The organism is Candidatus Zixiibacteriota bacterium, assembly GCA_029860345.1.
Taxonomy (GTDB): domain Bacteria; phylum Zixibacteria; class MSB-5A5; order GN15; family FEB-12; genus JAJRTA01.
The window spans coordinates 1-57,671 of the sequence record JAOUBJ010000012.1 but is presented as its reverse complement, the minus strand read 5'-3'; the positions used below and the strand labels follow the sequence as shown (position 1 = coordinate 57,671).

The following is a 57,671-nucleotide window of genomic DNA, read 5'->3' as shown; positions in this document are numbered from 1 at the left end:
CTTTGACCCGGAATCCACTCTTTGATCCGAGGACTGGATTCTGGCCTTCGCCAGAATGACCTACAAGAGAAGACTCAGTGTGAAGTAAGGAAAGAGCGAAGCACATGGAGCCATTTATTGGTGATTTATCACAGCGTGGTTTATCACGACGTGGTTTATCACGACGTGATTTATCACGACGTGATTTATCACGACGTGATTTATCACCTACGACTCACTCTCAAGTCGCGCCAGGCGCTCACGGGCGTCGTTGATCTCTTCGATGTCCTCGTCGCCGCTACCCCACAACTCAAGAAAAGTACGGTACTGCGCAATGGCTCGTTCGTACCAGTGCGACTGCTCGTAAGCACGGCCAAGGTAGTAGTAGGTGCGCACGTTGAAAGCACCCCAGTACAAACGTGAACACTCAAGGTCCCTCACCTGATTCTCAAACTCGGTGATGGCATCCTCCAAACGACCGGCGTCGAAATACAGCCGGGCCAGGGTGTACCGTCGTCCGTAGCCGAACTTGTTTTCATAGGTGGGTGCATACTTGTCGGCGAATATCAGGGCTTCATCTTCATCGCCGCGATACCAGGCTGTAATAGCCGCCGCGTAGTCATACCTGCCCAACCGGGCGCCCCTGTCGATCAATGTCCGGCGCAATTGTTCGGTGACTTGCAAGGCTTTGTCATGCTCCCCCAATTGAGCCAGTAGGCGGGCTCGGATATCCTGGAAAGACAAGTGATCGTTGGGGTACTTCAGCGCGTAAAAGGCAAAGCAACTGTCAAGCTCAATTAGCGCCCGGTCGAACTGTCCCATGTCTTCATATATGAGCGCCTTCATGCGATACAGGTGGCATTGTTCATGCAGAAGGTTTTCATCCCGACAGCGCACGATTCCCTGGTCGAGTATTCCCAGCGCCTCCCGCCGTCGCCCCCGGCGCAAGGTGCCATAGGCAAGGAAGTATCGCGACCAGGAACGCAAAGCATCATCATCGAGTTGTTCCAACCGACGGTATACCGAGTCGGCTCGTTCGTGTTCACCTTGGAAGACATACATGTGTCCGAGTTTTTCCAGCGATGCATAGAAGTCCGGCTTGACCTCAAGAGCCATCTTGAACGATTCAATAGCCTCATCCAGTTTGCCGCGCACGGCGTAGAGATCACCGCGCGAATCGTATGGGTTGGCTTCGTCGGGGGCCAGCTCGATATACTTGTTAGCCGCCCAGATAGCCGAGTCCAGGTTTTCCATGGCGCTAAAGGTGTAAGCCAACTGGTTAAACGCGCCCTTGTCGTCGGGATCGATTCTGACTACGTCCATAAAGTGTTCGGCGGCTTCGTCAAACCGAGCCATGGCGTACTCGTTCATGGCCAACCGCATCAGCGCATTCTTTTCATCAGGAAAACGTTCGATGATCTCCTTCAGATAGGCGATGGCCCCATTGTTGTCATAGGCTGTTGCCGCCTGCTTGGCCAGGATGTAGCGCTGTTCTTTCCAACTGGCCCCTTCTGAATAAAGCACCGCCTGTTCGATCAGATTTCGGTTCTCGATTTCAGCCAGGTAATAATAGACCATGGCAAAAGTGGAGTCGTATTCGAGCGCCCGGTGAAAGGCGGCGATCGCTTCTTTTGCGTAAAAGCTGGCCTGGTATCGCATGCCGTCTATGTAGTACTTGTAAGCATCAACAGAATTGGTGGTAACGTCGGCAATCGATCTATCCTCTTCCCGCTTTGCGTCCGAAGGCAAGCTCAAATCGCTCTTAATCTCAACGGTGAGACGATCGATAACGGCAAAGACGTCTTCGCCCGGTTGGCCATCGACACGATGCGAAGCGACAATGGCGCCGTCAGCCACTTCAATGAGTTGCGTCGTAACTATCACTGAAGGTTCAGTCTGGACGATTGCACCCTGCAACATCCACTGGGCCTGCGCCTTGCGCGCCGCTTCAAGAGGAACAGCTTCGGTGTCAGCTTCTGAGTCGGCACCAGCTTTTTGTAGAATGTCATCCAGGCTTTGGCTGGATAGCACCTGTACGAATCGCGATTGCGACAGATCGGTGATCAGTAAATTGGTGGCGATTTCCCCCATACGATCTGCGTCTTCTGAGTCGCTCATGTTTTCAAACGGCATGACGGCCAGACGATTCTCCACCGCGAAAGCTTCCTGCGATGGACGTATGTCCACTTGCCAATCTTTCAACACCAGAAAGACAAGAACCACGACTGCGATGGCCGAAGTCGGCACCAGTCGCGACCAGCTAAACCAGCTCTTTTGTGAGGCAAGTTCAGGCTCAACGGTCACACCGTCATCCAGCTTCCGGACAGTATCGCGAACATCGACATCGTGAGTCATCAGTCTGGCCACCCGTTGAAACCGCTTCACTTCCTCCAAACAGTGATCGCACTCCAGCAGGTGGGCTTCAAACTGCAACTGTTCATCATCGCTCAACAGCTTGAGTTCATAATGATGTAACATCGACTGAAAACGTTTCTGGGAACAACTGCTCATAGCTCGACACCCCCTTTCTCAAGACAGGCGGTCAACATCGAGCGGGCTCGCGACAAGGCCACGTAAGAGTGGTTGGGCGTCATGTTCAGCCGACCGCAAACTTCCTCGGTGGTGTAGCCCTGGTAATGCAGGTTGATGATACGAGCATAGCGCGGATTGGACTGAGCGATCTTCTTCAGACAATCCAATAAAGTCACTTTGAGTTCGGCATCAGAATCTCCAATAGCCGAATACTGTTCGGTGTCGGGCAATGCTTCGACTCTCTCTTTCTGAGTACGCTTGGCTTTAATGTAACTCAAAACCCGATTGTCCAGAACCTTGGCCGCCCAGGCTGCAAAACTGGTGCGGATTTCGATCTTTGAGTACTCTCGTGCGATATAGGCCAGCGCTTCCTGGGCTACATCTTCGGCGTCGTTTTCGTCCCAGATCTTTTGGTTCGCAATAACCCGCAATCTTACAGAAAGATCTCGAAAAAGATCCTCCTGGGCTGTTGGCTGACCGGAGCGGGCCGAATTATAGAGGTCGTTGAGGTTCATCTGTCATTGTGTCCGGCGTAACGCGGTTGTCTCGCGGCGTCAATATACTCCCCACCAATTGTGATGGCAACATACATTAGCCGTCAACATCCGGCCGGTGCACCCAAGGCTTGCTGATAACCCCGGTTTACGTTGTGTCGGGTCCTGAACGGGCCGAAGGCATGGTTGTGACCCGACACCTAACTCCATGTTGGACAGCGGCAGCGGGTCACACGGATTCGCTGGCGTCCGCCGCGGCGGACAGGACCCACCGCAACACACAAAAGGAGCTTTTTCAACACTCCCCTTGTTGATAGACCCACCGAACCGTCATTGCGAGGCACGGCCACAAGTGGCTATCATATTCGTGCCGTGGCAATCTCAATCGGCTACACGTCCGTCATGCCGAGCGGAGTCGAGCCATGAGATTGGCCCGCCAGCGGCGGGCTCGCTCGCAATGACGCCAAACGGAACTTTAAGTGTTGTGTCGGGTCTTGGACACGCCAAAGGCGTGGTTGTGACCCGACACATAACTGCATGCTGGACAAGATCGTCAGGTCACACAAATCTGCTCGCGCAGATTCGCAAGACCTGACGCAACTGAGTTTGGGGACTTTTTCAACACTCCCCAAGCGGATGGGCCACCTGTCCCAACCGTGCCGGTATCAAAATCATAACAATCACAATCCACCTGTGTAAGATTTGAGCAGCTTCGGAACCATCGAACATGTTAAGAGGATCGATCCAAGTTTGACGCGAGCAGCCACGTTGGACGCCGAAACGGAGAGCGGTTCAACCCAGCCCCCGGTGGTGGTTCGCACAAAACCTGAAAAGACGGAGACGGAGAAGATGTTTAGAATTGCGATCGCAACAGTCTGTTTGTTACTGCCGATGGTCCCCGGCCTGGCGACAGCAGCCAACCTGTTGAACGAACCCGAAAGCGTGGAGTATGACGCGCCTCGTGATCGTTACCTGGTGTCCAATGTCGGTGACGGCAACATAATTCAGATCAACGCCGATGGTGAGCAGAGCTATTTCAACACGCAGCTCTCATTCACGACCGGTTTACACATCATTGGAGACACGTTGTACGCATCCTCGTCATACGGGCAGTATGCCGGTGTGGTCGGGTATGACTTGACCGGCGATACTATGATTTTCTACATTCCTATTCCCGGCGTGGGCATGGTCAACGACCTGACGCACGACACATCCGGGTATCTGTATGCGACCGACTACGACTACTATAGACTCTATAAGATTCGTTTGAGCGACCACAACGTATCGACGTTCATTTCCACCGGACTGGACCAGCCCAACGGGATATACTTCGATGCCGCCAACAATCGTGTGTTGCTACTCAACGAGCAAGCGGTCGGCGCGCCTATCGTCCAGGTAAATCTCGAGGACTCTACATTCACTACAGTGGTGGCGACCGGACTGTCTACCACCGACGGTATCACTCGTGATGCACACGGTAACTGGTATGTATCCGACTGGGTCTCGGACGCCATCTACTGTTGGGATGCCGACTTTGAATATCCACGCACACGAACCTCCAACGGTCACAACAACCCAGCCGACATTTTCTACAATCCGTACAAGTATGAGATGGCCATCCCCAACTATGGCGCCAACGAGCTTACACTCATTCCGATGCGCTTCAGCAGTCGTGTGGTCGGATATCATTTCTCCGACGATGTGGGCGGCGACGGCGACGGTGTGCTTGAAGCCGGTGAGACCATTGAACTGGTCGTGGACAATTTGAACGAGCATGTAGCCGCGCTGACTGAAGTGACGCTCAATCTATCGACCGGTGACGGCGGCTTGACAATCGTTACCGGATCAGTCCAGTTGGGCGCCGTACCGCCCAGCGAGGTGAGAGACAACCAAAGCGCACCGTTGAGCTTTGAGATAGACGCAGCCTATGAGTCGCAGATGACCAGTTTTTCGCTTGAAATAATCGCAACCACCGACTATGGCGTCGACACCGTGGTCACCAGCCTGGAAAAGGCCATCGGCGGCGCCAGCGTACTGCTGGTTGACGACACCCGTGGGGATAATTCGTCCAGCTACCTGCAAATGTCGTTGTTGAGTCTGGGAACTTTGTATGATCGCTGGATCAGCACAGAGTATACCAGCCCGGACTCAGCCGTCTTGTGCAACTACGGCGTGGTACTCTGGTTCACCGGCGACTATCATGCAGACCCGCTGGACGCTGAGCAGGTTGCAGTCCTGAGGAAATTTATGGACGCAGGCGGCAGCCTGTTGTTGACCGGTCAGGGAATCGCCGCCCAGTTGAACAACGATGATCCGGCCTTCCTCAATGGCTACCTAATGTCTGAATATATCAAGACCCACACGACCACGTTCCTGGAAAGTGCGCCGGGCGCCGAAGTGTTGCACCCCACTACCGACTATGTTGTCATCGGCGGAGCCGGCGGCGCCTCCAACCAGTCGGCTACCGATCAGATAACACCGCTGGGGGAAGCTGTGGCCGAGCTGAAGTATTACAATCAGTCGGGCTTTGCAGCCGTGTCATACAGTGCCCAGTACCGTCTGCTTTTCTGCTCGTTCGGACTGGAAGCGGTCGTCAACGGTAACGCTCAGTACACGCCGCGCGACACTCTGATGGCTCAGGCGCTGGAGTTTCTCGACTGGGCAAACCCGAACTTTTGCTGTGTAATCCGGGGGGATCTCGATTACAACGGCGCCGGACCGGACATCGCCGACTTGGTCTTCCTGGTCGACTACATGTTCTCAGGCGGCCAGGCACCTTTTTGCACCCAGGCGGCCGACATCGACGGCAACGGCGCGGGACCGGATATCGCCGATCTGGTCTATCTCGTTGACTATATGTTTTCAGGCGGACCTATCCCGCCGCCATGCTCTTAGCGGGGCGTTGCGTCAGAGTTGTTGCGACGCGCACGCCGTAGCGGGAAACCGCTGCGGCGTTGTTTTATGTGGGGGAGAACGTTGCGAGAGTCCCTTTGGTGTGTTGCGGTGGATCTTGCGAATCACGCGGAACGCGTGATTTGTGTGACCCGCCGCCACTGTCAAACAAGGAGTTAAGTGTCGGGTCACACCCACGCCTTCGGCGCGTCCAAGACCCGACACACCTGTTACCTATGTCACGATACCCCCAATTCGCCTGACAGCCTTAATACCTGAACCGAGGACATCTTGGCAACGGCTAGCAGAAAGAGACGACGCGCGAAGCGCGAAAAACCCCGCGTGGCGCGGGGTGTCGGGCGGGGTCGCCCAACACCACTTGCAATCTGGGTTTTCATCAACAAGGTCCGCAGAGAGTAGTGACAAAACTCCTGACTGCCGTCATTGCCAATGCCCCACAGGGAATTCCAGGTGCTGTCGGTTGACTCGCATACGGTCGTCTATTATCTTCATCCATTATGGGCATGGAGTTCATAGCACGATAGGACCATCGATGATATCGCTTAAGCAGATATCCAGGTCCTACGATGGCCAATCCACCTGGGCGGTGCGCGATGTCACCTGCGAGATAGCGACGGGTGAACTTGTAGTGCTCCTGGGGGAATCCGGCTGCGGCAAGACGACCACGTTGAAAATGATCAACCGGCTCATTGCGTTGTCATCGGGCAGCATCGCCATCGAAGAGCGCGACATCATGCAGACCGATGCGGTCACTCTACGTCGCAAGATCGGCTATGTTTTTCAGGAGATCGGGCTTTTTCCACACATGACGATTTCGGAAAATGTCGGTGTCGTGCCCAAACTGCTCGGCTGGTCGCAATCGGAAGTGTCGGACCGGGTCGACGAATTGATGCACCTGGTGGGTCTGACGCCGACCGAGTATGGGGCTCGGTACCCTCGTGAGCTTTCCGGTGGACAGCAGCAACGAGTCGGTGTTGCCCGCGCTCTGGCGGCACGGCCCAAACTGATGCTGATGGATGAACCATTCGGCGCCCTTGATCCGATCACACGGGCCGAGCTTTCCGATGAATTCCGAAAGTTGCAGCGCGAACTGAAACTAACGGTGGTCATGGTCACGCACGATATGACCGAAGCGTTGACCCTGGCCGACCGCATCGCAGTTATGAAACAAGGACGCATACTGGCCATGGGGACGCCGCAGCAACTGCTGGCCTCAGGTCACGACCCGTATGTCGAAAAACTTCTGGACACCCCCCGGCGGCAGGCGGAACGGCTGGCGGCGATTATCACGAAGGACCCCAAGGCGTGAACAACCAAGCGATCATGCCGCAACTGGAACTGCTCCCGGAGTATTTGGGCAATCATCTGTTGCTCACTCTGCTGGCGCTGAGCGCCGGTATTCTGGTATGCGTACCTTTCGGACTCATGGTCACCCGGATCAGAGTTCTGCAATGGCCTTTGCTTACCATCGCCGGTGTCTTGCAGACGATTCCGGGGCTGGCCTTGCTGGCGCTGATGGTTCCTCTTTTGGGGACCATTGGATTTGCCCCGGCTGTACTGGCCTTGATTCTGTATAGTTTCCTGCCCATTTTGCGCAACACGGTAACCGGTGTTAACTCTGTTGATCCGGCCGTAACAGAAGCCGCTCGCGGCATCGGCATGACCGACCGTCAGATGCTGGTCAAAGTGGAACTACCGCTGGCCCTGCCGGTGATAATCGCCGGGATTCGCACGGCCGCGGTCTGGGTGGTAGGTACCGCTACCTTGGCCACCCCGGTCGGTGCCACGTCGCTCGGCAATTATGTTTTCAGCGGTCTGCAAACACAGAACGTCGTAGCTATAATAGTGGGATGCATCGCTGCCGCCTTGCTGGCCATCTGTATCGATCAACTCATTCGTCTGGCCGAACTGGCCGTGACCAGGCGCAGTAGACTACTTGGTTCACTTGTCGGCATTGCCGCGCTGGTTCTGCTGGTTGTCTCGTTGATTCCGGTATTGCCGAGTTCGAGGGCATCTGGTTCCTCCGAACCGGTTGTCGTCGGGAGCAAGCCTTTCACCGAGCAGTACCTTCTCGCTCAAGTGATAGCCACCCGCCTAAAAGAAGCCGGTTTGCCGGTCGATCTCCGTTCGGGTATGGGCTCGATAATTCTGTTTGAAGCCCTGGCCGGCGGTTCGGTCGATTGTTACGTTGATTACACCGGCACCATCTGGACCAATGTAATGAAGCGAACCGATATGCCTTCGCGCGACACCATCCTTAGCGAGATGACTACATGGCTTAAGCAAGAACATGGAATCGTCTGCCTGGGACCGGTCGGATTCGAAAACACCTATGCCCTGGCTGTCAAGCGCACCCTGGCCGAACAACACAACCTGCGAACAATTGCCGACCTGGCCCCGGTATCCGGCAATATGGCCATGGGTAGCGACTACGAGTTTTTCCAGCGTCCGGAATGGCAGGCGCTGGTAGATACCTATGGCCTTAAGTTTGAAGAATTGGTCACGCTCGATCCCACATTAATGTACTCAGCGATCAACCAACAGCAAGTCGAGGTAATATCGGCTTACTCCACCGACGGCCGCATTGTCGCCTTTGATCTGACCGCGCTTGCCGACCCCGGCCAGGCCTTGCCGCCTTACGATGCCGTGCTTCTGCTTTCGCCACAGGCGGCGCAAAGGCCGGATGTGGTTGTACAGTTACGAAAACTCGTTGGCGCCATCGATGACGACCTCATGCGAACCGGTAACAAACTGGTCGATGTCGACCATGCTTCGGTAGACAGTGCCGCCGTCGTTTTGAACAGGTCGATTGAGACGGCCAACAAATAGATAACTATGGACGTTCTGTTAGTAGACAGTATCATCAGCAACCCTAAGACACGGAGGGTCTACCCGTCCAACAGAACAAGGACCGCACCGAACCGGTACGAACAACAGCAACCCTGCCTGTCGAATTTGGGAAGGCGCCCGTGCAGCAGATTCATGTTCTAAACAGAACCGACAACGGCGCCACCTTCACCGACTGTGAAGCTTTTGCACTGGATGTTCTGGTCGGGCTGTCGGAAGCCCGCAAGTCTATCCCGACTATCTACCACTACGACGCCGAAGGCAGCCGATTGTTCGACCTGATCACCCGGTTGCCGGAGTACTATCCCACGCGATGTGAGCATGAAACCCTCGAACGTAACAAAGCCAAGATCGCCGGCTATGCCGCCGCAACACCGTTCAACCTGGTGGAATTCGGTCCCGGCGACGGCAGCAAAACACGCATCATCATCGAGGAACTTCTTGGGCGGAAGGCGGAGTTTCAATATGTCCCCATTGATATTTCAAAAGCTGCGCTGGAGGGCCTGCTCGAGGACTATCGCCTGCGCTATCCCGACCTGAACATCAACGGTCTGGTGTGTGATTACTTCGAGGGTATTACGTGGCTTGGTAACAGTTCACACCGCTCCAATTTCGTTCTCTTTCTCGGCTCCAACATCGGCAACTTCAATCATCGCGATGCACGGTTCTTTTTGCGCAATCTGTGGAACTGTCTCAGCAACAACGACCACCTGTTAATCGGCTTCGACCTCAAAAAAGATATCGACTTGCTCGAAAAGGCATACAACGATTCAGAGGGTGTCACCGCAGAATTCAACATCAACATGCTGAGGCGCATCAACACAGAACTCGGCGGGCAGTTCGACACTTCCAAGTTTCGGCACTTTGGCACCTACGACGTGTTTACCGGCGCCATGGAGAGCTATCTGGTCAGCACGGTTGCTCAGGATGTGTTTATCGAGATGATAGGACGGTCGTTTCATTTTGATCCCTGGGAGCCGATTCATGTGGAATACTCATACAAGTATCATGATGCAGACATCAATGGACTGGCTGCCGATACGGGGTTTTCAGTCGTCGAACATCTCTTCGACGGCAAACGATACTTTACCGACTCGGTATGGCAGGTAAACAAGGTGGAAGTTGATTCTACGGAATCAAAACAATAGGCGGATGGAGGTGCGGTGATCTCCGAAAGTGGAACACTAAAACAGTGGGCGAACAAGAAACGCCGTTCCCTTTGTGGTATCTGTCCGGCTGGTTGCTGGGTGACGGTTCAGTATGATGCCGATGGACGTATCGACCAGGTAAAGGCCGATGACTCTTCTGAGTTTGGAACCATCTGCAAGTTGGGCGAACACTCAGCCGACATCGTGTACTCAAAGGACCGTCTGCTCTACCCCATGCGTCGCAAAGGAGCCAGAGGCAACTACGACTTTGAACGAATCTCCTGGGATGAAGCATACGAGACTATCGTTGAGCGATTGAACAGTATCAAAGCCGAGTCCGGACCGGAAGCAACCTGCATCTACACCGGTCGAGGCAGTTTTGAACTTTCACTGTGTGATATCTTCCAGCCTGAAGGAGTGGCCGTGTCCTCGGCCTCCAGCGTACTTTTTCCATTCGGGTCACCCAACACAATGGGCGTGGGAGCGCTCTGCTATGTCGCCTTTGCGATGATTGCGCCGCACGTCACCATGGGCGGCATGCTGTTCAACATGTACTCCGATCTGGAGAACGCCGAACTGATCGTAATTTGGGGCGCCAACCCGGCCACTGATTGTCCACCGCTGGACCACGAACGGGTTCTGGGCGCCCGGAAACGGGGTGCAAAGGTCGTTGTCATAGACCCCCGCCGCACCCGCACTGCCAAGCTGACCGAGGCCGAGTGGATACCTATCCGTCCCGGTACCGATGGCGCTCTGGCCCTTGGACTGTGCCGCGCGTTGATCGAGGAAGAACTTATCGACGACGCTTTCGTGAAGGACTGGACTGTTGGTTTCGAGGACTTCGCCCGCCATGTGCAGCATTACAACCCGGAAGTTGTAGAGCGGATCACCGGCGTGCCCGCGGATACTATAGTGTCACTGGCTCGGCGGATCGCTTCTGCCCACGGTGCAGCGCCTATAATGTACAGCGGGCTGGAGTATTCCGAAGGTGGCGTACAGACCATTCGTGCCACCATGGTTCTGTGGGCGCTGGCCGGACAGTTGGATGTTCCCGGCGGGCGCTGCTTTACCATGCGTCAAAACCATTTCCCCTTGAACCGCTCAGGACACATCGCCAACCCCGATCTCAAGAAGGCGCTGGCCCGCGACCGTTTTCCCGTCTATAGCTCCTACCGCGGCGAGTCGCATGCCATAGCGCTGCCGCAGGCGGTGCTTGAGGGAAAACCGTATCGCATCAGGTCGTTGGTTATCCAGGGCGCATCGATCTCTACGTCGTGGCCGGAACCGGATATCTGGCGGAAAACACTCGACGCTCTCGACTTTGTCGTATGCATCGACCGTCAACTGACCGCCGATTGTGCCTACGCCGATATCGTGCTGCCGGCAACGACCATGTACGAAATCGACAGCTACATGACCTACGGACCGATCTTCCGGCTGCGCGAGAAAGTTGTCGAACCGGTCGGTGAGGCGCGCAACGATTTTCTCATCATGGCCGAATTGGCCAAGCGGCTCGGCTATGGGCATCTCTATCCGCAAACCGAAGAAGAACTGTTTGAGAGAGTGCTTGCGAATACCGGATTCACGCTGGACGATGTTCGCAAGGCCGGCGGCGTTGTACAATCGCCGAGTGTCATGACCGAGTTCAAGAAATGGGAGAAGGGTGGCCTGCGACCCGACGGAAAACCGGGCTTCGACACGCCATCCGGCAAGTTCGAAATCGCTTCGTCGATCCTCGAAGAACATGGGTACGAACCACTGCCGGTCTACACCGAACCGGGCGAGAGTCCGCAATCGCAGCCGGGGATGAGTGATCGCTTTCCGTTGGTGTTCAACTCCGGCGCGCGGGTCGTAACAGATTTTCGCACACAGCACCACGGTGTCGAATCGCTGTTGAAACTCAGACCGGAACCGACTGTTACCATCAACACGACGGACGCCGAAGCGCGTGGTATCAACAATGGCGACCTCGTGCACGTCACCACCGCGCGCGGCCAGGTATCCATGCGGGCGCTGGTCACCGACGATATCGGTCCAGGACAGATCGACGCCAACATGGGCGGCGGCGGGCCGGTGGGTCCCAAGGCGTGGCAGGAGTGCAATATCAACGACCTCACCGACCTCAACCAGTACGATCCGATCTCAGGCTTCCCGGTATACAAAGCACTCTTGTGTGAAGTGTCATTAGTCGATCAGGAAGTCGCCGCCGTGGATGTCGACTCAGGCGAACAAGGTGCAGAGAGTGCTATCAGTGAGGACAGACCCGATTTATCGGCGCACCGCATCTACCTTGATCACAACGCCACCACCTATCTTGACTCGGACGTTCAGAACGCCATGCAACCCTACATGGATAACGAGTACGGCAACCCGTCGGCGATTTACCACGAAGGCCGCCAGGCCCGCGCGGCGTTGGAAGATGCACGACGACGATTAGCGCAACTGCTGAACTGCACGGCGCGACGGATCGTATTCACCGGCGGCGGCTCGGAAGCAAACAACCTGGCCATCAAAGGCGTCGTATTCGCCAACTTCAACGATAAGAAGCATATCATTACATCCACCATCGAACACCCGGCTGTGTTGGAAACATGTCGTTGGTTTGAGAAGTTCGGTTACGAGGTGACGTTCTTGCCGGTCGACTCAAGCGGCCTTATCGATCCGCAGGCTCTCAAAGAGGCGCTTACCGATCAGACACTTCTGGTAAGTCTCATGATGGCTAACAACGAAACCGGCGCCATCCAACCTGTTACTGAACTTGCTTCAATTGCGCATGAACGTGGCGCAATCTTCCACACCGATGCAACCCAGGCAGTCGGAAAGATACCTGTCGATGTTGACGCGCTTGGTGTCGACATGCTTTCTCTGTCTGCACACAAACTGTACGGACCGAAGGGTGTGGGCGCGTTCTATGTACGCAAGGAGATCGAGATCGATCCGCTAATCCACGGCGGCAGGCAGGAGTATGGCCTGCGTTCCGGCACCGAGAACCTGGCCAATATCGTCGGTCTCGGTGCGGCGGCTGAGTCGGCTCACAAACATCTGCCGGATATCGACAGCATCCAGGACCTCCGCGACCAACTCGAAACAGGTATCCGCGACTTACTGCCGGATGCGCGTACGCTGGGCTCCACCGCGCCGCGTTTGCCCAACACTCTTTGCATGGTTCTGCCCGGTACGCGCGGCGAGTCATTGACACTCGCATTGGATCAAAAAGGTGTATCTATCTCCTCCGGCTCGGCTTGTCGTTCAGGATCGCCGAAACCATCGCACGCGCTGTTGGCTATGGGCCTCTCCGAGGACGAAGCCCACTGTGCCGTCCGTTTTTCGCTGGGCCGGCGCAACAGTTCCGACGACATCGAACGCACCCTTCAAACGATGACCCGCATCCTCAAAGACGACACCGCCTCTGTCCGCTTCGTGCCGTGTAGGTGACCGGACACAGGTTTGGTGGCCCACCCCGCCTGGGCGGGGCTGTGGGAGTTGGGATGTATAGCAGTTTACTTGCTTTCGTGGATTAACAAGGTTATACTACAGCATCGGGTGGCAGATCTATTGGTCTACCCTAATAATTGAGCCCAATTAAATGCAGGTGGTTCTGCCCAGTGACAGCACTACACCGACGTCATCTTTAGAGACCGGACCAATGGCGCCACACAGGTGAGGAATTAGGAGTGAAGAAGAAGTTCATAGGTGTCACACATCTCGATGTTCATTTTCCCACGAAACAAGATGTCCTGTTATTCGACCATATTGCCGTAGGCAGCTTGTCGAAAACGCGCGCTGATATACACGACCTAGAGGCTGCTGCGGCAATTGACTACTTGACACAAGAAGGTGTCGTCATCGACGCATTTCAGAACGCGGGGCTCGACGCAGAACTAGGTCCGCTTGAACAGCAATACACAGACCATGCGTCCGTTAACGCGATCCTGAGTGTCATACTGAGTAACGCCTCAAAGGAACCGAGGCTCCTAGAACAGATGTCAAGCCGCCAGTCCGTTCAGGACCTCGTGAATAGCTTCGCCGCAATTGCCCAGATTAATAGGCAGCAGGTGTCCGAGTCCGTATATATGCTATTCAAGAAGTTGCATGGGAGACTCGGTGGTGCTCAATCCACCGACCTTGAAACGCACCAACGTGATTTTCACTCCGCATTCTTGTGTTCTGTGGCGCGTGCGAAGAGTGTCTCGTTGAGCGGGAAACCAGAATTTGATGCTGTTCCTTTGATCCATTACCCGCACCACGACGACCTGCTTATGCCATCTGCGCGGGAAAACGTCGTCGCCAACGTCGTAATCAAGAACATGCCAACGCCGTCCCCCGATACGCCTTGGGAAGCTGTCATGGATTTCCGTGGACATCCTGACACACAGAGACGGCTCTTCGACTTTCGCTACTGGATGGGTAAAGTCGCCAAAGAGCTGGCCGTGGATACGACATCTGTTTCTGAACTGGAACAAGAACTCGACTACTTAACTCATGAGTACACTGAGCACATGAAGCTTGCCAAGTTGAAGATTGAAAGCACCACCGCGGAAACTCTTATTACACTAATTGCGGAAGTCGCAGAAGACGTCATTAAGCTCAAGTTCAAGGACGCTGTGAAGGCCGTTTTCTCGTTGCGACACCGGAAAATAGCCTTGCTCGAAGCGGAGCGACAGGCGCCTGGCAGGGAGATCGCATATTTGGTCGAAGCTGCACGGGTGTTCGGTAATAGTTGACATTGCAGGTATCTTGCAACAATTGTAGCCTTCTCTCGTTACTAAGAAGCCGACTTGCTATCATCGACCGATAGGTTATATTGAATAGTAGCTCTTTGACAAGGTAGGTATGTTACAACCTACGCGCCTGTCACGTAGAGTCATTTCTGTATGGGGGTGACTTGGTTTCGACGGGCATAGCGGATTGTTGTTGGCGTGCCGGGGTTGTCTGGGGCCCCGTTAACAAACCGGGCACATTATTATTTGGCGAATCTAACTACGCCATGGCTGCCTAGTTCGCTAGGAAAGTGCCACGTCGCCTCACAGCTTTGTCTTCAAGTTGTGAATGCGGCGTCGATTAAAGAAGACTCGGTTCTCTGATGTCTATAATGAGAACTTAAACTAAATAGGCTGGCCCTGCCTGTGGCCTGTCGGTCGGCAGCGAGCGGGGTGAGATTTAAAGACCGACTACGCACGTAGTCACCGGCCTGATGTTATGTTCGGACGGGGGTTCGATTCCCCCCACCTCCACCAATAAATTGGTCTTTCTCCTTCAGACCGTGCCGAAGATTTCGGTTGATACCCCACACCCTTTGGCTATATCACTGAATATCATACAATAACTTGCCACGATCGCAGTCACAATTCGTGGCGCGGAAGGTGCAACCAACCCAAATGGAATTTCTAATGTTGATTCACTACTCCAGAAGAAGTAATTTGAAGTGTTCCTAATGTGAACAGGTAGAACAGTTCGCTCTTGGCAGGTTTAATACACATGAATGTGTTGAGGTGACACGCCGAACGACATGTTCGCGATTATCTTGGAGAAAACCGTTGAAAGCTATAATGCGCACCAAGTACGGATCGCCGGATGTACTTGAATTACTGGACACAAATAAGCCCGATCCGACGGACAATCAAGTACTCCTAAGAGTGCATGCGGCAGCGGTGAACCCGCTTGACTGGCATGTTCTACGCGGGGAGCCGTTTCTGGTACGACTAATGGGCTTTGGACTTCTGAAACCGAAACACCAGATACTCGGAGCCGATATGGCCGGCCGGGTTGAAGCTGTTGGTAAGAATGTAACTCAGTTTAAGCCGGGTGACGAAGTCTTTGGTTCGAGTATGGGTGGATTCGCAGAATATGCTCGTGTTGGCGAGGACAAATTGGTGCTAAAGCCTGAAGCCATAACTTTTGAGCAGGCGGCGGCTGTACCGGTTGCGGGTATCACGGCGTTGCAGGGTCTTCGAGACCATGGGCGGATACAGGCAGGGCATCATGTGTTGATCAACGGCGCCTCGGGAGGTGTAGGCAGTTTTGCCGTTCAGATTGCCAAGGCGATGGGCGCTCATGTGACCGGCGTGTGTAGCGGGCGGAACCTGGAAATGGTTCGGTCGATTGGCGCAGACCAAGTGATCGATTACACGGAAGAAGAGTTCTGGCAAAGTGGGAAGGAATACGATCTGATACTTGACAATGCAGCGTTCCAATCGATTAGTAAGTCTCTGCACGCCTTGAAGGCAACCGGCGTATATGTTCTGGTTGGTGGCTCCTCATCTATTGCGAGTATTCTGGGGTCGCTGATTCTCAATCCTCTCATTTCAAGGATGAAGGGGAGAAAGCTTGTTTCATTCATAGCCAACGTGAATCAGCAAGATTTGGCTGTTCTCAAGGAACTGTTGGAAACCGGCAAAGTCGTGCCTGTCGTTGATCGGAAATACTCTTTGGGTGAAACTCCTGAGGCAATCCGACATGTGGAGGAAGGACACACCCGAGGAAAGGTAGTAGTTACCGTGCACCAATAGCGTGGTACCGTTTTGGTCACTATTTGGTCACAGTTGCAAAAGGATCAACATGGATGTATTCAGTCGCTTTTATCCTTTACATCCTATCGATTATGTTATAATAATTTGTGGGGAAGTATTGATGAGAGAATAGAGCTGACTCCTTAAGAAAAAAAACGACAATTACGCTCTTAGAACACAATAGTAGTGGAGAAAACTAATGAAAAACCTGAAGCTCGTCTGTATTTACGTTATTATTGGGACAATCGGACTTGGTTTGTACGACCTCGGATTTTCTGAGGAACAAAAAAAACCCGAGATAAGAAAGTTGCTTCACAATCAACTCTCCAAGCAACTGGCTGATAGTTGCGACGCGATCATAGACTATGTTAAGATGCCAGCGAACACAACTCTTCAATGGCATCGACACCCAGGGGAAGCGTTTCATTATTATCTTGAAGGGCAAGTGACTATCGAAATCGAGGGTAATGAATCAATTCAAGGCACACCTGGTACAGTTGGTCATGTGCCCTATCGAGCACTACATCGTGCGATCACTGGAGAGAGTGGCGCCACGGTGATAGTTTTTCGTGTACATCACGAGGATGAGCCGATTCAGTACACTGATGATCCGGATTCCAAGACTCAATAAGTCTAGATGCGCCTCTTAAACTGAATCAGAACCAGGGAGACATGTCAATGTAGAGCTTTTAGTTGTAAGAAAAGGCGGGCCGTGCGTGGAACTACTCTGAATGTAAAAATACGCCTTCAATTCGGTTGATCTGAGGCGGGTGGCCAATCCCCGCCTCGGCGGGGTGGGTTTCTAGGCAAGGCTAACATTTGACGATGGCATGACGGACAGGTCCGGTGTACGGACGATTCTCTGTCTAGCTCGAGCAAGTCTCTAATCCCAGGGCAAGCCCTGGGGCACCGGGCGTAAGTCCTCGTGCCGTAATGCGAGTAAGGGCGTCAGCCAGGCTCGCCTGTTCGATTCCCCCACCTTTCTCCACATCGCGACTAATCATGAAAAAACTTGCGACGACCGTAGACACAATTTGGCCACAGTCCGATCCGGTTGAGTTTAAGTTGCAATGTGGAGTGAATTGCCTTTTTATAACTGGTAACCAGGTTCGAAAGTGAGGAGTCACTCCGATAGTGGCAGATGAATCACATGATGATCGCACCCAGACTCACATTGTGCTGACCAAGGGCGCGATGGAGTCGCACTACCGAATCGTCGAGAAGAACGGCGCCGACGTGATGGGAGAGGTGTATCTGGCTTATGATACAGAATTGCATCGCAGACTAGCCCTCAAGTTTTTCATTACTTCGGAGCATATCCGCAAAACAAAAGGAGGTAAGAGTGACGTCAATCAGAATGATCGAAGAGGCCGATGCCGCCGGCCAGACTAAATCAATCTACGATGAAATCAGAGCGACTCTTGGTATCGATTTCGTCCCCAATATGTACCGAGCGATGGCGGTCAAGCCGGACTTCCTGGAGGCAAACTGGAACAAAGTAAAGACTGTTATGCAGACTCCGGGAAAGCTGGATACGCTCACCAAAGAGATCATTGCCGTCGCCGTGTCCGCTGTAATGGGTTGTCACTACTGACTAACGGTGCATACTTCCGCGGTGCGGAAACTCGGACTGGATGACGAGGGCATTGTTGAACTGATGGCGGTGGTCGATCTGTTCAGTGGGTTCAACAAGCTCATGGATGGACTGCAGATGGAGATGGATGAGAAGCCATGGTACGGTTGAGGATAACCAGAGAGGATGCCGTGTGCATTTTGGTAAGCACTACGCTTTGATGCTGGATATTCAGAATAGCCTAGAATTAGAACTGCCAATGAAGAACTCTCAAGTAAAGACAGGAGGTGATTAATGCCATTCATTCTGAAAGCGATTGATGACACATCTGCATATGAACGGTTTGAGTCCGTGTTGATAATTCCTTGCAGATTCTGCCCAGCGGCGAGTGCAGCCGTGATGAACAATGAGCCCTACTTCGAGGTATTCCGAAGGTTTCTCAAGACCGGCGCTTATGAGCGGTTTATCAAGGGACTCAAGTCAAAGTTGGAAAAGAAGGGGATCGAGACTGACGTCTTCAAGAGTAGGTGGTTGCACCAGTTTGTGCTTTGTATGTGGACATCGAAACGTCGGGCAGCGTTGAAGAATCGCGCGAAGGATTACGACGCACTGGTCGTGTTGGGGTGCGAAGCAGCAGTGCAGACGGTGCGTGACTCGGTAAAGCCGACTGCATGTGAAGTGCTCCAGGGTGTGGAAACTGAAGGGATAATGAGCGTGAAGCCGCGACTCAACCTGCCCTGCAACCTGTCATTGGAGCCGCAGAGTATTTCGAAGTATGAGTATCATGGTACTCAATTGTGGGGAGAGACCGGCTAATCTCACGTTGCCGATGGTGCTTGGGGCCGGCTCAAGAAACGGTCACCATATAGTCATAATATGGTGTAACTCTTTTGTGCCACCACGTGAGTATGGGCGTCGGCCAGACTTGCCTGTTCGATCCCCCACCCCCAATATGAATTATTGTACAACAATAACTTATGATTTGAGGTTCGTCATCCTCACCGCCACATCCACGTTCCTCTCAACAATACCTTTATTCTTATGTTCAGTGGAGCGGTCACTCTGGGAAACGAGAAAACCATAGATTATTCAGGGAGCCTATTGTATCTTCAGAGTGACGGAAAGGACAAATCATGTTTTTGAAATCTCTATATAGGAATTCTCGGGAAGAGAAGGGACTTTCTATGCATATGAATTTGCTAAAGCTGTCGATTGGTCTGATCTTGTTACTGGCTCTCACCGGTTCGCTTCTGATTTCGTGTCAGCAGAAGGTGGAAACGGATCTGGCTTCGACTACTCCGGTAGTAGACAGTGTAGCCTCAGCAGATGGCGTCATGATCCACTATGAAGTTAGCGGTGATGGTGAACCGACTCTGGTTTTTGTTCATGGCTGGAGTTGCGATAGAAGCTACTGGGAGAAACAGGTGGATGAGTTTGACGATACATATGAGGTTGTTTCAGTCGATATGGGGGGACATGGTGCATCGGGGCTTGGCAGAGATGATTGGACTTTGGCTGCGTTCGGTGCCGATGTGGCGGCGGTCGTTAACAAAATAGATCCTGACAAAGTGGTTTTGATTGGTCATTCGATGGGTGGTGAAGTGAATCTTGAGGCTGCCCGGCAATTACCCGATCGTATTATCGGTCTGATTGGAGTGGACACTTATCATCAGTTTGAAATGGTATACACACAGGAACAGTTGGAGGAATTCACAACTCCGTTTAAGGCTAACTTTGCAGCCAGTATGGATGATTTTGTTCGGGCCATGTTCCCCAAAAACGCTGACAGCACTCTGGTTAACAGGATTGCGACCGATATGAGTTCAGCTCCGCCAGAAGTTGCCATAAGTGCCCTTGAGAATTATATTGATGTTCACCCAGCAGATATGCTCAAGGAAGTCCGACTTCCGATTCGCAGCATCAATTCCGACATGTGGCCGACCGATCTTGAGTCCAATCGAAAACATGCAGCATCTTTTGAACTGAAGCTCATGCCTGGTATAGGGCACTTTGTCCAATTGGAGGATCCAGCTACATTCAACCGGCTGCTTCAAGAGACACTGGATGAATTGACCGGGAAATCTGGTGCACCTGTTGATAAGGAGTAGCCAATACGATCGATTCAGTATCAGGAAATTTACGGTGATTAAGAAGTTATGCCGTAGTTTGACGCACCACTAAAAGTTACAAAGACAGCCCTATTCGACTCCCCCTCCCCATCTTGTTGTACCACGAATAACGTGAGATCATTGCGGTTACGACATAGATCTACAAACGTTATTGAACTCAAATTGCTAACTCATTTTTCATCATCGTTTGATCAGACAATCTATATTGGGACATTACTCTTCCTTCTCTTCAAAACTGATGACTTTGATTTCACCATGCATGTTGAAAACGCTATTTCCTGCGTTTACCCACTCTTTGAATCCGCCATCCAAATTGAATACTTTTTCATAGCCAATTTCATCGAGAGCATAGACGGACAAGGCGCTTTGCCCGCGAGCTCTACAATAGATGACTATGTCAACATTTGGATCCTCGGTTATTTTTTGAGTAGCAAATTTCACTTTTCCACTTGGAATCCAAACAGCGCCTTCAACATGTCCGGCTAGATACTCCTTCTCTGTCCGGACATCTATCAGTATAAACTCCTGGTCTGAATCAATCTTCGTCTTCAACTCGTCAATCGAAATCTGCTCGATTTGTGCTTCCGTTTCCTCCACAATTTGCTTTGCACTTTTTACCTGTGCTTGCGCAAAAGTCCAAGTAAGAATCGCGATTAAGACAATGATAGGATTTTTGAAGTACATTTTGTATTCCTCCTAGTTTCTATGCATAGTGCTTTGTTTGCAGGGGATTGTATCAAACTTGATCCTCGAGTCTATCTAAAGATAGATACTGCTTTCCAGTTCGTTTAGGCTTTCTTCGGTCGCATTTTCCTTTTTCAACTTGAGCGGCCAACTCTCAGACATGTCGTTAATCTCTAAAGCCTGTTCAGGGCAATTGGCTACACAGGCTAAACAGGCGATACATCTCCCCTTGTCAGCTTCGCCTGATTCAGCTTTGATGGCCCCGGTTGGGCATACCTTCTCACACTCCAAACACATGCCGCACTCCTGACCACCTCGCGTCGGGAGTTGTGTGAGTATCTTAAATCTCGATGCTTCAGCCGCATCAAGTAATTCTTCAGGATATTCTGTCTTTTCCAGTTCACCTAAGAGGTCCTCATCCTCATTGATGAACCGCGCGTAGGTTTTATCGACATACTCTTTTGCGACGGCAAAGTCGCGTTCATCAGGTCGCCCCTCCATTGCCATCCAACCGCCAAGATTAAAAGTATGCACGCTTAAGAACTCAGCGGATGACACCACGCGGAAGTTTTGTTCTTCCAATATCTGTCGTGTGGAATAATGAGTGGGGTGGACACCAAAACCGCCATACGTGAAGTACGTCGAGCATTTCTTGCCCCGACCATTGAGCGTTCTTAACCACTCTCTCATTACTCTCGGAGCCCGCCTGACGTGAACAGGCGCTCCAAACAGTACGGCTTCATACGGGGTTAGATCAATCTCTTCCTGTCTGCTAACATAGGAGGTCATATCCGCCATGGTGACCTCACACCCCACCTCAACAAACCTCTCTTCAATGACCTTGGCCATTTTAGCCGTGTTTCCTGTGGGCGAAAAATAGAGTATCAGTACTTTCATATCATGTTCTCCTTCCAGATCTAATCGTGAATCACTCTTCTCAATTTGTATGATTCACTTTCTGCTCCTGTTATAAGCGATTGGCGTGCCATAATCGTAAGCTCAATAATAACAGCACGTTACAAAAATCAAGGGGTATAAACTGTCAATAAAGACAATTGCTTGTTGTCGTATTAGACAATATTGTATATATTTTGTCTTATAAGACAATGTTTTGACAAAAGGAGGAGTTAATTGTCAAATGAAAAAAGCGATTTCTTTAGAGAAGCAACCCTGAGAATATGCGGTAATCTGGAAATAGAAAATGCTCTGCATTCTCTACTACTTTATCTAAAGAATTTCATGCCAGTCGCAAGAATGTATCTATCATACTACGATGATACATTGCAATCTACGAGCATAATCGCTCATGCCGATGAGAAAATGAGTGAAAAACTTGATCTAATAGTACCTTTACCAAAAGATGCTTCAGCAATTGCAGAAAATATCTCCAGTTATGGTGATGTTTTGCTTATTGAGAATCCTCAAGAGTTTCCGCTAACCAAGCACACAATGAAGGTTCTCAATGTGTCTGCATCATCTATTATAGGTTTGATGCTACGCTCAAAAGACAAAATGGTAGGCACTCTTGGTCTTCATTCGGATGGTGAGCCGAAATTCGTGGAAGGCGATTTGGAGCTGATTGAATTGCTGAAAGGTCCCATGAAAATTGCCATGTCAAACTCACTCAAACATCGTGAAGTACTAAGGTTGAAGGATGTGTTAGCTGATGACAACCGTTACCTGCATGGTGAACTAAGGCGGCTCTCCGGTGAGGAAATCATAGGCGCGAATTTCGGACTGAATGACGTCATGCAAAAGGCCGGCCACGTTGCATCTCTGGACAGCCCGGTTCTGCTCTTGGGTGAGACTGGTGCTGGTAAAGACGTAATAGCTAATGCAATACATTATTCATCGAATCGTAAAAATGGTCCATTTGTTAGTGTGAACTGCGGCGCTATTCCGGAGACGTTGATTGACAGTGAACTCTTTGGTCATGAAAAAGGGGCTTTCACAGGAGCGCTAACCCAAAAGCGCGGACGGTTTGAAAGAGCGGATAAAGGAACGATTTTTCTCGATGAAATTGGTGAACTTCCTACACAGGCACAGGTACGTTTGTTAAGAGTATTGCAGAGCAAAGAAATCGAAAGGATTGGTGGTGACAAAACAATTCAATTGGATTTGAGAATCATTGCCGCTACCAATAGAGATCTTGAGCAAATGGTCCAAAACGGTGATTTCAGAGAAGACCTCTGGTTCAGGCTGAATGTCTTTCCTATTATGGTACCTCCACTACGTGAAAGAAAGCAGGATATACCGGCACTGTTACAGCATTTTATTTCCTTGAAGGTTCGGGAGTTGAAACTGCCACAAATCCCAGAACCATCTCCGGGTTCAATTGAGACTCTAATGAGTTATGAGTGGCCTGGGAATGTAAGGGAGCTTAGCAATATAGTTGAAAGAGCCACAATTCTTAATCCTAAGGGTCCTCTGGATTTTAGTAGCTTGATTCCAAGCAAAGAAAAAGAATCCCATGAACAACCATTACATTCTGTTTCAACTGATAATCTTGAAAGCTTGATTTCAAATCATATAAGAAGTGTAGTTGTAAGAACCAATGGTAAGATTCATGGCCCCGGAGGTGCAGCAGAAATTCTTGGAGTCAATCCCAGCTCCTTAAGAAATAAGATGAAAAAATACGGTATAAAACATGGTAGAAGCTTTGAGAAATAGGTTAAGAGAACATACCTATTCTAGTATTTGCATAGTCTAACAGAATTGTCCTGTTACAAAACAATGGCTTCCGAGTTTCAATGGAAATATCGTTACTGAAGCCGTTGCGGAGCTTGGGGCGTTCGGAGAAGCATGGAACTGAATTGACTTCGATCAGTCTATTAACGAAGTGGTCACAACTCGGTGATACCAATCCAACAATTCGAGTGCGCCATCCGATACATAGACACTCCAAGTGTTAGCTCTTTGACTCATCAAACTCAGTTCCATCCTCGAACAATATAGTCGCGGACTGCGCAATGCCGTTATTATCCAGATGAAATTCTATTCGATACTCATCGTACACCCCACAGCGAAACTTCGTTTCACTCATAGGATACATCTTCATCTGTCGCCTGTTCTTGTATTCGAAATAAAGAGAGCCATGGTCGTAGAAGACTTTGATCGGACCGTACTGGCCAACATAGTTCTTTAAGGCGGCCTCGTCTACAACTGTCGGATCGACATTTGATTCAAGAGCCGGAATCAGCCAATCCAGACGGTCATTGAACTGATCATCGCTGCCGTTTTCTCTTAGCTTCTTGACAGCATGCAGGTAAGCGACATCAAACGCTTTGTACGAAGGTACTTCTATGTCGGGCTGAATCCCCACTCCTTCCCAGTTACTATTAGTGAAAGGGCTGACAGCTCTCTGATACGGAACTTTGATTACAGTATTGAGATGTGGCACGTCCACAAATTTACAAGGGTGTGCTCCGGCACCGGTTGAATCACCGACGACAGTCGCTTTCCCTGATTTCTGGAGATGGTATGCCAATGCTTCTCCTGCGGAAAAAGTGTCATACGACACTAATATGTATACATCTTTACCAGTCAGGCGTGGTCCTGAAACGTGAGCATACGTCCATAGTTGCTCTTCGGTACTTTCTCCTCTGGTAACCAGACTATTGAAATGTGTCCTTTCATCAAAAAAGTAACTTGCGATCAACTGAACCATATTGGGTTCTCCACCTCCGTTGTCACGCAAGTCGATTATTATGGCATCGGTATTGCCGAGAAAATTGAGTGCCCCAGCAGCGGTTGAGCCGGCGAATGTGGCATCTCTAAATCTATCGAATTTTATGTACCCTACATTACCGGGTAGTATTTCAACTTTCTCGAATGTATAGTTATACCGTCGCTGTTCCTCGATCTTCCTTTTAATCTCCTCTTCTGTCAGTTCTTCTTCCTGCTTCCTTTCAAAGTATTCATCCGATCTGTAATAGATATTGATATGTTGATCGTTCTGAACAGTACGCATGTCCCTTACCAACGTCCGGAGAAACTCCGTTCGATTTCTTGTATTCTCGTACTCTCCACTCTGAAATTTCTGGTGTAGATGTTCATCCATTTCATTAGCAACATCTTCAAAAACATAATACCTATTGAAAGCAGATGTCACTGAATCAATGATCTCACCCTGTTTATCATTGTCAAGATCCGCAGCAAGATTCGCCACAACATGAATTGAAAGTCCAACCCCAACAAGGATTAGAAAAGACAGACTGACCCTTAATCTTCTACTCAAGATGATTCACACCTTAGTTTGACACACTCTCTTGAGATTCTCTGTTGTTATCAAAATACGTGAATACTTTTACGATGTTCACAGAAAAGACGCACTCATCACCATTGACAACTGCTGCCTGGTTTTGGGCGACGCATTCAACGCACTTTTGAAGATAATACCAGACATATATCAACAAATATCGTTGGCCCGCCAATAAGGTTGTATAACAATCATTGAATGTGGACTGTCATTGTCCAAGATGCTTGGGCGACAGTGAACCAGAACTGACTCGCAAAAAACGATCTTTTGAAAGAACATATCTACCAAACAATGATGAGGTACTAAGTGCGTAATCAATTCTACACGATACTACTGTTGCTAACATTCGGTTCTCCCTGCTGCGGACAAGACGAAGCATACTTGCACCAGGACAGCACTGCTGGATCGAGTACTATCCCAAACGATACAATGCTACAAGGAAGCCAACTTGATAACCGATTTGGGGGGCCACCAGAGATTCCGTCAGGGCATAATTCTGTGCTTCAAATTAGCGCGTTCGTACGCAGGATATTTCAGGATACTAGTGGGAATCTATGGTTCGGCACTAATGGAGATGGGGTCATCCGCTACGATGGAGATTCTCTCGAGTATTTCTCTATTAATGAGGGCTTCGGTGGTTGGGCGGTAAGAGGAATTGTGGATGATAAGGAAGGTAACGTTTGGTTCGGTACCTCGGGAGGAATAACCAAATATGATGGGATATCTTTTACCAATTATACCGAGAAGGATGGCCTGATAAATAATGACGTTTGGAGTATAGTAATAGACAGTCATGGAATAATCTGGATAGGTACTTTGCAGGGGATAAGTCGTTTCAATGGAGAACTGTTCACTCCTTTTGCCCTTCCAGAGGATGAGCCCGATTATCAAAGAGGGGTTACAAGCGCCAGAATAGTCCATAGCATCATGGAAGATAGCCAGGGAAGAATGTGGTTTGGCACCAATGGAGGCGCCTATATATACGATGGAGAATCCTTATCCAATATTTCAGAGAAGGACGGACTTTGTAACAATTCCGTGAATTCTGTTTTAGAAGATATGCATGGGAATTTCTGGTTCGCTACACATCATAAAGGTGTAAGCCGGTACGATGGAAAGTCGTTTACCAACTTTACCAAGAGCGAAGTTATCGGCGGTGGTGAGGTTTGGAGTCTCTATGAAGATAAAAGTGGAAACATCTGGTTCCCCGCTGAAGGATATGGTGTGTATCGCTACGATGGAAAATCGTTTACCAATTTCCATAGAAAGGCAGGTCTTGCCAGTCATGCTATACAGTGCATCTTCGAAGACAGAGAGGGACGGCTTTGGCTTGGCGGTTGGTTGGGACTCTTTCGTTGTGATGGCGATTCCGTCTTCCAGGTTACAAAGGAAGGACCTTGGGAATAACGACCACTTACAATACGTTTGTCTGTTACCGACATACCGCCTTCCCTCCGCAGAGCTCATTAGCGAGAGTGTAGTCACTTGTCTTTTTGGTGGGTGTGACCGGATTCCAAATTCCAATCTTAACTTAGGCGAAAGGTTGTCAGTCTCCCTCAGAAGAGGGTTACTGTAATGTAGTTTTCTTCATTTGGCACTGGAGGATGCTTCATGGCTAAGGATACTTCAAAACCCATGATCCACAGCGCGACCACATACAAATTGTACCTCATATCTTGTATTGTAATGTCATCGGGGCTTGTGCTCTTACTGAAGTTTCCAGAAATGCAATTGCTGGACCCAGCTATTGATCCGATTTCACTTTCAGTCTACGGGCTTTCCATGGGAGTGTGGAAGATAGTCCACTTTCTATCGTCAATCGCCTTCGTTCTGCTTACGGCTTTGCACATGTACTTTAATAAAGACTGGATAAAGAAGGTTGGATCGAAGAAGCTCAACCTAAATGTTGTGGTGGGTATTCTAATCGGCGTTTTGCTTCTTCTGGCTGGGATACTTGCACCATCCGCATAGCCGAAAGCCATCAAAAACCACCAAGACCTGCCGGCTACGAGATTAAGCTCATAAGACGGTCACGGCTTGGTCCCAACAGGATATAAGTCTTTGTGCCGCAACGCCAGTATTGGGTTGCCCACCACTCCCACTAAGGTGCCTGCACGTCTATTAACACATTCTCGACGGTTGATTATCAGAACCAAATCAAGCCGGCGTGCAATCAAATCAAAAGAGGTACTCAAAGTACTTGAAAAACCCAAATGGATGTATTAGGATACTTTTGTAAGGATGAAGCATGGTCTCGATAATCGAATGACTTGTCTCTGTAATACGTTGATGTGAGAATTGCAGGACGTGTGGTGTACTTGAGGTTTAGCCCTAACCAAACTCAAGTTGTATAGCGAGGCAAACAGAGGTTATGTACGGATACCGTCCTCTGCGCCTGGGAGGGTTATGAGCAAAACAGAACACACTGAAAGAACAAGGAGGTAATACTACAACATACAGCAAGAAGGTACAAACGAAGACATTCTGGATACACCGACTATCGAACCACAATCTTAAAGAAATGGTTTGGTTAAAGACAACAGAGGGTTCAAGGAAATGAAAAATATCTCTATACTATCCGCACTTTTGGCGATATCGATTTCCGTTCTCGTCAACGCGGCAACAATTAACATCCCTGATGACTATAGCACGATTCAAGCCGGGGTAAACGCGAGTACTGCCGGTGATACGATACTTGTTGATGCCGGAACGTATACGGAGAACGTTCTCATCAGCAGCAAGGCAATCGTGCTTATCGGAGACACCCTGGACAACTCAACGACGATTATCGACGGTGATTCGTCGGGAGCAGTTGTCACTTTTAACAGTGGTGTGGGCAGCAGCGCCGCTATCATGGGTTTCACCATACAAAACGGTTACCATCAGGATGGCGGTGGTATTCTATGCGGCACCAGTTCGCCTACTATCAGCAAGAACACCATTATAGACAACTATGCTGAAACCGGCGGTGGGATTTCCTGCTGGGGCAGCGGTTCTCTTACCATCGTTGATAACGTAATTCGAGGCAACACCGCCAAGGTTGGATTAGACGGTGGCGGTGGCGGTATATATTGCAATAGGAGTACCGTCGTCGTAACCGGTAATGTCATTGATTCGAATTTCGCCGAAGACTACGGTGGCGGGATTTATCTCTATATAGACAGTATGTCAGACATTAGCGACAATACCATAGCCGACAACACCAGCGGCTCTTCCGGTGGTGGAATTCATTCCTGGACCAGTGATTCTCTTTCCATCACCGATAACAGTATTACCGACAACACCTCCTGGGTCGGCGGGGGAATTACAGTTCACTCCAGTACTAAGGTAACTGTCGACTCCAATACGATAAGTAACAACACTGCCCAGAGAGCGGTTAATGCGGCCGGCGGCGGTATTAGTTGTTCCTCTACTTCTCCTACCATCAGCAATAATACCATTGTCGATAATAATGGTAATGGTATTTCCTGCGCTTTGAGTTCACCGGACATAACCGGCAATGTTATTTGCGGCAATGACTGCAATAGCTATGGTGGGGGGATATCCTGTGTTAACAACAGTTTTCCTGACATCACCAATAATACCATCAGTGATAACACTGCCAGTACTTACGGTGGCGGACTTGTCTTCATAACCAGCAGTGCAGCCACTGTTGTCAACACTATATTCTGGGGAAACAGTGCGGGGACTTCAGGCGATGATGTAGATGTATTTGTCACCGCCGGTACGCCGTCATTCGACTACTGCGACATCGGCGATACGACTGATCTATCTACCTACTTCGGTACCGGGGTCATCACTGCCGATCCGCAGTTTTGTGATACGGCCAGCGATGATTACACAATAAGAACCACCTCCCCGTGTGTGGACGCCGGTCAGAGCGGGGTCGATATCGGAGCACTTGGTGTTGGATGCAACGGTGCCTGGATTGTCGATGATGACGGCACCATCGGAGTTGACTGCGATTTCAACGTGATTCAAAACGGAATCAATGCCTCCATTGATGGTGATACGGTTCTGGTTCGTGCCGGAACATATACTGAGAATATCAACTACAACGGCAAGGACATCCTGGTTCTCGGAGACACCGTGACCAACTCGACAACGGTTATCGACGGTAACTCGTCAGGAACGGTTGTCACTTTTTCCACCAGCGAAACCAGCAGTGCCGTCATCGCCGGGTTCACCATTCAAAACGGCAACAACACCAACGGCGGTGGGATTTATTGCAGCGGCAGCTCGCCCACAATCCACAAGAACACCATAAGCGACAACTACGCTTATGACGGCGGTGGAATCTATTGCGTAAGTAACAGTTCACCCACTATAAGCTATAATACCATAAGCAGTGATTCTGTCGGTCATCATGGCGGCGGGATTTACTTCAAAGACAATAGTGATCCCACTATCGCCAACAATACCATCACCGACAACTACGCATATCAAGGTGGCGCAGCTTATTGTCGTGACACCTGTTCCTCTACCTTCACCGACAACACCATCAGTGGGAACCAAGCTTTTCAGATGATGGGCGGGATTGCCTTTACTGTTATGTGTACTTCCACTATCAGCGGCAATACCATCAGCGACAACTCTTCATATTTCTATGGTGGTGGAATCTACAGCTATGGTAGCACACTAACCATACGCGACAACACTATCAGCGGAAACAGTATCGGCGAGTATGGCGGCGGGATCTATGCCACGACCAACAGCTCACTTACCATCATCGACAATACGATAAGAGGCAATACCGCCGACTATAACTCAAGCAAAGGTAGAGGCGGCGGCATCGCATGTTTCAACAGCGCCGTTTTCGCAGACAGTAACGTCATCGACTCGAATCACGCTCATTTTGACGGCGGCGGGATTCATCTCAACAATGACACTGCATCGACCATCAGCAACAATACGATAAGCGACAACACCTGTAACTCCAATGGTGGCGGTGTTTATTCTACCGGCAGCGATTCAGCTTCCATCACCAACAACACAATTACCGCCAACAGTGCTCTTCGAGGTGCCGGGGTTGGTTTTGGTGGTAGCAGTACCGCCATTCTCAGCAACAACGGCATAACCAACAATACCACCAAGGTTTCAGCCAGCTCTGAAGGTGGCGGTGTCTATTGTAACGGTAGTTCTCCTGTCATCAGCGATAACAGTCTGATCGGCAACGCCGCCGGTCAGTATGGCGGCGGAATATCTTGCAAGAACGGTTCACCGGTTATCAGTGGCAACGTAATATGTAAGAACTATCTCGACGCCTACTATGGCTACGGTGGCGGAATCTCCCTGGTTAACAGTATGCCGGACATTGACGGCAATGTCATTTATGATAACGTCGTTGACGGCTATTATAGCTATGGCGGTGGGCTCTATTTTCAATCGGCCAGTGCATCGGATGTTGTCAACAGTATAATCTGGGGCAACAGTGCGGGAACCGACGGCAATGACATATACCTGGACGGCGCCGCTGGTACACCATCGTTCGCCTATTGCGATATCGACGACACCACCGATGTATCCACCTACTTCGGTACCGGGGTTATCACGGCCGATCCGCAGTTCTGCGATACGGCCAACGATGAATACACCACAAGAACCACCTCTCCTTGTGTAGATGCCGGTGAGGGTGGGGTTGATATCGGAGCCCTGGGCGTTGGATGCAATGGTGTTTGGGTTGTCGATGACGATGGCACTATCGGAGTTGACTGTGACTTCAATGTGATCCAAAACGGAATCGATGCTACCGTAGATGGTGATACGGTTCGGGTTCTATCCGGAACGTATGTGGAGAACATCGACTTCAGCGGTAACGATATCAAGGTTATCGGGGACACCGTGGACAACTCGACAACGGTAATCGACGGTGATTCAACAGATGTGGTTGTCACTTTTTCCAATGGTGAGACCAGCAGCGCCGAGCTCATGGGTTTCACTATACAGAATGGCAGCAGTAACAACGGTGGAGGGATTTACTGCCACACCACTTCACCTGTTATCCGAAAGAACACCATCAGCGGCAACTACGGCCGATCGGGCGCCGCAATATGCTGCTGGTACAGTTCAGCTACCGTCAACGACAACACGATCAGCGGGAACAATGCAATCTGGCATGGTGGTGGCGTTTACTGTCTGGTAAGTACGCTTAGTGTCAGCGACAACACCATAAGCGGAAATACTGCCGGCGAGGCTGGCGGTGGTGTATATTTCTGGCAAAACAGCACGGTAACCATCACCAACAATACTATTAGAGGAAACAGTGCCGATAACGGAATTCAAGGCAATGGTGGCGGTATTTTTGGTCATGCCAGTACAGCTACTGTAGATAGTAACGTCGTTGATTCGAATTACGCTCATTCTTCCGGTGGCGGGATTTACCTGGGCATTGACAGCTCATCGGTCATTAGCAACAACACCATCAGCGATAACACCGGAAACTACGGTGGTGGCGGCATCTATTCTACCGGCAGCGACTCGCTTTCTATCACGAATAACACTATCACCCTGAACACCGGATTAAGTGGCGGGGGGATTGCCCTTCGTAACGGCAGTTCCGGTACGACCAGCGACAACACCATTAGCAGTTGCAGTACCAGTACTACCGCTGGTTATGGCGGCGGAATTTATTGTAACGGCAGTTCACCCACCATCGCCGATAATACCCTGATCGGCAACTACGCTAATAAGAGTGGCGGTGGTATCTACTGTTATTCCAGTTCGCCGGATATCGAGGGCAACGTTATTTGTAAGAACGACGTTGACAACAACAACGGTTATGGTGGTGGCATATCCTTACACAATAACAGCGCCCCCGATATAACCAATAACACCCTGAGCGATAACTACGCCAAGAAATACGGTGGTGGAATCTATTTTGAATCGAGTAGTTCATCCACTGTTCTCAACACAATCGTCTGGGGAAATGACGCAAACCACGGGGAAGATGTTCGTGTTGACAACTCAGCCGGTACGCCATCGTTCGACTATTGTGACGTTGGGGACACGGCCGATATATCTGACTACATCGGTACCGGAGTCATCAGTGCCGATCCGGACTATTGTGATACGGCAAACGATGACTACTCTATAAGTTCTACCTCTCCTTGCGACGGCGCCGGCCAAAGCGGTGCTGATATCGGTGCATTGGGAGTAGGATGTACGGGAAGTCCGCGGGCCGGCGTGTCTGACGACCCTGCACTCTTGCCGGGGGTATTCAGCCTGGATCAGAACTATCCCAACCCATTTAACCCATCAACGACAATCAATTTCGCTCTGCCCATTGCGGCTCAGGTCAAGCTTGAGATATTCAATATCGTAGGTCAGAGAGTAACCACAGTAATTGATGGTCAAATGGATGCTGGAATCCATCAGGTAACCTGGGGATCAGGTAATCATGCCAGTGGTATCTATCTGTACCGCCTGAGTGCAGGTTCGTTTATCGAAACCAAGAAAATGATTCTGCTCAAATAACAGTGGAATCGTTGACCAATAACAGAAGGACAGGCATTTCGCCTGTCCTTTTTATTTGTCGTAAATGGGTTCTGCCAAGAAAACGTATATGCGAATGGGCTGGATCATTTTATTATACCCCGTCCCCCTGCTTTAACTATGAGTGTCGGACAACAACCTCTGACGACGGTGGACACAATTTGGTCAGATGGTCAATGCAACTGATCTGTTGTTCCTTCATTGAGAATCGTCTCGCAACAATCGATCTGCATGTTCTGTGTCAAATACCTGGAGATTGTGGCGTGTCTTTATTACATTTGATAGGCAAATATCTACTGGAGGTATTTTGACTGAGAAGAATCTGGATATCACTCCCTCTGTGAAGGTTCACGATCTGCTTGAAGCTTATCCTGACCTGGAGGATGTGCTCATTGGTATTGCGCCACCATTCAAAAAGCTGAAGAATCCGATCCTGAGAAGGTCTGTTGCCAAAGTGGCTACACTAAAGCACATCTCATCGGTTGCAAATGTGCCACTTACCGAACTCATCAATAGGCTCAGAAAATGTGTCGGTCAGGCAGAAATCGAAGCGACTTACGACCAGGAAGATTACCTTCAAGCACAGCCTGATTGGTACTCCGCAGAAAATATCTCCGTTTCGATCGAAGAGGCTGCGTTGGGCAACGAGGACAAGCTGACGCTGGCCAGAGTATTGACGGAGGCGAAAAACCTTAAGAAAGGTGATATCATTGAACTGGTGACGACATTCCTTCCGGCGCCGGGTATAGACATCTTGAAGTCAAAAGGATACTCCGTCTGGTCGGTTCAGAAACCTGGCGGCGTAATCAAATCATACTTCCGTAAGAATTCTTAGCTTGCTTGTATCGTGATCCAGCCACGGATTCTGGCAAAGAGCCTACCACTATTCTGTTGGGGCTTGATTGCCTGGTATTCTCTTGTTCATCTATCGATGTGCTGTATCTTACATACATGAGCGTAACCCACCCAAAGGGTGGACCACCTGGGGTAGCGCGGATAATGATGGATACGAGACATTGCACCATGTCCTCTGGATACCCAGGGCAAGCCCTGAGCCACCGGGCCAGTACGTCATGATGCTCTGCCGCGATAGCAACATAACCCTGGTTGGGGCCCCGGACAATCCGATACCGGTCTCGGCGTTCGGTTTGATTTTTGGGCGCAGGAGTTTCTCAGGTTTCCTTAATTGGAGGCCTCGCCGAGACGCAGGAGATGTTGAACTTCTGCAATGAAGCTTACATACGGCGACTTGGCACTCCACCGGATGGCTGGTGGTCGCTGTGTTTCTGATACCTGACGATATCGTGCTTTTTTGTGGACATCATCGATCCAATGTTTTACCCTAAAGGCTGATACGCCAATGGAAAAACCTGAACTATGAACGACGTACTTTTTGCTTTAGGTCTTACAGTGTTCGCCGGCATGGCCACCGGTATCGGTAGCGCTATAGCCTTTTTTGCTAAACGGACCAATTACCGGTTTTTATCCGTAGCCACTGGATTCTCGGCCGGTGTGATGATCTACGTATCGTTCGTGGAGATCTTCATAAAAGGTGCCGATGCCCTGGTTGAGAGTTATGGGGAGTATTGGGGACACTGGGTGAATGTGGCCTCGTTTTTTGGCGGCATCCTGCTGATTGGGATTATCGACAACCTGATTCCGTCTGCCGACAACCCGCACGAGATGCACTCCGAAGCGGAGACAGCGCCTTTGCAGGATAGCACTGCACCCTTGCCCGACTTTGACAAGCTGGCCGAAGAAACTCACGGCAGTCCGGGTGGAGATTCTCACATTCACGGCGGTCGGGAGCGTAAGTTACTGCGAATGGGGTTGTTCACTGCACTTGCAATCGGCATTCACAATTTCCCCGAAGGTTTAGCAACGTTTCTTGCCGCTCTGGAAGACCCAACACTCGGCCTGGCGATTGCCATAGCCATTGCCCTCCACAATATCCCCGAAGGAGTAAGCGTATCGGTGCCGATCTTCTATGCTACCGGCGACCGCAAGAAGGCCTTTGTCTACTCAATGCTTAGTGGTCTGGCCGAACCGGTTGGAGCGATAGTGGCCTATCTGATAATCGTGTTCCTGGTTGGCGGTGAATCCGGTGTCGTACCGCCAGAGGTGATGGGTATACTGTTTGGTGGCGTAGCGGGGATAATGGTCTATATCAGTCTCGACGAACTGTTGCCGACCAGCCGCGCTTATGGTAAGGGGCATGACTCCCTCTTCGGGCTTCTGGCAGGTATGGCGGTGATGGCTCTAAGTTTGCTTCTCATGAAGTAGTACATCCACGTCGGTGTCCTCGCACGGATGGTGGGGTGTGGGTAAAACTCCTGGAAGCTGTTGCGATCGGGCGCTCCACTGCTTGCGGTGGGATTAGTTGAAGAGTATACTGCTCCACCAGTTGGATACCACCGCCTTTGCGAAACTCTCGATGTATTGTGTCTTAGTGACATGAGAGTAACCTACGCCAAGAGGCGGAGCACTTTGCGTAGCGCGGATGCGGTTGAATACGAGACATTGCGACATTCACTTTGGAAACCCAGGGCAAGCCCTGGGCCACCCGACGGCTATTGAAAAGGGGAACTGAATTGAGAAAGAAAATACTTGATGCAGTGGACCCTATCATTATCCGGGTCATGTCCGCATATGGTGTTGTCTTCATCTACTTTGCCGGGTGCCCCGCCGCTGCCGAGGGGATCTGTCAGAGAGTACACTACGACAACGGCTGATACTTCCGCCTTTGTAAAATCTCCGACGTATAGTATCTTGCGTATATGAGCGTAACTCGATACTTACTCACAGCCATGCTGTCTCTGCCTGCAATCACCATTGTGGGCAACTCCGCCCGCAGCCAACCTGCAGACAGCGGCCAAGTATGGTTCGGACCGGCCATGGGAAGCGCCGACATGCTCGTGTTATTCACCAACCCAAACCAGTGGGATTCGGCCAGATCAAGAATCGATGTCTTTCAGTTTCTCACGCACCATGTCAACTCATGGCCATGCATGGGTGGCCTGTGCAACGATAACATTCTTGACAGTTTTGCCCAGGTTGAGGCGTTCACCAGATTGGATGAATGGGGAATTGATATCTGCATCGAAGGAGCGGGTATCCTACCGCAAACGCCTTATGGAACGCCGGTCGATTGTAGTCTGGAGATGCAAACCGCTGCGCAGAATGCTTTCAACTGGACAGTCGATGCAATTGTCAATGTGCAGGCCAATGGGGGAACAGTCCGCTATATTGCCATAGATGAACCAATCAGAAGATGGTATTCCCCCATCTACCCTCCTTCAGGCGGCCCTGAGTGTAAGACCGAAAGTTTAGCTGAAATCGCCGCCATGGTTGCGGACTTTATCACAATGATGAACAACGCAGCTCCCTCTATCATTGTTGGGCAGATCATTCTCTATCCCGAGGTGGATGTTGAAGGGATCAAAACTTATGTGGCAGAGTTGGAAAACCTGGGTATTAATCTTCCGTTCATACATCTGGATGTGCATGGGCTCAGAATTATCGACTATGCGGGACCAGTCTATGGAAGAGTGACCCTTGCCCAGGCAAAGGCAGATATGCTGGAGCTCGAAACTTTTTGTCACGCCCATAACATATCCTTCGCCCCCATCTTGATTGATCTTTCGTTCAACACGCAACTCTGGGAATATGGGCAGTACACTGATGAAGTCTATTACGTGGGCGCGATTGACTGGATTAACGAGGTCAATTCAGCAATCGGTCAGCCGGATCATCTTGTCTTTGAGAGTTGGGCAATGCCGCAGTATTCAGACACCAACCTTGTGAGTGTGATAACCCCTGTCAACCTTCCGGAAAATGACACCTCTGTTTTCAGCCATACACGCATAATCAATGAGGGTCTGGCCATTTTTGATCCTACTCCACCTTGTTGCTGCGATTTGGCCGGTGATACTAATGATGATGGTGCTGTGGACATCGCCGATTTGGTCTTCCTTGTCGACTTCATGTTCAGTGCAGGGCAAGCCCCGCCTTGCCATCATGCAGCGGACATGGATGCCGGCGGTGGGATAGACATCAGCGATCTGGTTATCCTCGTAGACTATATGTTTGTTGGTGGCTCTGCGCCGATCTGCGGATGTGTTCAGTAGGTAAGCCTGCAATCCGCTTTGTTGCCTTTGGAGATTCCCCCCACCTCTATCAACAAATAAAAGAAACCGCCGGTGAGGGGGCTTTGTTGTTTATGGCAAAGAAATGAGGAGATACAATATGGCTACCATTCTGTTTGTTCGAGTAAAATCAGAGCTTGACGAAAAAGAACTTGAACGTCGACTACTGGAACGCAAACCACAATTCCACGACATCCCTGGACTGGCACAAAAAGTCTATGGCAAAGATGAAACCACTGGCGAGATGTGTGGAATCTACTTCTTTGAGACAAAAGAGGCGTTGGCCAAATTCCGTGAATCTGAACTGGCGCAAACGATACCCACCGCCTACGAAGCCACAGAAATTCGCCGAGAGGTCTATGAGGTGCTCTATCCCTTACGACCGGATCGCGGGCCGTTAACTGATTGGAACGAGTAATCGGAGTTCTGTGCGGCTTAAAGCGCCACGACAATTCCTGTGTAACGAAGACGGCTGTGTAAAAAACGGTCACAATCTGGCCACAATAGGGTGTAACTCCTTGCGCCACAAGGCGAGTATGGAAATCAGCCGGGCGGCACCTGTTCGCACCCGCCGACATTTGGATAACTCGTGACTATACAATAGCTTATAGGTCGATCGGTGGTGTAATGCTCCCCCCGACGATGAATTACTTGCGAATATACGGAACTTTTTGTATATACGATACGTTTGGTATATTAACTCGAAAGGATAATGATGCAAGAAGTTCATTTCATAGAGCAGGCTGAAGAGGCCTCGGAAGTTCTTAAGCCGGCCAGAATCGAAATCTTGTCGCGACTTTCTCGGCCGAGAACCTGTCCGGAACTGGCCAAGGAACTTGGAATGACCACCCAAAAAGTGAACTACCACATGAAAGTACTCAAGCTGGCAGGGTTGGTGCACCTGGTGGATGAACGGCGCAAAAGAGGGACGATGGAGGGAGTCTATCAAGCGGTAGCGAAATCTTTCTGGTTCTCTCCGCGGCTGGTCACCCAACTGGGTGATCGTGCACGAACAAGGGACCAGGCTAGCCTTGCCTATCTCATGCAGCTCGCTGAGGATTTGCAGGTTGATATCGGCCACATGATCGAGCGGGAAGGATCGGCGTTGACGCCTTCGCTTGGGGTAAACGCGCAAATACAGTTGAGTGACGAGAATGACCGGGCCCGGTTTCTGAATGAGATCAAAGAGATCTTCTCACATCTGGCTCAGAAGTACGGTGGCTCAGTTGAGAGTACGCACAACGATGATGACAGCTATCGTCTAATGCTTGCCTGTTACTCGCCCTTAAAAGAAAAAGAAGGTGATCAGAATAAGGAGAATGAAAATGGCTGAACTGAATCTTGGAATCGATATCAAGGCCTCAGTTGAAAAGGTCTACCTGGCGCTGACCGATCCGAGGGCTTTGACGAACTGGTTTGCCGAGCACACCGACGTCTCAATAGAGGATAGCCGTTATGATTTCTGGGGTCGGTCCACGCCGGATAACCCGAGTCGTGAACAGGGCTGTCACAGACTGATTCGTGTGATTCCAGAGAAACTGCTCGAGTTTGAGTGGCGTTTGCGTGACATCGACTCGATCGTCCAATACGAGTTACATACCAGTTCTCCAGGCTGTGTGCTGACGATGTATCATCGTGACTTCCCCCAGTCCAGACCCAACCAGAGCAGCATAGGAGACTTCTGGTCGCACGCGCTGGAAGGATTACGACACTGGCTGGAGAGAGGCCGAGCCTATCAACTTCTCGATTATTCGCAGGTTCAAAAGGGCGACGTTCGTGTCTCTGTCGAAATCGACGCGGTACCGTCAATGGTGTTCCGCGCGCTCACCGATGCGACTCAGATGGAGCGCTGGATAGGTAGCAAAGGCGCAATCGATCCCAAACCCGGCGGCAAAATCGACTTTGGCTGGGGAATGGGACCGATCAAGATACTGGAGATTGTACCCGACGCGAAGCTCGCCTACTCTTGGCAATGGGAAGGTGAGCCGGAGACAATCGCAACCTGGACTCTCGGCGGATCGGGTGGAAAGACGCGCGTGACGATTGTCCAAAGTGGATTTGCTCCCGATCGCGACAACGAAGACTACTTCATCGGGTGGTCCAAGTTTGCAGCACGCCTGAAAACAATGCTCGAAGAGGGACCTGATTGGAGTCGGGCAAAAGTATATGCCAATGAAGAGCGAACAGAAGCCACGACTACAACGATCGATCCAATACCTTCTCGCGATAAAGGAGAGTAACATGACGGAACTACTTGACTGCAAAATCAAACAGAGAACTTTCATCGCCGCTTCACCCGAAAAGGTGTACGACACTATTACGAGCGCCAAGAGTTGGGATGAGTTCTTTACGACCGGTATGGAGTTGGACCCTCAGCCGGGCGGAGTCTGTTCATTCAGTTGGAAGGACTGGGGTCCCGACCACTACACTTTGAAAGTCCCCGGCAAGGTGATCGAAGCGAACCGGCCGGAGCTCTTTGTCTTTCGGTGGGGGAGCGAAGGAAGAGAAACCACGATCCGCATCGAGCTGACAATCGCGGACAAAGGAACAGTAGTCACGCTCTCCGAGGATGGTTACAAAGACACACCGAAAGGCCGCGCTATGATACTGGAGTGTGCTTCCGGATGGGGCGAAGCCATGACCCTCTTGAAATTCTATATGGAGCACGGTATCGTTTACAACAGTGCGATTAACACCGCAAGTATCTGACCATTAATGAAAGGTAGTTTTGCCATGTCTGAAAATAAGAAACTGCAATTGCCGGAGGGCATATATAAGATCGAGAAGAGCATATTCATTGCCGCTCCCAGAGAGAAAGTGTTTGAAGCCATTACTGACTCCGAACATTGGAACAAGTACTTTACCACCGGGATGGAGCTCGATCCCAGGCCCGGGGGAGTGTGTAACTTCAAATGGAAAAACTGGGGGCCCGACCTGGACAATCATGAATCACCGGGCCACGTGCTGGAGATTGATCCACCACGGCGGTTTGCCTTTGAGTGGGGACGTCCGGGTGAGAAGACAACAGCGCAATTGGACCTTAAAACAAAACACGATGGCACGGTGCTATCGCTTTTTGAAGACGGATACCTGGAAACCGCTGAAGGTCTCAAGTCCATCTTGGAATGCTCCGCGCACTGGGGGGAACTTCTTGCGCTCATAAAATTCTACGTAGAGGATGGCATAACCTACCGGTCGCCTGAAGTCGGAGTTGCGAATTGAAGGAGATTTACCATTGCTTGCACATAAGTGCGCACCTGCAAGAAATCTATTCGGCGCTAACCGACAAGGAGGGACTGGCCGGCTGGTGGACTAAAGACGTCGATGTAGAGGGAACGCCCGGCAGTGTATCAACATTCCGTTTCGCATCCGGTGCTTTCAACCAAATGAAGATAGTACTGCTTGAACCGACCAGGGTTTGTTGGGAATGTGTTGATGGCCACACCGAGTGGATCGGAACTCATGTTTTGTTTGAGCTGAGCCAGGATGATGAGGGTGTTAGAGTATGCTTTTCTCATTACGGTTTCAGAGAACAGACCGAATATGTTGGGGCATGCAGCTTTCACTGGGCGTACTACCTGACGAGTCTTCAAAAGTACTGCGAAACCGGCCAGGGAACACCAAACGAGGGAGCATAGCTATCCGTTATGACGTGGGGCCTTTGTTGGAAGGTCCCTTCTTGGTTGCAGAAATTAGTGGCCAAAACAGAAACTTGGTGCAGAGATTGGCACGATGCAAAGATGGGCATCAGCCGGGAAGAACCTGTTCGACTCCCTCAACTCCACCATGCTGCACATGGAACCGGGCTCCTACCGACCGTTTCGAGTCGGCGGTTCAAACTTGTGTTTTACCGCTATCGGCGTTAAATTCACCACCAACTGGACCTCCCATGAAGATGAATCATTGGGAGAGTTGCGCCAAATTGATCGCGAAACGTAAAACGAAAAAAGTAGAACGTAAAACGGAAAGGAGTCACACAATGGGTGACAAGGGTGGTAAGAAAGACAAGGCAAAAAGTCAGAAACAAAAGAAAAACAAGGACCAACAAAAGCAACAGAAGAAACAGGATAGGCAACAGAAAAAGACTCCCTGAGACAGTTCTGAACTGTCAAGAGACGATCGCCACTTGGTCACAACGGATACTCCCTCGTGATCCCCGGACGGTCGTCTTTCCAAAGATCGTACAAGGGGTCGTTAACAGGTTCAGGTCACGCCAGTAACAGAACCGGCTGAGTTGTATCATCTGCCGCCCCAGCTTGGACTCGCCGTCGATGCATCCGGCCAGATGTGTCTGATTGGTCAGGTCAACCAGGCGGACAGACTCGGTCGTTCCCCAGAACAGATGTCGCCGGCCCGACCGGACGGTGAACGGAGAGAATCCACCTACCGTATCTTTCGACATTGAAGGGTGCCATCGAACTGGGGATTGAAGACCATTCGGTCTCACCGGAGATGGATGCTCACCTGCCCACCCATACTGTTATATGGAATCCCGCACATGCCCTGAGAGACCCGGCCGGGTTCCTACCTGGGGCCAAATACGTTCTTTGCCCCCAGAAAGAAAACAACGAGACCGGTTAGACCCACACCAACGCGCATGTTCTTATATAGATCATATATGTTGAACTGAAGATGGTGTACCTGATCTAATTCTATCTCAACCGGTCTCCCTCTCTTCGAAGTGCCTGCCAGCAGTTCTTTTGATGGATCATATTTCCCCCCATGCTTATCGAAATGTACCACGTCCCAGTAAGCCGATGTAACAGGGTCGATCCGGTTCTGCGGCATCTCCATTGCGTTATCTCTGGACACTACCAGATCCTCTGGGGACGCGTATCGTGCCGCCAGGTCAACCCCATTCACCTGAACGAAGAGAATGTCTTCGAAGGCTACTTCAATGTACGTGCTTTCCCGGGCAACCCCTGTCACGATTCTCCTCTTCGAATCCAGGCTCCCGCCCAGACTGTCGAAAGCTATTACCTGCGGTGCCGCTTTTTCTGCAAGGCTGGAATCCGGTGTTGACTCCTGGTTATCACCGACCGACGAATCAGGTGGAGAAAGCGTAACACCGGCGATTTTTGCAGGAACGACCGCCATAACAAACGTCTTCTCCTGACTTGCATTGATCTCCTCGGGGAAAATGTTCACTTTGGTGGCACAACCTCCCATACATACAAGACAGATACCGAGGACCATAGTGCACATAAGACGAACTGTCATGGAGCTTCCTTTCAAACGATCTGTGCTTCCGGAGTCAGGGTTCGCACAACGGGTTGTCGGTTCGAATCACAGAGGAGGATAGTAAACAAAAGTGCCAAGCCACCGGTCGACACCTCCTGCTACCGTCTTCCGAGCGGAAGTCCTACCGAAATCGAAAACGTGTTATTCCGCAGGTCTAACGCTTGCTCTTTCTCCAGGTCAAAAAGCGGAATCTCGCCTCGTGGGACTGAGTACATCTCGCCGGTTGTCCCCAGCACGCCGTTGAGGCCGGCGGCATACCGGACATCTATCGTAAAACGCCGGGCGCCAAAACCGAGGGCGCCGCCTACAACTATTGAGAAATCCAGTCTCTTCAGATTGCCGAGGTGGCCGTCGAATGAGCCGCTACTCAATGATGTGTTGCCCGATACGGTATAGCTGCCTTGGTTCCTGCCGGTGAGACCAATGCCCAGCGATGGGCCGACGAACAGGCTCGGCCGAACAGCCTTATTACCGGGAAAAGGCAACTGCAGGAGTATCGGGATTTCCAGGTAGGTCAGTTTGGCCGTTTCGATAAAATCAATTCTTCCGCCGAAAACCTGCATGCCTACTTCTCTGCGAAAGCCCTTGGTGCTGACCAGCAGTTCCGCCTGAATGGCCAGTTTTTGGTGGAGGTGCAGGGTCAAGAAACCTCCGAAGAGAGTTCCCACCTTCGGACTCGCGTCGGCTCCCCGACCAATGTGTCCGGACATATTGGAGAAGTTGATACCCGCCTTTACGCCTTTGTCGATCATCGTTTTTGCATGTAAGGGGACAATCGTAAACAGCACGGTTGTCATCAATACCAACAGGGTGTTGAAGGAACGCGTAACTGTGCAAACTCTCGCTGTCTTGTTCGACTTCAAGACTAATCTCTCCACCTTTGCTTGACTGTTAGAATACAAAATCATGTGGCAGAAGAAAAGGCGAAAAATCAAAAAACCGGTTACAGCTATGTCTATATGCTTTTCGATAACAGACCTTCTCCTCAATCAAAGCTTACCTTGATTTCGTTATGTTCATTTCGTAACTTGACCATGAAGATACGATGGACAAGGACATTTCTGACATCTATGCTTAACCTCTAAGAGATACGCCGCATCGCTAAAAATGGAGCTTCCTGTGACATCCAAAAGTTTCAAGCTTTCGACGTTGCTTCTTTTGCCGGTTGTTTTGTTGATAACGGTGGTTTCCTGCAACGATAATCCCACGGAACCGGTCCAGGGCGCGTGGAAACGGCAAGTGTCAGGGTCAACCAACTCCCTGAACGGAGTCTGGGGAACGTCGGCGCACAATGTTTATGCGGTGGGTGACGGTGGCACAATTCTCCACTATGACGGCGTGACCTGGTCCGAAATGAATAGCGGAACGACAATAGCCCTTGAGAGTATATGGGGTAGTTCCGGCAGTAATATTTTCGCCGTGGGACCCGGCAACATTATACTTCATTACGACGGCACGGAGTGGACAACCATGGCCAGCGGAGTATCAATGAATCTTGCCGATGTCCACGGCACCTCGGCTTCCAGTGTTTACGCAGTCGGCAACGGCGGCACCGTTCTGCATTTCGATGGACATGGTTGGAGTCGGATTACAAGTGAAACGACCCAAAACCTGTACGCGGTTTGGAGCTCGCGAGATTATGTCCACCCGTCCGTGTCTCAGTCGTTACTCACTGTTTTCGCGGCCGGGTGGTCCGGCGTTCGTCACTACGACGGCGAGCAATGGACAGGAATAAGTGGGATTGACAGGAGCATGGGCGTTTGGGGCGCCAAGTGGAACGACGTTTTTGTCACAACGACCAGTGGCAGTGTTCTTCACTACAATGGGTACACTATCCGAAACGAATGGGGCAAGCTGTCCACCGGATATCTTATGGATATATGGGGAACTTCCGGTGAGGATGTTTTCGCAGTCGGGTTTGGAGGTACTATTTTCCACTATGACGGAACCAAGTGGAGCTCCATGAGCACTGGTACCTCGGGAGTTCTTCACAGCGTTTGGGGTAGTGCCGGAGACGATGTCTTCGCGGTCGGCTCCGATGGCACCATCGTTCACTACGGCCCCCAATAAAACTGCTGCGGCCGGGATAGGTGAGCGACAGCAGACGGGTGGTCCATCTGCTTGCGGCGGAGCGGGTCTCCGGGCAAGAGTTACGAAACATGATGGCATGATTTACGGGTGCGGGACTGGGATTACTTTCTGTTTGGCCCGGGCCACCCGCACCATTCGATTCGAGCCCACTGAACGGTTACAAAGGAGAACGAATTGTCAAACAGATCGGAGATTCTCCAACAACGGGTCCGGAGTATCATGCCGGACCTGGAAGTCGAACGGTTTGAGATAAACAACGATGGATTGGTGAACGATGTCGTAATCGTCAATGGATTGTACGTCTTTAGATTTGCCAAGAAAAAGGAATATGCCAAAACTCTGAAAGTCGAATCGAGAATCCTCGACCTTATTCGGTCCCATGTCTCAGTGAATGTCCCAACACCCCTATACCATGATGAAGAGTGTGTTGTCTACCCCTTCCTCGATGGTGAGCCGCTTTTACAAGAGAGAATCATGGCTTTGAAGGAGAGCACCAAGAAGCAAATCTCAGAAGAACTGGGTAAGTTCCTTTTCAGCCTGCATACCATTGATATTTCTGGGGCAAAAGAGAAACCGCCACCCACGCTGGCGCCGGTAACCCGCCAGAGATGGCTGGATATTCACAGCAGAGTGAAAGAAACAGTCTACCCGCTGCTCTGGAAACACCAGGTGAACTGGGCCGAACATCTGCTCAACAGTATGCTTGAGAATCCTCAGTCGTTCGAGTACAACCCGAGTTTGATTCACGGCGATCTTAGACCATACCACATTCTGATAGACAGTCAAAGCTGCAAGGTGACGGGCGTGATCGATTTCGGCGTCGCCGGAATTGGGGACCCGGCCTCAGATTTAGGCACCTTGATAAACAGTTACGGCGAGAGTTTCGTAAGCAAGATGAAAAACTCTTATCCCAGCCTGGAAGAGTATTTGCCGAGAGCGAGGTTTTACGCACAGTCGATCGAATTACACTGGGTGTTATTGGGCCTTGAGTTGGGAGAGAACTTCTGGTTCGCTGCCCACCTGGGCTGCGCCAGAGACCTGCGTTCATAGCGTCTGATCGGTCACTGGCCCACCCCCGCTTGTGCTTGGTGGGTCACCAGACAAGTTTTACGAATCACAATGACATGATAGACAGATGCGAGACAAGGACGGATATTCGTTTAGTGCAATGGTACATCCAACCCCAGCGGCCTGCTGACAAAGCCTCTGCGCCGCAGGTGCTGTCAGGTGACTCGCCCGACAGCCAGTGGGTCGGATGGCAGGTGTCGGGTGGGGTCGCCCAACACCACCCGCGTCCGACGAACATTGGTGTTCCTCCGATTTACGCACATTAAGATACACTGTAGTGTCTATGAATCGCTTGACACACCGGGGAGAAAAGCTTATGATGCAGTCAAGAATCGGATTTTAACACTTTTTGCAGGGGTGTTGTAGTTGAGAAAAGGGTTCAATATAGTTTTGGCCATGTGTTTGCTGGTACTTCTATGCTCCACAGGCACCTTCTCCAAGGAAACTGACACGATTGCCGTTTACGTGCTTATCGATGTGTCCGAGACAATTACTGAATACGGCGTAGAGGACTATTTGGATCAAGCTGTAAAACCGACGATGTATCTTCCACTCAAAAAGGGAGATTATGTGTTTGTTGCCGTCTTTGGGATGTATCCACTAAAGGTTCTATCTAGCGAGATTATGTATGAGGGGTACGAGACGACCTTGTATGCTGACCTCAAGGACAGTGTGGATCGAATTCTTGACGACAGACAAGAAAGAAGAATCTTTGGCGACCTCTCCAAATATACGATCTTCAGGTGCGCTACCTACTGTGCAATCGTAGATGGCTTTTTACCTCGGAGCAAAACAAACCTGGATAAGAAGAATGTACTTATGCTGATAAGCGATGGAATAGCTGACATTGGTGCTGAGGAGTCGTTATGGAAAAAGATGCCACCAGTATCAGAGGCCTTCCGTCAGCTAGAGAATCTACCGGATGGCGGTGAGTGGTTTGTAATCACTGTTGGTTTCCCCAAAGACACGCTCGTCAACACGGACTCGAACCATTATGCTTGCTACACGGAATTTCCCTTGGACAAAACTGACTTGGCAAATCTGAAAAAGACAATCGCGGGGTTTAGGCAGGAAGGTGAACCGCCTACGCCACCGCCTCCCCCTGATCCGTTTCCGTGGAAAGACACCGGAGACATGTTTCGTGATGTTGTACAAGTGGTTGGAGCGCTGGCTTCAATTCTCGGCCTCTACCTTGGCTGGAGAACTTTCCGGAGGCTCGAACGCAAACTCAACCTAGTCCTGGCTCGGGCTTGACTAGCTGATTATTAGACAGTGGACAATTCAGAGTGTGGTTGAATACTGTGAACATCCGGAAAACTCAACCGTGAATTAGTTCAGAGGTATGCCGATAACTATGTTAAGACCAGTTCAAAGTGGTCCCGAAAAAATGACACCTGACCGGGAATAATAATTATGGACGCAGACTGGATAAGGTACATTCTTGCAGCGGTTAGCCTGATTTGTGGTGCTGGCTCTTATTGGTACTTCAGAAAGAGCAGCAAGATCAGCCGCACGTTGACGGCGGCCGGGGAACAAACCACTGTGGCCACGGGCACTCCTACTCCCAAACCCGCTGGCACCGAGGCTACCATTCCCGACGACCCCACTGGTCCATAGATATGTCGAAAAAGTGCACTCGAAGGAATGTGTCGTGTGCCTTCGGAACACAGTAACGAAACCTACCAGTGCGTTGCATCTGACCGCTAGTCTACTGCGTTTCACCACAGTTGGTTTGGTAAGCACCGAAACAGCACGTGGAGAAACTCCCACTACCACAACGTGAATATGAGCGTTAACCAAGCCGCGCCTGTTTGATCCTCGTAACTCCACCATTGATTTACCGGGTGCATTGACCTTTCTTAAACCAAAAGAACACTCATAGGAATTCGTATGAAGAAATACCCGTTCGTGCCGCTGAGTGAATATATCGAGTACCCCGAAGATGAGATGCTTAGCCGCTCCCAAGAGTTTTACGAGAACGTAAAAAGACGCCGCACAGTCAGACAGTTTTCTGGTCGAGCCGTACCGCGGGAGATCATCGAAAACTCTGTCCGTGCCGCTGGAACTGCGCCCAGTGGCGCCAATATGCAGCCGTGGCATTTTGTCATCGTGTCGACTCCTGAGATGAAGAAAGAGATTCGTGAAGCTGCAGAAATTGTCGAGAAAGACTTCTACACTCGCCGTGCCCCCCAGTCCTGGCTTGATGCCCTGGCGCCGCTTGGCACCGATGACGATAAATCGTATATCGAAGACGCGCCTTATCTGATCGTTGTATTCAGCGTCCGTCATACTTTTGACAAAGAGGGAAACAAGGTCAGGAACTACTACCAGACACCTTCGGTGGGAATTGCTACCGGGATTCTGATTACGGCGCTGCACAACGCGGGCCTGGCTACTCTCACCCACACTCCCAGCCCGATGGCCTTTCTCAGGGACCTGCTTGGCCGCCCCGAAACCGAGACACCTTTCCTGATGGTCGTGGCCGGCTATCCCAAAGATGGCGCCACCGTTCCGGACATCGGCAAGAAACCGCTGGACGATATAGCTACTTTTGTCTGAGATGAATACATAAACATGAGTGGAACAAAGAGAACTCTTTGACCAGCTTGGCGACTCCTCGGATCTGAGGGCAAACCCTGGGGCATACTCGCATGAGTTTAGGTTGCAATAAGGAGTGGATTGACTTCTTTTTATCAACAGAACATTCTTGGATAGAAGATTAAGGCCGGCGGCGACAAAGGATCAGCAGTTGCATCACGACAACACAACCAACATTTCTCCCCAGCGACGGTACGACATAGACTGGCTCCGGACCGTGGCTTTGGGTTTGCTCATTGTCTATCATATTGTAATCAGTTTCCAACCCTGGGCGAAGAGTATCAACTTTATCCAGAACGACCAAACACTGACATGGCTTTGGGTCCCCATGTCCATGCTCAACGTGTGGCGCATTCCGATTCTCTTCATGGTCTCCGGCATGGGTGCTCGTTTTGCCATGGAGCGCCGCAGTTGGTGGCAGTTTCTTGTGGATCGATCTGTTAGGATCGCGATTCCCCTTATCTTTGGCATCTTCTTCATCTGCCCTATCACCACTTATGTACTGCGAAGCTACTACGATATGGAGACCGGCTACGAGCCCAACGCCGGGCATCTGTGGTTTCTAATAAACATTCTCTGTTACGTTACATATTTCATAGGGATTCAGTGGGCTCTGAAGGAGTATCCGGATAACGTCATACTTCGCTTTATGTCGAGATGGCTCCGAAGGCCATGGATGATCTACGCTGCTGCTCTCCCTCTCATGCTGGAGGCATGGATACTGAATCCTGAGCACTTTGCCCTCTACCCAACACCCCACGGACACTTCCTAGGCGCAGTTTGCTTCGTTACGGGATACGCTTTCGTGTCGCTGGGGGATGTCTTCTGGTCAGCGGTGAAGAGGACTCGCTGGAGCAGCCTGGTGATGGCTTCAGTCGTTTTCGGGATCCGGCTGTTTGCATACACGTTCGAAGGCGTTCCCAGTTACCTGGTCGCTTTCGAGTCTATGTGCTGGATGCTAGCTCTTCTCGGGTTTGCTTCGGCATACCTCAACAAGCCGTCCAACACACTCACCTATTTCAGCAAGGCTGTCTACCCTGTTTATATAATCCATTTCCCCATACAGTATGCCATCTCGTACTATCTCGTCCCGCTTTCTCTGCCGGCAATTCTGAAACTGGGAATTCTGCTGATAGGAACTTTCGGCGTTTGCCTGTTGGTTTACGAGTTCATCCTCCGCAGATTGAAGTGGATCCGACCCCTGTTCGGCATGAAGCTGAGCGGAGGATGAGGTATATGATAGTCAGGCGAAGACTATGGACAGCTTTTTGTCTGGCTCGGGGGCTTCATCTAATCCCAGGGCAAGCCCTGGGGCACCCGCAAACCGTGCACCCCGGTCTCTACGACATTGGTATCCAGTAAGAAATCTTGACCGCCACCATGTCAACTCCGTCGCCGGAAAAACCATCAAAGAGCGACCCGGCGCGAACCAACCGACCGGGATCGATACTATCGGTCATACTTCTCTGCCAGACAAAATAGGCGGTGCTTCCCGGTGAAAACTCCCAGCGCAAAACCATACTGCTTCTGAACGAACGACCGCCATAATCATCATCGGTCGGGAAGGCATCATAAGGATCGTTGTCATCAGACGGATTCCGGGAGTCAAGATACTTGCTGCCCGGCTCTCTGAGAGTGCCATAGTTGTAGTAATGTCCACTTGAGGCAAACGGCTGGGCGTAAAGTTCAAGGGACAGATTGGGACCAAAGAAATAGCTGCCGCGCACATGCATGACCAGTTGACTTTGCTTCAGATTGGAAAACACATAGTCGGTCTGACTGTTCAAGTTGTTCCACGCCGTTCCGATAAACTGCCTTTTGGAGTCGACTACTTCGTAGGAGGGCGACATTGATAGCCTTATCCGATCACCTATCCGCGACGACAGTTGACCGCCTACTCTCCAACCATATCCACCCAGTTCATTGCGCGCGTACCAGCCGTTGATATTATAAGTGGTCACGGCGTTGAAGTTGTTGGCAACAAAACCAGACAACGACCAACTGTCGGGGGAACCGGCCAGGGGACCGCCGCGAGTCATGGCGTCATCCAGGCCACCGAAATTATAACTGTACGATGCTTCGGTCATCCAGTAGTTGAGCCATTGGCCGTTAAAAGATGCACGCAGGCTGGACCATTGCCTGACCTTGTCAAAGTTCCATCCACTGTTTCCATTCAGTTCGATTCGGTAGTTTCTGAAATACTTACCCGGCCGCGTCTCCCGGTAGGTAAGTTCCGCCCACGAGTCTATATCATCGGCAGCATTCAGAATACCGGCATCATTCAAGTCGAGATCGGGCGACTCGACTGCTGCACCGATTTCCCACAGCCAATGCTCACCTCCGTTCTTCTCGAATCCAAGACTGAAGATTGAACCGGTAAGGGACTCTCGATCATAGCCAACTTCGACATGATCTGCGTCCGGCCGCTGAAAATAATGAGCGCTGTTCAACTGCCTGCCCAGGATCGCGTTCTTAGATCCGCGGATTGTACTAAACCCGGCGTTGCCATAGAGAGCATAGGTTCGGTCCTTAAACTGTAGTAGCCAGTCAAGCCCCCCCGAAAATGCCTGTTTGGTCAAAAGCTCAGCCAGTGGATCGGCATCGTCCATATCACGAGCCAGGCCGGTCAAAATCAACCCGGCTGTAGAACCGCCTTCACCAAGGTCCTTCTTGACTCTGATCACGCCATGGATTGTTCTTGGCTCGACTTTGGTTGAGTGAGTTTCCGCAAAGCTGGTGTCGATACCTGCAATTGTCGAATCCACATTATAAGTGGTATCTTCACTATACAAATTGTGCACTTCCGCTTCTTCTGCATCCGTCACAGCAATCAAACCGCCAATAGAAGTTCCGGACTTAAGCCGCCCGGTCACTTTGGCCGCACCCAGAATGGTCGTATTACTGGGATACTTCACAAAATCGCCATCCGCTTCTCCGTGCGGGCGGGCGCCTATCCTTCGGGAATAAAACCAGTTCGGACCGATTGCAGAAAACAGATCGCTTCCTTCGGTAAAGAACGGCCTTTTTTCTGCAAAGAAGGTCTCATACGCCGAAAGATTCACCACTGCCGGGTCAGCTTCAACCTGCCCAAAATCGGGATTAAAAGTAGCGTCAAGAGTGAGGTTCGGACCCAGACCCATTTTGAGATCACCACCGAGTCGACCCTTAAATACCGAGCCGTCGTCATACGGATCACCGGGAGAATAGTTGTTCGTGAATTGTCCATCGGAAGCCGCATACGGCATGAGTTCCAACCGACGGGAAGGTTTTATACCCTCGATTCCAACCAGATTACCAAAACGAGAAGCCCACCCAGTCTCACTGGGCAGAACCGGCACCCAGAAAACATCCTCCGTAGTATATGGAATCCAGCGGTTGATATTGATCCCCCATGTCTGCACATCGGTATTGTTAAACCGCAATTGCGATATTGGTATCCTGAATTCGGCAAGCCAGCTTTTGTCGTCAACCGATGTCCGCACCTCCCAGACCGCGTCCCACGAAAAATCCGAGTGCTGAGTATCGTCCGAACTGTACCGATCAAACCGCACTCCGGCGGTTGTCACGCCAAAGCCGTATGATGTCCGCCGGTCAAGGTATGTATCGAGTGTGATGATTATCTGTTCCCCCAACCCGCGATCATCTCGGCGCGAGAGGTCCTTTCTGAGATTCTCAGGATCGTCAACATACATCCTGGCTCCGATGTACACTGCCTCGTCATCATAAACGATAGCCACTTCGGTAGCGTTGGACGGCTCACCATACTCAACGGGAAGCACCTGCAAAAAATCGGCAACAAACTTGGCCTGCTTCCAGGCAGCATCATCCAAACGACCGTCAATATCAATCGACCCGTTCGGCACACGAACGGCGGTCATTTCTTTTCGCTTTTTTTGTGATGTAGTTTGTTTGTCCTGGGCCCCAGCGGAAGAAACAGCTACCACGACAAACATGACTGTGACAAGCAGGCGAGTGAGTGAACGAACTTTCATTGGAACTCCGGAGATTCAGTGACAATTGGCATCCACAACCTATCGAGTGTACATCTTCAGACAACCTGGTCAAAAAGTGTTGAAATCTAATCAATAGTTGGTACTACGGCAATTTCCTTTTTGTAGTTTCACCGGTGGCCCGTTCAGTTGGGGAATGTTGAAGAAGCTCCACCTGTCGTCGTTCTTAAGTTGTGTCGGGTCTTGGGCCCCGCAGAATGCGGGGGTTGTGACCCAACACGCGATACAGGTGGTGTTGGGCCACCTCGCCCGACACCTGCATTGCTACTAAAAAGCCGTCAGGCGAGTCGCTTGACAGCGCCTGTAGTCGGACATGGGTGGCGCGTCTCACGAATCCGCTGGCTAGAGTATGCAAGACCCACCTCAATCCAACATAGAGACCTTGTCAACAATCCTCATGCGGATAATCTCCGTGAAAAATCACAATTGATAATATTTCGATAGACAGGAGTGGGATATGAGTACATATTTGTTCAACTCAGGTATTCATCCAAACCCAGGACAAGCCCTGAGGCACCCGACATGACGAACGAAAGGACGCCAATGGACTTCAAACAGCGAGTTCCCTTAGGCAGGACAGGACTGATGGTCAGCCGGATCGGGTTAGCCTCAGGCTATGGCGTACCCGCCGCCGCCATCGAGAAGGCGTTTCACGAGTACGGCGTCAACTACTTCTACGTTTCCCCCATGCTCAACCTGAGCAACATGGTGGAGGCCACCCGCAACCTGTCCGCCAGCCATCGTGATGAGCTGTGTATCGTGCTGGCTCGGCCGTATCTCGGCGGTTTCGGGGGGCTCCGTCTGGAGAGCTTCGTCGAGCGCTGGTTGAAGAAGCTCAAACTCGACTGGGTTGATCTACTGTTACAAGACCTGCGACCGCCCCTGAGCCAAAGGCTCACCGACCGAGTAGACCGACTCAGAGACAACGGCAAAGTACGCTTCGTGGGCATGTCCAGCCACAAGCGGCCTCTCTTCGGCAGGGTCGCCAGCGGAGAGGCGAAGGCACCGGCGGACTTTTTTCACGTTCGCTATAACGCCGTGCACACAGGGGCCGAGCATGATGTCTTTCCACACCTGCCACGGGAAGACCGTCCGGGGATCGTGATCTTCACCGCCACCTGCTGGCGCAAGCTGCTCAAACCCAAACTCATGCCGGCCGGCCATCACCCGTTGACCGCTGCCGACTGCTACCGCTTCGTTCTCTCCCATCCCGACGTGAACGTCTGTGTCACCGGCCCCTCCACCGCAGCGCAGATGGAGGACAACCTCAAGGTGCTAAACGCAGGGCCCCTTAACGACGAGGACATGGACCGCGTCCGACGCATCGGCAAGCACATCTACGGGAAGGAGTAGAGAAGAGAATCTTCAGGACGCTATCAGAATGTCTACTATCCCGGGGCGAGTTCTGGCGCACCCGGCAATCATCCCAAACAGTCCGTGAGCCGCGCACCTCGTGATCAGTGTATCTATTGGTTCGAGACTCCTCTTGTTAAACTATAGATGAGAACAGCTACCTGGAGTACGACTATAGTCCAGTAAACAAACTGAAAAGATCGCTTAATAGTTTTGTGTCGAAATATCCTCTGCCCGGCAAGTACTGCTGGGCTACCTCCAAGGAATGCGAGTAAATACAGAACGATCTCCGGAACTCTGAGACCGGCCCTACCGGCGATATATTTGTCATAACCGTACAGTATGAATGTGACAACATTGATCGACAGCAAGTACGCAAGTAGTTCGCTCCAACCGCGGAAAGTCAGCCCTACCGTAGCGATCAGGATGGTCAGTGATGCAATGCCGGCGTACAGCAAGACGGGAGATATCTGATGCCTTCCGGGAACCACATTGTAGGCAGATGGTCCTTTGTCCTTCCATTCAACCTCGAATTCAACACTCTGCCCGACGGAAAGAGGCAACTTGCCTCGTATCGAGTTGATATGGACATGAGCATCCCTGTCAAGGTCCTTCGAGCGTATGAACCCGTACTCTTCTTCATCATTGAAATAGACAACAACGCCCTTCATCTCCGAATCGCTCTACTGATGGTGAACGAACTAGCGTGGCGATGCACCGCTCCCACGTCCGCTGAAGCATCTTTTTCGGCCATTATAAGTCCTTTTCTGAGGGTCTAAACACAATCACCGGAACTGGGTGGCCCAACCCCGCCGGGCTTGTTGATAAACCCACGGACTCGTCATTGCGAGGTGTCCGCCGCGGCGGACGTACCGTGGCAATCTCAATTCGTTGGGCGGCACACGGTATGAGATTGCCGCGCTTCTCCGCCCCGCCTGCGACGGGGATCGCTCGCAATGACGCCAAGCGGGACTTCTTCAACGTGCCCCGCCGGGGCGGGGCGGGTTGACAAACTCCAGAAGCCGTCAGGTGACCTGCGTCGCAGTGTTGGTGCTGTCAGGCGACTCGCCTGACGGTCGTCGGGTTGGCCGGACTAACCGATCACGCAACGCCTCCTCATGAACATAATAGCCAGGATGGACAACACGAGAATCAGGGTAACGAAGCTCCAGACAGAGAGTGAGGGTACCAGCGGCACACCTGAATTGCAGCCATCACAATCTCGCGGCAGAGCCAATTCACCAAATGTCCCGACTACTACTTGCCCCTGGGCATAGTCTTCCAAACAAGGCGATTCACACTGGACGTTTACACCTGGCCTGACATTACTGGTCACGCCACCGACAAGGCAAATCAGACCGCCGCCGCCGGACCCACCTGATCCAGCGTTCTCGATTCCTTGTCCGCCCTCGCCACCATTGGCCAGGATCATTCCCTGACCTTCGATCGATATCTCGTTTGGTGCGACCAAGAAGACAACACCGCCGCCACCACCACCACCGCCGCCGACACCAGCGTCGCTTCCGCCGCCACCGCCGCCGCCGCTACTCCCGCTCACTTTTCCATCTTGAAATCCCGCACCGGTGCCGTTGCCACCGTTACCGGCAAATCCATTCCCGAATGGAGTCGACGCCTTAGAACAACTATTCTTATAGCCACCTCCGCCGCCGCCACCACCGCCGCTTGCGTATCCATACGGCCAGCCTGAACCGCCACTTCCGCCATTGCCACCATCCGTATTCCCGCATCCGCCGGCGCCACCCCCACCGCCGCCGCCTCCACCAGCCACGAGGAAGTTATGTCCGGGATTTCCGGAGCCTCCCATCGGGGATCCACCGTTTCCGCCAGCCCCACCTGAACCCACGACCCAGGGACAGATATACGTTCCCCCTGTACCACCGGTAGAAGCGACGCCGGAATTACCACTATTTAGCCACCCGCCGCCACCGCCGCCGCCGCCGCCTGTTCCATTCAGGTCTCCGCCGGCTCCGTCTCCACCGTCCGCAAGGACACCAGCGCCACCCCCGCCACCGCCACCGCCACCGCCGACTCCGGTGGCTCCCGGCGGCTTGGCCCCGGAGGAACCGCTGCCACCTCCCCCGCAAGGGTCTGTAGAACCGTCACCGCCCGTTCCGCCTTGGCCGTCGACTCCCCCATCACCACCGTCGGCGCCTCCACTAATCCCATTTCCACCGTTGCCGCCTGCTCTAGATCCTTGTCCCTCAAGTCCGGGGGCGCCAGCTTGACCCGAAGCATCAAGGATGCCACCAATACTGATGGAGTTCGCTTGGATCAAAAGTGGACGAGAACCAACCACCTTAAGGTGTCCACCGGGTAGTATATCAAATGTTTCAGCGCTCAGTCGGAACAAGTTCGGTGTCCCACGCTGCAGCTGGACGTTCTTCTGCAACTCGGGATACCCGGTGAGAGTCATCCTGTCTGTATCCAGCGTCGCCGGACTACTGATTTGTATGCTCTGGTCCAGCTTCGCGTGCGCACCAGAGCTTTGATGGACACCACGTACCGTTCCATACCCGATGCTGATGACGCAAAAGGTGAAGATCACCCTCAAAGCGATTCTGCGATTCGATCCCATGGCTACTCCTCCTCTGGGAAACACAGTTTTAGGGCTGTTCTTTTGGTATTACTTGGACAAAGTATACAGTCTCGTCAACGCAATGTCAATTCGGTCGTAACCAAAACCTTTGATCGCTGTACACTTTCATAGAACGTGGATAGATGACCGGCAAGAGTGTCACGTTGGCTTATGGCAAACTCATCCTTGAGATCGACGGATGACGTCCCGGCCTGAATGGGTGGGTTACATGGCAGAGGTTACCATCAACGATGGCATGATAGTCAAACGCGGAACTTGAACAACTTTATGTCCGGCTTAGGGAATGATTGAATTTCAGATGCAGAACATCTTGACACACGCCATTCACTTGGACGGCTCCAGGTACTCCTTCAGGCGTTGACCAATAAAATACTCCCAACCGCCGATGCAGCTCTCTCTTGTGAATTCAGGAACATCCTCAGAAAAGCTCTCCAGCACATTGACTGTCAGCCTTAGCTTAGTAGAGTTCTCCTGTTCGAACAACTCGAATTCAACGAAGGCATCTCCCTGGTAATTATCGTACTTCCAAGTGTATGCTATCTTTTTCAACGGCACCACTTCAGTAACTCTCCAAATATGCAGGAAATCTCTGCCTTCACTCGTGACATTGAATTGAGTTTCAAAACCCACTTCGGCTTTGAAGACCGGGATATTCTCAAAGTACCACTGCCGCATCAGGTCGATCTCGGTAATTGCTTTCCACACGGTGTCAACGGTCGCGTTAAACGTCTGTTCTACCACAACTGGTTCATCATTCACTCTCATACTTCCTCCGGGATGTTTGGTTACAGACGCCGTCACTTAGGAACGTTGTGTCGGCTTCTCAGCCGTAACCACATTGGACACCATACGCCCCATTGTAATTCCATCCGGACTCAGCTCATTTAGAAGACCGGTAAACGTCTCTCGGAATTGGTTCTGTCGTTCATCGGGCAGTTCCTTGAGTTTCGGTCCAATCGGTGTGGAGTAAGATACTTTTATCGCCTGGGCAATTCCGCCGTCGAGAACCAAATCCATCTCTTGTCGGTCAAGCTGCACATTTACGAATCCAGCCGACTCGAAGTGAGGGGGCAGTTCCGATCCCGGCATGACATCAAAGGGTATACGCATCATGTCGGCTATCGCAGGCTCCCTGATGTCCTCCAGCGCTCTGCAAATGGCTCCGAAAAACTGACACTCCGCCACCGGGCGCCAGGTTGTAGCGACGACTTCTCCCCCCCCACGCAGGACCCTGTAGATTTCCCCAACGGCGGCGCCTCGGTCCGGAAAAAACTGGAACCCCTGTTGACAGACGACGAAGTCAAGCGAGTCGCTGGTGAGTTCCAAAGGATGGGCGGAACATTCAATAAACTCAACAGCCGGTGTTGAACCGGCGCATCGTTTCTGAGCTAAGGAAAGCATCTCGCCGTTGATGTCCACCCCGAACACTTCGCCGTCGGGACCTACATGTTCCGAAAGTCGTTGCGCCACCACACCGGTTCCTGTGGCCAGGTCCAGAACGCTTCGGCCTGCCCACGGTTGGTTTTCCTCGATCAGGCGATCCGCCCAGGGCACGAAGAGAATCGGTACCAGCCTGCTGTCGTAGCCGTGTGCGACGGAGGAATCGCCAAAACTAAACTCTTTTGCTTCGTTCATATAAGGCTCCATGTTGGTTTCCTTCATTTCTGTGAAGATAACACAATAATGGACCGCTTGACAAGAATAATATGGATACGGCCACTCCATTTTCTACCAGGGCGCAACGCCGGAAACGGTCACCATTTGGACAACATACGGTGTCAGCCCTGGTGCAACAATCCGACCATGGGTGTTACGGCGTCTCTTTGTCGGTATTGTTTATTGGTGGCTGGATGAAAGCCAGAGGGTGTCATGGTACTTCCCTTGTTTGAAAACAGCAAAAGTCGGCGCCACCTCGCGCAAACACCAATAGACCAAACTGTCATCAAGTGAAAGAACAAAGGTCTGCGCATCCTCCGTCATTATCACCGCCT

The 57,671-nt window shown here is 51.2% G+C and carries 45 protein-coding genes, 1 other RNA gene and 1 pseudogene; 34 read left to right on the top strand and 13 right to left on the bottom strand.

The window, feature by feature from the left end:
- Positions 1–207: 207 nt before the first annotated feature.
- Together OEV49_12475 and OEV49_12470 are read right to left on the bottom strand one after the other, a co-directional pair.
- Positions 208–2,490 (bottom strand): FlgO family outer membrane protein, encoded by a 2,283-nt coding sequence (locus OEV49_12475; GenBank protein ID MDH3891890.1) that lies wholly within the window; start codon positions 2,488–2,490, stop codon positions 208–210.
- On the bottom strand, positions 2,487–3,026 hold the full coding sequence (locus OEV49_12470; protein MDH3891889.1) for a sigma-70 family RNA polymerase sigma factor: 540 nt from the start codon (positions 3,024–3,026) through the stop codon (positions 2,487–2,489). The genes OEV49_12475 and OEV49_12470 overlap by 4 nt, the downstream gene beginning before the upstream one ends.
- An 828-nt stretch (positions 3,027–3,854) precedes the next feature.
- Between OEV49_12470 and OEV49_12465 the strand changes: the two genes are divergently transcribed.
- The 13 genes from OEV49_12465 to OEV49_12405 all read left to right on the top strand — a co-directional run bounded on the left by OEV49_12465 (position 3,855) and on the right by OEV49_12405 (position 20,103).
- A complete protein-coding gene (locus OEV49_12465; protein ID MDH3891888.1) occupies positions 3,855–5,900 on the top strand; it encodes a hypothetical protein in 2,046 nt (681 codons plus the stop codon).
- Between the two features lie 550 nt (positions 5,901–6,450).
- Complete coding sequence (locus OEV49_12460) at positions 6,451–7,227, top strand: ATP-binding cassette domain-containing protein (GenBank protein MDH3891887.1); 777 nt, start codon at positions 6,451–6,453, stop codon at positions 7,225–7,227.
- A complete protein-coding gene (locus OEV49_12455) occupies positions 7,224–8,747 on the top strand; it encodes an ABC transporter permease/substrate-binding protein (GenBank protein ID MDH3891886.1) in 1,524 nt (507 codons plus the stop codon). The genes OEV49_12460 and OEV49_12455 overlap by 4 nt, the downstream gene beginning before the upstream one ends.
- Before the next feature lie 140 nt (positions 8,748–8,887).
- Positions 8,888–9,913 (top strand): L-histidine N(alpha)-methyltransferase, encoded by a 1,026-nt coding sequence (gene egtD, locus OEV49_12450; GenBank protein MDH3891885.1) that lies wholly within the window; start codon positions 8,888–8,890, stop codon positions 9,911–9,913.
- A 15-nt stretch (positions 9,914–9,928) separates the two neighbouring features.
- Entirely contained in the window at positions 9,929–13,348 is a 3,420-nt protein-coding gene (locus tag OEV49_12445) for an IscS subfamily cysteine desulfurase (protein MDH3891884.1), read from the top strand.
- A gap of 239 nt (positions 13,349–13,587) precedes the next feature.
- Positions 13,588–14,637 (top strand): hypothetical protein, encoded by a 1,050-nt coding sequence (locus tag OEV49_12440; GenBank protein MDH3891883.1) that lies wholly within the window; start codon positions 13,588–13,590, stop codon positions 14,635–14,637.
- 152 nt (positions 14,638–14,789) lie between these two features.
- Positions 14,790–15,150: a transfer-messenger RNA gene (gene ssrA / locus OEV49_12435) on the top strand.
- Positions 15,151–15,450: 300 nt separating this feature from the next.
- Positions 15,451–16,422, top strand: coding sequence for an NAD(P)-dependent alcohol dehydrogenase (locus OEV49_12430; protein MDH3891882.1), 972 nt, complete (start codon positions 15,451–15,453; stop codon positions 16,420–16,422).
- A gap of 199 nt (positions 16,423–16,621) precedes the next feature.
- Entirely contained in the window at positions 16,622–17,053 is a 432-nt protein-coding gene (locus OEV49_12425) for a cupin domain-containing protein (protein MDH3891881.1), read from the top strand.
- Positions 17,054–17,556: 503 nt separating this feature from the next.
- Entirely contained in the window at positions 17,557–17,814 is a 258-nt protein-coding gene (locus OEV49_12420; protein ID MDH3891880.1) for a hypothetical protein, read from the top strand.
- Positions 17,765–18,166 (top strand): carboxymuconolactone decarboxylase family protein, encoded by a 402-nt coding sequence (locus OEV49_12415; protein ID MDH3891879.1) that lies wholly within the window; start codon positions 17,765–17,767, stop codon positions 18,164–18,166. Before OEV49_12420 ends, OEV49_12415 begins: the two co-directional genes overlap by 50 nt.
- Positions 18,167–18,289: 123 nt before the next feature.
- The gene (locus tag OEV49_12410) at positions 18,290–18,811 is read left to right on the top strand and encodes a hypothetical protein (GenBank protein MDH3891878.1); all 522 of its coding nucleotides are present in this window, start codon (positions 18,290–18,292) and stop codon (positions 18,809–18,811) included.
- A 317-nt stretch (positions 18,812–19,128) separates the two neighbouring features.
- Positions 19,129–20,103, top strand: coding sequence for an alpha/beta hydrolase (locus OEV49_12405; protein ID MDH3891877.1), 975 nt, complete (start codon positions 19,129–19,131; stop codon positions 20,101–20,103).
- Between the two features lie 234 nt (positions 20,104–20,337).
- On the opposite strand, the gene OEV49_12400 is transcribed toward OEV49_12405, so the two are convergent.
- Both OEV49_12400 and OEV49_12395 read right to left on the bottom strand, forming a co-directional pair.
- Positions 20,338–20,808 (bottom strand): rhodanese-like domain-containing protein, encoded by a 471-nt coding sequence (locus OEV49_12400; protein MDH3891876.1) that lies wholly within the window; start codon positions 20,806–20,808, stop codon positions 20,338–20,340.
- 75 nt (positions 20,809–20,883) lie between these two features.
- Positions 20,884–21,705, bottom strand: a complete 822-nt coding sequence (locus OEV49_12395) for an EFR1 family ferrodoxin (protein ID MDH3891875.1) — start codon at positions 21,703–21,705, stop codon at positions 20,884–20,886.
- Positions 21,706–21,939: 234 nt separating this feature from the next.
- Here OEV49_12395 and OEV49_12390 point away from each other — a divergent pair, with 234 nt between their 5' ends.
- The gene (locus OEV49_12390; protein ID MDH3891874.1) at positions 21,940–23,478 is read left to right on the top strand and encodes a sigma 54-interacting transcriptional regulator; all 1,539 of its coding nucleotides are present in this window, start codon (positions 21,940–21,942) and stop codon (positions 23,476–23,478) included.
- Between the two features lie 238 nt (positions 23,479–23,716).
- Here the strand turns inward: OEV49_12390 and OEV49_12385 are convergent, their stop codons facing one another.
- Positions 23,717–25,045: a S41 family peptidase gene (locus OEV49_12385; protein ID MDH3891873.1), complete on the bottom strand. Its 1,329-nt coding sequence runs from the start codon at positions 25,043–25,045 to the stop codon at positions 23,717–23,719.
- 678 nt (positions 25,046–25,723) lie between these two features.
- On the opposite strand from OEV49_12385, the gene OEV49_12380 reads away from it, so the two are divergent.
- The 14 genes and pseudogenes from OEV49_12380 to OEV49_12315 all read left to right on the top strand — a co-directional run bounded on the left by OEV49_12380 (position 25,724) and on the right by OEV49_12315 (position 40,641).
- Positions 25,724–26,473, top strand: coding sequence for a hypothetical protein (locus tag OEV49_12380; protein ID MDH3891872.1), 750 nt, complete (start codon positions 25,724–25,726; stop codon positions 26,471–26,473).
- Between the two features lie 204 nt (positions 26,474–26,677).
- On the top strand, positions 26,678–27,037 hold the full coding sequence (locus OEV49_12375; protein ID MDH3891871.1) for a DUF4405 domain-containing protein: 360 nt from the start codon (positions 26,678–26,680) through the stop codon (positions 27,035–27,037).
- A gap of 585 nt (positions 27,038–27,622) precedes the next feature.
- Entirely contained in the window at positions 27,623–32,539 is a 4,917-nt protein-coding gene (locus tag OEV49_12370) for a right-handed parallel beta-helix repeat-containing protein (protein ID MDH3891870.1), read from the top strand.
- A 325-nt stretch (positions 32,540–32,864) separates the two neighbouring features.
- A complete protein-coding gene (locus OEV49_12365; protein MDH3891869.1) occupies positions 32,865–33,392 on the top strand; it encodes a DUF1858 domain-containing protein in 528 nt (175 codons plus the stop codon).
- Positions 33,393–33,624: 232 nt separating this feature from the next.
- Positions 33,625–33,784: pseudogene (locus OEV49_12360) on the top strand (NAD(P)-dependent alcohol dehydrogenase).
- Between the two features lie 150 nt (positions 33,785–33,934).
- Positions 33,935–34,840, top strand: coding sequence for a zinc transporter ZupT (gene zupT / locus OEV49_12355; GenBank protein ID MDH3891868.1), 906 nt, complete (start codon positions 33,935–33,937; stop codon positions 34,838–34,840).
- A 494-nt stretch (positions 34,841–35,334) separates the two neighbouring features.
- Positions 35,335–36,684 carry a hypothetical protein gene (locus OEV49_12350; GenBank protein ID MDH3891867.1) on the top strand — a complete coding sequence of 450 codons (1,350 nt, stop codon included), beginning with the start codon at positions 35,335–35,337 and terminating at the stop codon, positions 36,682–36,684.
- A 118-nt stretch (positions 36,685–36,802) separates the two neighbouring features.
- Positions 36,803–37,120, top strand: coding sequence for a YdhR family protein (locus OEV49_12345; protein MDH3891866.1), 318 nt, complete (start codon positions 36,803–36,805; stop codon positions 37,118–37,120).
- A 294-nt stretch (positions 37,121–37,414) separates the two neighbouring features.
- Positions 37,415–38,035, top strand: coding sequence for a helix-turn-helix domain-containing protein (locus OEV49_12340; protein ID MDH3891865.1), 621 nt, complete (start codon positions 37,415–37,417; stop codon positions 38,033–38,035).
- Positions 38,028–38,942, top strand: a complete 915-nt coding sequence (locus OEV49_12335; protein MDH3891864.1) for an SRPBCC domain-containing protein — start codon at positions 38,028–38,030, stop codon at positions 38,940–38,942. Before OEV49_12340 ends, OEV49_12335 begins: the two co-directional genes overlap by 8 nt.
- Position 38,943: 1 nt before the next feature.
- Positions 38,944–39,411, top strand: a complete 468-nt coding sequence (locus OEV49_12330) for an SRPBCC domain-containing protein (GenBank protein ID MDH3891863.1) — start codon at positions 38,944–38,946, stop codon at positions 39,409–39,411.
- A gap of 24 nt (positions 39,412–39,435) precedes the next feature.
- Positions 39,436–39,924 (top strand): SRPBCC domain-containing protein, encoded by a 489-nt coding sequence (locus OEV49_12325; protein MDH3891862.1) that lies wholly within the window; start codon positions 39,436–39,438, stop codon positions 39,922–39,924.
- A complete protein-coding gene (locus OEV49_12320) occupies positions 39,921–40,340 on the top strand; it encodes an SRPBCC domain-containing protein (protein MDH3891861.1) in 420 nt (139 codons plus the stop codon). The genes OEV49_12325 and OEV49_12320 overlap by 4 nt, the downstream gene beginning before the upstream one ends.
- A gap of 94 nt (positions 40,341–40,434) precedes the next feature.
- Positions 40,435–40,641, top strand: a complete 207-nt coding sequence (locus tag OEV49_12315; GenBank protein MDH3891860.1) for a hypothetical protein — start codon at positions 40,435–40,437, stop codon at positions 40,639–40,641.
- Positions 40,642–40,810: 169 nt separating this feature from the next.
- On the opposite strand, the gene OEV49_12310 is transcribed toward OEV49_12315, so the two are convergent.
- From OEV49_12310 to OEV49_12300, 3 genes are all read right to left on the bottom strand, one after another.
- Positions 40,811–41,104: a hypothetical protein gene (locus tag OEV49_12310; GenBank protein MDH3891859.1), complete on the bottom strand. Its 294-nt coding sequence runs from the start codon at positions 41,102–41,104 to the stop codon at positions 40,811–40,813.
- Positions 41,105–41,226: 122 nt separating this feature from the next.
- Positions 41,227–41,922, bottom strand: coding sequence for a hypothetical protein (locus tag OEV49_12305; GenBank protein MDH3891858.1), 696 nt, complete (start codon positions 41,920–41,922; stop codon positions 41,227–41,229).
- Positions 41,923–42,041: 119 nt separating this feature from the next.
- Positions 42,042–42,806: a PorT family protein gene (locus OEV49_12300; GenBank protein MDH3891857.1), complete on the bottom strand. Its 765-nt coding sequence runs from the start codon at positions 42,804–42,806 to the stop codon at positions 42,042–42,044.
- Positions 42,807–43,062: 256 nt separating this feature from the next.
- On the opposite strand from OEV49_12300, the gene OEV49_12295 reads away from it, so the two are divergent.
- From OEV49_12295 to OEV49_12275, 5 genes are all read left to right on the top strand, one after another.
- Positions 43,063–44,013 (top strand): hypothetical protein, encoded by a 951-nt coding sequence (locus tag OEV49_12295; GenBank protein ID MDH3891856.1) that lies wholly within the window; start codon positions 43,063–43,065, stop codon positions 44,011–44,013.
- 195 nt (positions 44,014–44,208) lie between these two features.
- A complete protein-coding gene (locus tag OEV49_12290) occupies positions 44,209–45,084 on the top strand; it encodes a phosphotransferase (GenBank protein MDH3891855.1) in 876 nt (291 codons plus the stop codon).
- A gap of 384 nt (positions 45,085–45,468) precedes the next feature.
- The gene (locus OEV49_12285) at positions 45,469–46,356 is read left to right on the top strand and encodes a hypothetical protein (GenBank protein ID MDH3891854.1); all 888 of its coding nucleotides are present in this window, start codon (positions 45,469–45,471) and stop codon (positions 46,354–46,356) included.
- A 636-nt stretch (positions 46,357–46,992) separates the two neighbouring features.
- Entirely contained in the window at positions 46,993–47,661 is a 669-nt protein-coding gene (locus tag OEV49_12280; protein ID MDH3891853.1) for a nitroreductase family protein, read from the top strand.
- Positions 47,662–47,851: 190 nt separating this feature from the next.
- Positions 47,852–48,931: an acyltransferase family protein gene (locus OEV49_12275; GenBank protein MDH3891852.1), complete on the top strand. Its 1,080-nt coding sequence runs from the start codon at positions 47,852–47,854 to the stop codon at positions 48,929–48,931.
- Positions 48,932–49,040: 109 nt separating this feature from the next.
- Here OEV49_12275 and OEV49_12270 read toward each other — a convergent pair whose 3' ends face one another.
- Positions 49,041–51,692: a carbohydrate binding family 9 domain-containing protein gene (locus tag OEV49_12270; GenBank protein ID MDH3891851.1), complete on the bottom strand. Its 2,652-nt coding sequence runs from the start codon at positions 51,690–51,692 to the stop codon at positions 49,041–49,043.
- A 603-nt stretch (positions 51,693–52,295) separates the two neighbouring features.
- Here OEV49_12270 and OEV49_12265 point away from each other — a divergent pair.
- Entirely contained in the window at positions 52,296–53,063 is a 768-nt protein-coding gene (locus tag OEV49_12265) for an aldo/keto reductase (GenBank protein MDH3891850.1), read from the top strand.
- Positions 53,064–53,176: 113 nt separating this feature from the next.
- On the opposite strand, the gene OEV49_12260 is transcribed toward OEV49_12265, so the two are convergent.
- The 4 genes from OEV49_12260 to OEV49_12245 all read right to left on the bottom strand — a co-directional run bounded on the left by OEV49_12260 (position 53,177) and on the right by OEV49_12245 (position 57,315).
- Positions 53,177–53,734 carry a cold shock and DUF1294 domain-containing protein gene (locus OEV49_12260; GenBank protein MDH3891849.1) on the bottom strand — a complete coding sequence of 186 codons (558 nt, stop codon included), beginning with the start codon at positions 53,732–53,734 and terminating at the stop codon, positions 53,177–53,179.
- Positions 53,735–54,156: 422 nt separating this feature from the next.
- Positions 54,157–55,659 (bottom strand): hypothetical protein, encoded by a 1,503-nt coding sequence (locus OEV49_12255; GenBank protein ID MDH3891848.1) that lies wholly within the window; start codon positions 55,657–55,659, stop codon positions 54,157–54,159.
- Positions 55,660–56,004: 345 nt separating this feature from the next.
- Positions 56,005–56,445 (bottom strand): SRPBCC domain-containing protein, encoded by a 441-nt coding sequence (locus OEV49_12250; GenBank protein MDH3891847.1) that lies wholly within the window; start codon positions 56,443–56,445, stop codon positions 56,005–56,007.
- Between the two features lie 36 nt (positions 56,446–56,481).
- Positions 56,482–57,315, bottom strand: a complete 834-nt coding sequence (locus OEV49_12245) for a class I SAM-dependent methyltransferase (protein ID MDH3891846.1) — start codon at positions 57,313–57,315, stop codon at positions 56,482–56,484.
- Positions 57,316–57,671: the final 356 nt, after the last annotated feature.

What these genes read in the sequence shown, in the direction of transcription:
- OEV49_12475 (MDH3891890.1), bottom strand. Translation starts at nt 2,490, where the DNA reads ATGAGCAGTTGTTCCCAGAAACGTTTTCAGTCGATGTTACATCATTAT.
- OEV49_12470 (MDH3891889.1), bottom strand. Translation starts at nt 3,026, where the DNA reads ATGAACCTCAACGACCTCTATAATTCGGCCCGCTCCGGTCAGCCAACA.
- OEV49_12465 (MDH3891888.1), top strand. Translation starts at nt 3,855, where the DNA reads ATGTTTAGAATTGCGATCGCAACAGTCTGTTTGTTACTGCCGATGGTC.
- OEV49_12460 (MDH3891887.1), top strand. Translation starts at nt 6,451, where the DNA reads ATGATATCGCTTAAGCAGATATCCAGGTCCTACGATGGCCAATCCACC.
- OEV49_12425 (MDH3891881.1), top strand. Translation starts at nt 16,622, where the DNA reads ATGAAAAACCTGAAGCTCGTCTGTATTTACGTTATTATTGGGACAATC.
- OEV49_12410 (MDH3891878.1), top strand. Translation starts at nt 18,290, where the DNA reads ATGCCATTCATTCTGAAAGCGATTGATGACACATCTGCATATGAACGG.
- OEV49_12405 (MDH3891877.1), top strand. Translation starts at nt 19,129, where the DNA reads ATGTTTTTGAAATCTCTATATAGGAATTCTCGGGAAGAGAAGGGACTT.
- OEV49_12400 (MDH3891876.1), bottom strand. Translation starts at nt 20,808, where the DNA reads ATGTACTTCAAAAATCCTATCATTGTCTTAATCGCGATTCTTACTTGG.
- OEV49_12395 (MDH3891875.1), bottom strand. Translation starts at nt 21,705, where the DNA reads ATGAAAGTACTGATACTCTATTTTTCGCCCACAGGAAACACGGCTAAA.
- OEV49_12375 (MDH3891871.1), top strand. Translation starts at nt 26,678, where the DNA reads ATGGCTAAGGATACTTCAAAACCCATGATCCACAGCGCGACCACATAC.
- OEV49_12370 (MDH3891870.1), top strand. Translation starts at nt 27,623, where the DNA reads ATGAAAAATATCTCTATACTATCCGCACTTTTGGCGATATCGATTTCC.
- zupT (MDH3891868.1), top strand. Translation starts at nt 33,935, where the DNA reads ATGAACGACGTACTTTTTGCTTTAGGTCTTACAGTGTTCGCCGGCATG.
- OEV49_12350 (MDH3891867.1), top strand. Translation starts at nt 35,335, where the DNA reads ATGAGCGTAACTCGATACTTACTCACAGCCATGCTGTCTCTGCCTGCA.
- OEV49_12345 (MDH3891866.1), top strand. Translation starts at nt 36,803, where the DNA reads ATGGCTACCATTCTGTTTGTTCGAGTAAAATCAGAGCTTGACGAAAAA.
- OEV49_12340 (MDH3891865.1), top strand. Translation starts at nt 37,415, where the DNA reads ATGATGCAAGAAGTTCATTTCATAGAGCAGGCTGAAGAGGCCTCGGAA.
- OEV49_12335 (MDH3891864.1), top strand. Translation starts at nt 38,028, where the DNA reads ATGGCTGAACTGAATCTTGGAATCGATATCAAGGCCTCAGTTGAAAAG.
- OEV49_12330 (MDH3891863.1), top strand. Translation starts at nt 38,944, where the DNA reads ATGACGGAACTACTTGACTGCAAAATCAAACAGAGAACTTTCATCGCC.
- OEV49_12325 (MDH3891862.1), top strand. Translation starts at nt 39,436, where the DNA reads ATGTCTGAAAATAAGAAACTGCAATTGCCGGAGGGCATATATAAGATC.
- OEV49_12315 (MDH3891860.1), top strand. Translation starts at nt 40,435, where the DNA reads ATGCAAAGATGGGCATCAGCCGGGAAGAACCTGTTCGACTCCCTCAAC.
- OEV49_12310 (MDH3891859.1), bottom strand. Translation starts at nt 41,104, where the DNA reads ATGTCGAAAGATACGGTAGGTGGATTCTCTCCGTTCACCGTCCGGTCG.
- OEV49_12305 (MDH3891858.1), bottom strand. Translation starts at nt 41,922, where the DNA reads ATGACAGTTCGTCTTATGTGCACTATGGTCCTCGGTATCTGTCTTGTA.
- OEV49_12280 (MDH3891853.1), top strand. Translation starts at nt 46,993, where the DNA reads ATGAAGAAATACCCGTTCGTGCCGCTGAGTGAATATATCGAGTACCCC.
- OEV49_12270 (MDH3891851.1), bottom strand. Translation starts at nt 51,692, where the DNA reads ATGAAAGTTCGTTCACTCACTCGCCTGCTTGTCACAGTCATGTTTGTC.
- OEV49_12265 (MDH3891850.1), top strand. Translation starts at nt 52,296, where the DNA reads ATGGTCAGCCGGATCGGGTTAGCCTCAGGCTATGGCGTACCCGCCGCC.
- OEV49_12260 (MDH3891849.1), bottom strand. Translation starts at nt 53,734, where the DNA reads ATGAAGGGCGTTGTTGTCTATTTCAATGATGAAGAAGAGTACGGGTTC.
- OEV49_12255 (MDH3891848.1), bottom strand. Translation starts at nt 55,659, where the DNA reads ATGGGATCGAATCGCAGAATCGCTTTGAGGGTGATCTTCACCTTTTGC.
- OEV49_12250 (MDH3891847.1), bottom strand. Translation starts at nt 56,445, where the DNA reads ATGAGAGTGAATGATGAACCAGTTGTGGTAGAACAGACGTTTAACGCG.
- OEV49_12245 (MDH3891846.1), bottom strand. Translation starts at nt 57,315, where the DNA reads ATGAACGAAGCAAAAGAGTTTAGTTTTGGCGATTCCTCCGTCGCACAC.